Here is a 53,695-nt window from a genome sequence, read left to right on the forward strand (position 1 = left end):
CTCTACGAGGACTATGACGTCCGCCAGACAACTCTTTTTGATGCTGCGGTCCTGGAAGCCAAATCCACCTTGATGGATAAAGCTGGCGTGGTCGCTGGCGCGTATGTCGATTGTGTACTGACACAAGGGCGTGAAATTCAGGACGTATTGGCCGCACTGAGTGGAGCGCCGGAGCTGGCAGCGTTGAAGCGTCAGTATCAGGAGCTCTTCATCAAGAAGTGCGCAGGGATATTCATGCCTTTTGCTGGGGCCGAGGGCATTTCAACGGCAAGTCTCTGGGCAATGCTCGGGGCTGCTGATGCGCTCTCAGAAGCGGCTTTAGCGGGTGATATCACCGACGCAGAGGCAAAGGAGGAGCTCCGACAGACCATCTTGGGCATGGTTCAGCGAAGCACCTGACTTTGCTCCGCGCCACGCTGTGCGTGCTGATGAAGCCGACCGCATGGCAGGACCTTCGCGACCTGAACCAGTACATGAGCGGCGTGATTACGAGGAAGTGACCCCGTAAGTTTCACGATGAAGCAGATGAGCTTTTACGAATGAGGGAGATGGCCGCTACGAGGTGCTCGTGACGGCCAAAAACGGAGAGCTGAGCCGGCAAACTGATCGGTTTTGATTGGTTGGTGCATTCAAAATCGGCAGAGGCCGAATTCAACACGGAAATATAGGACTACTTCAGACCACTCCTAAAGTAGTGGCAAACCTTTTTTCAGCAAAGTGAAGTGCCGCCACATCGCCGATCACAAGATTCAAGCAAACAACTCCATTGGCCCATACACACACTCAATTCCATTTCTAGAGACCGGTTTACTGCCCTGCTCTAGAAAGTCACCATCAACACTATATAAATGAGGATATGTAGCCGGCCCATTATAGGACGAGATTGAGATCAGGCACTCCAGAACTCCCGAGCATCCGCCATGGTCAAATGAACTCATATCGCTATCAGGAACCGAAGTCGGTGTACACCCACACCTCAAACACTTTCCAGGGGCCTTTCTACGGGCTCTCCACTCTGCCCAGCCCACCAGCTCGCTCTCCACAGCCCGAAACGTCTCTTTCAAACTTTCGAACGTAAGGTTTTCTATAAAACTTAAACTGGATGGGTCCTGCACCAATTCGATCAGCGCACGCTTCTCTGCCAAAACCCCTTCAAGATACTCCATTTTTTCATCATCTCTTTCCAGCACCTCAGCAACCGAAATATCGTTACAAGAGGTGCACCAGAAATGTCTCTGAGCCATGGGAATCCTATGAGTTTCCGATAATAAATACTCTCTCGGCAGATATTTCATTTGGCGCTCGAATGAGCAGTAGGTGCACTTGTAATTCAACAGCATCTTTTCTTCACCAAATCAAGAGGATTAGCAAGTAAGCCAGCAAAATAGCCAAACGAGCATAAGACTCGACCTAGGCATCACTCAACAGCAGATTTCCAGGAAAATGCCCAACAGATGCCGTTTCACTACAAGACGGTAGTTCCACTGGTCATATCGCCAGCAATATCAGAGCAACAAAAGCTTGTACGTGCTGATGTAGCCGACTTCATCTATTGCTCTAGCTGTGAGAGTTCGTACGGCGATACCTGATAGTACAGCCGCAGAAAGATAGCACGGCAGAATCGTCCCAAACGCAGCAGAGCTGCGAACAATATCTCGCTATCGTCACTCGGGCCTTCCTGCAGGATGGCTGATCAAACTCGGAGTAAGGCCGAAGCAAGTTGCAAAAGTCCCCCCCCCGACCCGGCCCGCCTACGCGGGCCGGGTCACGCCTCAGAAGGTCAAGGTGCCCAGGCCCATCCCCGGATCACTGAAGCTCGGGCGGCCGTCTTCCAGGTGGCCGCTGAAGCGCCGCAAAAAGCCCTCCACACCCTGTGCGCTGACACTGAAGTCGTACCAGTTGCCGCTGCTGCGCAGCGAGTAGCGCACCTCGCGGCGCTGGCCCGGGGCGACGGTCAGGGTCTGGCTTTCGCCACGGTAGTAGACGTTGTCCTTCACGGTCATGCGCAGGGGCTTGAGGCCTCGGTTGACCAGCTGCACCACCAGCCTGCCGAACAGCGGGTCGTGGTCGATGCGCACTTCGGGCTGAGGCGCCCTGCGGTCGGCAGCCGCCACGCGCAGGTTGCCACGGAACACCCGCAGGAAGCCGTTGGGGCCATGCACTTCCAGGTGGTAGTCGCCGCTGGCGTCCCCCGTGAAGCGGTCATGCAGGCGCCGGTGGGCCCCGACCGTGTAGCGTTTCGGCGCGCGGACGCTGTCCAGCAGGTCATAGACCTGGAACACCGCGCCGGCCTTGCCGGTGTTGGCGAACGTCAGGCTCAGGGCTTCCTCGCGGACGCGATAGCGCGCGTGTACCGCCAGGTCGTAAGGCAAGGGGCGCGCACGGCGCAGGCCCATCTCTTGCTTGGGCATGGCGGCCACCGCTGGCGGTTTGGGCTTGGGCAGCTTCACCTGGCTGGCGACGATGGCGTCAGCCTGGCTGGTGTCCGGCAGCCCCGGGAGTGCCCCGGTGTCGGGATGGCTGAAGTCGAAGGCCGAGGTCAGGTCGCCACACACCGCACGGCGCCAGGGGCTGATGTTGGGCTCCATCACGCCGAAGCGCTGTTCGAGGAAGCGGATCACCGAGGTGTGGTCGAACACCTGGGAGTTGACCCAGCCGCCCTTGCTCCACGGCGAGATCACGTACATGGGCACGCGCGGGCCGAGGCCGTAGGGCTGGTTGTGGTAGCGGGTGTCGCCCAGGGTGTGCCATTCGAGGGTGGCGTCGGCGGTGGTCTTGCCGTGCAGCGTGCCGTCGGCGTTCAGGCTCGGCGCGGCAGGGGGTGCCATGTGGTCGAAGAAGCCGTCGTTCTCGTCGAACATCACCAGCAGCGCGGTCTTGCTCCACACCTCGGGGTTGGCGGTCAGCGCGTCCAGCACCCAGGCGGTGTATTCGGCGCCCCAGATCGGGCTCGACGGGCCGGGGTGCTCGGAATACTTGGCCGGCGCCACGATCCACGACACCTGCGGCAGCGTATTGGCCAGCACGTCGCGCTTCAGCGCATCCAGCTTCCAGGTGCTCAGACCGTTGACGATCAGCGGCGAGTCCGGCCCGGCCGCGCGGTACTGGCGGAAGCCGATCAGCGGGTTGTCGGAGAAGTTGTCCGCCATGTCCTGGTACACGCGCCAGCTGATGCCGGCGGCCTGCAGCCGTTCCGGGTAGGTGGTCCAGGTGTAGCCCTCTTCCACCGGGCCTTCGCTGTCGTGGTCGTTGGTGGTCACCGGGCCGCCGTGCTGGCCGAGTGCGTCGTTGGTGCCGGTCCAGAGGAACAGGCGGTTGGGGTTGGTGCCGCCCTGGAACGAGCAGTGGTACGCGTCACAGACCGTGAAGGCGTTGGCCAGGGCGAACTGGAAGGCGATGTCCTGCTCCTTGTAGTAGCCCAGGGAGCGCTCGGTCTTGGCCGGCAGCCACTTGTCCATGCGCCCCTCGTTCCAGGCCTGCTGGGCGTCGGGCCAGGTGTGCGGGGTGCCGTCCACGCGCTGGGCGCTGGTGGTGCGGGTGTCGAAGTGGTACGGCAGGACCTCGCCCTTGCTGCCCTTCTGGTGCCACACGCGCTGGCCGTCGGGCAGCGGGATCGGCACGCGGTCGCCGAAGCCGCGCACACCCTTGAGGGTGCCGAAATAATGGTCGAACGAGCGGTTCTCCTGCATCAGGATCACCACATGCTCGACGTCCTTGAGGTTGCCGTGGCGGCGGTGCGCGGGGATCGCCAGCGCCGCCTGGATGCTGGACGGCAGCAGGCTGCTGGCGACGGTGGCACCGACCGTGCCGGCCGCCAGCTGGATGAAGCTTCTTCTGCTTTTCGAAATCATCGGGGGAACTCACCAGGTCGTATGAGTGGCAAAAGGCTGCTGAGCGCTTCCATGACGCTGGCAGCGAGATGTTCGAACTCAGGCGACGCTAGTAACGGAAAAAGACGCTTTGGTTTCAGCGCGTCTTGCAACGCCCATCCATGCCAACCCCATCACGTTTCAACACCATGTTTTTGGTCTAGGCCAGCTTTTGCTTGACAGGCTCTGCCGACTGAACAGGTCCAAGATAGAGCGGTGGCTGAGATCGCCTTGCCAGTACGCAGCCTGCAGGTCGGGTGGTACAGACCAACGCCTTCAAAGGTGTCTGTCCTCTCCGGGTGTAGCAGTACATACAGGGTGAATGACGCTCTTTTCATCCACCCGGCGCAGTGGCTGGCAAGCACGCACGGTGGACCGATGAAGCGCGGCTCACCCTACGCCCTGCATCCGGTTGGGCGCTCAAGATTGACGCGTTGGATCATCCGATTGGCGTGGTCGGTCATGTCGGTGGCGCCGCTCTTGGGCACACTCGGGCTCATGGATCTTCACCCAGACTGAACCACTCGACCCGCAGGAGAGCACGATGTCCAGAGGCGCCCCCATTCCTCGCAACCCCGAGAACGACTACACCCGCGAGCAGGCCAGCCTGCGCCGTGACTTCATCAAGGAGCAGACCGGTGCCGCGCTGGACACGGTCGGCCAGTACGCCATCGACCCGGCTGTCACCCGCGGCAATATCGAGAACTTCATCGGCGTGGTGCAGATGCCCCTGGGGCTGGCCGGCCCGCTGCGGATAGAAGGCGAACATGCGCGCGGCGATTTCTACATCCCCATGGCCACCACCGAAGGCACGCTGCTGGCCAGCTACAGCCGGGGCATGCGCGCCATCAGTGCCTCCGGCGGGGTGAAGACCACGGTGGTCAAGCACTCCATGCAGCGGGCACCGGTGTTCTTCTTCGAGGACGCGCTGCAGGCCCGCGAATTCGGCGTCTGGCTGGTGCGCGAGTTCGAGGCGATCAAGGCGGCCAGCGAAACCACCACCCGCAGCGGCAAGCTGTTCGAGATCGAGCAGTACCCGGTGGCCAACATGCTCTACACCCGTTTCTGCTACACCACCGGCGATGCCGCCGGGCAGAACATGACCAGCAAGGCCACCTACGCAGCCTGCGAATGGATCAAGGCCAACCACCCGTTGCAGCCGCGCTACATCCTTTCCGGCGCCATCGACACCGACAAGAAGCACTCGGCCATGAACATGATCCAGACCCGGGGCAAGCGGGTGATCGCCGAGTTCACCCTCAAGCGCGAGGTGGCCCACGAGCTGCTGCGCGTCGAGCCCGCCAACCTCTACCGCTACCGGCAGATCGCCGCCGTGGGTGCCTTCCAGGCCGGTTCCGCGTACAGCGGCGCGCACTCGGCCAACGGGCTGGCGGCGATGTACATCGCCACCGGGCAGGACGCCGCCAACGTGGCCGAATCCCACGGCGGCATCACCTACGGGCAACTGCTGGAGAACGGCGACTACTACTGGTCGGTGACCCTGCCCGCGGTGATCTGCGCCACCCATGGCGGCGGCACCAACCTGCCGACCCAGCGGGAATGCCTGGAGCTGCTGGGCTGCCACGGTGCCGGCAAGGCGGACAAGCTGGCGGAGATCATCGCGGCCGTGGTACTGGCCGGCGATGTGTCCCTGACCTCGGCGATCCTGGCCGGCGACTGGGTCAGCAGCCACGAGGCGCTGGGGCGGAACCGCTGAGGGCGCAGGCCTGAGGAGCCTGGGAACTCGGTGAAGGTCACCTCACCGGGTTTCTCGAAACGCTCCATGGCGATTCATGGCAACTGCTGGGCAATACAGGGAGGTCAGGCAGTTTCGTCTTCAGGTTCCGGCGGCACCGGCTCGATGCGCCACGGGGCCTGGGCATCGTCCCGCGTCGCCTGCCAGCCGGGCTCGAGCCCGGCGAGTTCGGCCATGGAGGGATCCAGGTCGAGCACATGGCCAAGGCCGACGATGCACAGGTCTTCCAGGGCCTCGCTCTCGTTGTCGAGGAACTGCCAGCCGTGGTCGTCCTCGTCATGGACGACGTGAAGGATGTGCTTGCGTTTGTCGATCACGCTTTTCGAAACGATGGTCGCGCAGTTCGGCGGTTGGTCGAAGGGCCACATGGGGAGCCTGCCAGCAGAGTGGGAGCGCTGCAGTATGCCTGCCCAGCCACGACCGCACGAGGCGCGCCATCACGAATCCCCGACGTTCTTCCAGGGACGTTCTTCCAGGCAAGAAAAAGCCCGCCGAAGCGGGCTTTTCCATTTTCGCCATCAGCGTCCGCCGCCGTGGCTGTTCTGGCCACCCTTGCGGCCGGCCTCGGAGGCCTTCTCGCGGTCATTGGCGAAGTTGCCACCGCTGTTATGGCCGCCCTTGCGGCCGGCTTCGGAAGCTTTCTCGCGGTCGTTGGCGAAGTTGCCGGGGTTCTTGTTGGTGGTCATGTCTTCATCCTCTCTTGGCAGGCCGACGTTGGCCTCACAGAAGGTACGAACAGCCCCCTCGCGGATCGTTCTGAACGAATCGCGCTTCGCCGCGCTTGCTGCCCGACGAGCGGTGCCCGCTGATGGAGCGCTGATATCAAGCACCCCGCATCACCGGCCCGTGGTCAGGAACCTTGAACCCGTCCCGGCACCTCCGCTCCATACCTTCGTCATCCCGACATCAAGACGGAGACCACCCCGATGGAAAAGACCCGATCCCACCTGCTGGACTGGCTGCGTGATGCGCACGCCATGGAGCAACAGGCCGAGCAGATGCTCAAGGCGCAGTCCTCGCGGCTGGAGCACTACCCCGACCTCAAGGCCCGCATCGACCAGCACCTGGAGGAGACCCTGGGCCAGCAGAAGCTCCTGGAAGAAGCCCTGGCGCGCCTGGACAGCAGCCCGTCCACCCTCAAGGACATCGGCGGCAAGCTCATGGCCTTCGGCCAGGCCGTGGGCGGCATGACCGCCACCGACGAGGTGATCAAGGGCGCGATGGCCGGCTACGTGTTCGAGAACATGGAGATCGCCTCCTACACCGTGCTCATCGCCGCCGCCCAGGCCGCCGGTGACGTCGAGACCCAGCGTGCCTGCGAACGCATCCTGCCCCAGGAGGTGGCCATGGCCGACTGGCTGAGGGAGCACCTGCCGAGCCTCACCGAGGCCTTCCTGGCCCGCTCCGAAGCCCCCGAAACCCCGGCCAAGCGCTGAGCCCGGCTCGCCAACAGCCCACGACACGAGGAGACACGACATGAACCACGAGTACCAGAACGTCCACGGCATCGAACGCGCCCTGTCCCTGGGCACCGGGCTGGTGGCCCTGTGCACCGGCATCCACCGTGGCGGCACCGCCGGCACCCTCAAGGCCCTCACCGGCGCGCTGCTGCTGTGGCGCGGCACCACCGGCCACTGCGCCATGAAGGGCATGGTCACCAACCTGGAAGGCGAGCTGGAGTACCTGCGCCAGCGCATCGCCCGCCTGCGCGAGGCCCTGCCCAAGGTGGACAACGCCCAGGGCAAGGCACGCACGCCGACCGAGGCCAAGGTCGACAACGCCATCGAGGAAACCTTCCCCGCCAGCGACCCGATCTCGCCCTGACCTGCGAGGGCGCCCCACCCGGGGCGCCCCTTCGCCTAGGGTCGGAGGATCACCTTGCGACAGCCCTCCTCCTTCTTCTCGAACAGCCGATAGCCCTCTGCCGCCTCCGCCAGCGCCATGCGGTGGCTGATGATCACCTCCGGTTTCAGCGCGCCGGTCTGGATGTACTCCAGCAACGTGGGCAGCGTCGGGTGCACGTGGGTCTGGCCCATGCGGAAGGTCAGCCCCTTGTCGAAGGCGTCGCCTAACAGGAAGCCGTGCATGAAGCCGGCGTACACCCCGGGCACGCTCACCACCCCGCCCCGGCGCACCGCCGCGATGCACTGGCGCAGCGCGTAGCCGCTGCTGATCTCCAGCTTCAGCGTGGTCAGAATCGTTTCCGTGGTACTGCCCTTGGCCTCGAAGCCCACGGCATCGATCACCGCATCCACCCCCCTGAGCCCGGGTGTGTTCTCGATGATGGCCGCCGCCGGGTCGTCGATCCGCTCGAAATCGATGGGGATCACACCGTAGGTCTGGCGCGCGTACTCCAGGCGGTACGGGTGGTGATCGACCATGAAGATCAGCTCCGCCCCCAGCATCCGCGCGCAGGCGGCAGCCATCAGGCCCACGGGCCCGGCACCGAAGATCGCCAGGCTGCTGCCGGGGCCGATGCCGGCGTTGACCACCGCCTGGTAGCCGGTGGGCAGGATGTCGCTGAGGAACAGCACCTGCTCGTCGTCCAGTTCGTCCGGCACCTTGAAGGGCCCCACGTTGGCGCGGGGCACCCGTACCAGCTCGGCCTGGCCACCCGGCACACCCCCGTAGAGGTGGCTGTAGCCGAACAGCGCCGCACCCGGCGGGATCTGCTTCTTGTTGAGGATGGCGCCACGGCCGGTGTTGGTGGTCTCGCAGGCCGCGTGCAGGTTCAGCTGGCAGAAGAAGCAGCCGCCGCAGGCGATCACGAAGGGCACCACCACCCGGTCGCCCTTGCGCACGGCCGTTACCGCCGGGCCCGTCTCCTCGACAATGCCCATGAACTCGTGGCCGAAGATGTCGCCGTGCTTCACCTGGGGGATCTTGCCCCGGTAGAGGTGCAGGTCCGAACCGCAGATGGCGGTAGCGGTGACCCGCAGGATGATGTCGTCGGGCTGCTCGATCACGGGATCGGGCACCCGCTCGACGCGAACGTCGTGGCTGCCGTGGTAGGTCAAGGCCTGCATGGGGATTCTCCTGGTTGGGGGGCTACCCCTGTCGGAAAACCCGCCCGGGCGACTGTTCAGTGAATCGGGATGAACGGTCGGATGGGCCCGGAAGAGGCCGTCCGGGTCACCTGCGTCCCGCATGGGGCGCGGCTTTCCGACCGATGGTGTTTCGATACAGGAGTTGTACGGCGAAGGGCCATTGATAGCTAAATGCAACCCCAGGCGCCGTCGAATCTGTACAGCGCTTCGCCTGCGCCTTGCTGCGAGCCTTTCCCACCGATGACAAGGCCCTGCGCCATCATTTACAGCGCGTGCTCAGCCCCTAGTCTAGGAAGTCCGCACAGTGACCTTTTTGCTCGGAGGCTTCCCTTCCGTTGTTCTTCCGTCGCTGCACATTCGCCACCACCCTGCACCAGGGGATCCCATGTTCCTGAGCGAAATCAGTCGACTCTTCGAACTCAACATGCCCGGCTACAGCTGCAAGGCGATCCGCCAGGAGGATGGCTCGCTGTCCTGCCAGTTCACCGACCGCAACAGCCAGGCCACCATCACCATCACCGGGTTGACCACCGCCGAGGTGTGCACGCCTGAGGCCGTGGCCGACGTGAGCAAGAGCTTGCTGGAAGAAATTGCCTGCGCCACCGGTGACGTCCATTCCCTGCTCCCCCCGCTGGCATTGCCCCAGCGCTGGTAGCGTCCGTCCCGAGGCATGCGGGAGCCCGCCGGGCGGCGGGCTCCCAGGGAGGGTTACTCCCGGTCCTTGCCGCCGTGGCTGTTCTGGCCGCCCTTGCGGCCCGCCTCGGAGGCTTTCTCGCGGTCATTGGCGAAGTTGCCACCGCTGTTCTGGCCACCCTTGCGCCCCGCCTCGGCAGCGCGTTCCGGGTCATTGGCGAAGTTGCCGCCGCTGTTCTGGCCGCCCTTGCGCCCGGCTTCGGCAGCACGCTCGGGATCGTTGGCGAAGTTGCCACCGCTCACCTGGCCACCCTTTCGCCCGGCTTCGGCAGCGCGCTCCGGATCATTGGCGAAATTGCCGCCGCTGTTGTGGCCACCCTTGCGCCCCGCTTCGGAGGCTTTTTCACGGTCGTTGGCAAAGTTGCCCGGGTTGTTGTTCGACATGATGAATCTCCTGTGACAGGCAGGCCGGAATTGGCCTTGCAGAGGTTCTGAAACGGGCCGAAAGGAAGTGTTCGATCTTTTTAGGCTTCGCTAAGTCATTGAATGACAAGCGGTTATCGATGATTTCCAGGTGATATCAAGGCTCGCTACGACACCTGTACAACCCCGCTGCCGGTGGCAGCGGGGTTGTACAGGCAGGCCTCAGCGGGACTCCATGGTGGCGGCCTGGTTGCCACCCTCCTCGGCGATCTTGCTGAGCTTCTCGTCGGTGCTCTTCTCCTCGGCCAGGGTGTCCTTCAGCGGCCCGATGGCCTCCTTCAGCCCCAGGTGCTTGGCCATGGCGATCAGCGTGCCGTAGCTGGCGATCTCGTAGTGCTCCACCTTCTGCGCGGCACCGATCAGGCCGGCATCCAGCACCGGGCCCTTGTCGATCTCGTCGATGAGCTCCTTGCCCTCTTCCACCAGGCCTTCCATCGCGATGCACTTCACGCGCTTGAGCTTCAGCCCCAAGGCTTCCACCACCTGGTCGATACGCTCGATCTGGCCCTGGGTTTCCTCCAGGTGCGCCTGGAAGGCCTCGACGAGGATCGGGTTGCTGGCCGCACGGGCCATTTTCGGCAGAGCGCGGGTCAGTTGCTTCTCCGCGCTGTAGACGTCGGACAGTTCGTGGATGAACAGGTCTTGAACGGTTTTACGGGCCATGGGTTGCCTCCAGATGGTTTCGAGTCATGGGTCCGGGCCTCTCCAGAGGCCTCGGGAAAGTCGACTCGGGGGGTGGCAACCCGTTCCAGTTTTATCCCCGTGCGGTCACTGCGCGGGAATGATGGAGATCTTCCCGTTGCGCTCGACGATGGCGTAGCGGATCTGTTCCAGCCGCTCCAGGCCGTGCTTCTCGCGGGCGGCTTCGAGGATGTCCGCCTCGCGCAGGCGCGCCGCGTCCAACCGGCTCTTCAGGACCGCGCCGTGCTCCACCACGATCACCGGCGAGCCCTCCAGCCAGAGGTCGAGGCGCGGCCAGCGCCACTGCAGGCGGGTGAGTACCAGGTCGATGCTGATCAGCGTGACGATCACCAGCACCGCATTGGTGACCGAGAAATCGTCCCCCAGCAGCGCCTGCTGGGTGGCCTCGCCGATGATCAGCAGCAGCACGAAGTCGAAGATCGTGATCTCCGACAGGGAACGGCGGCCGGAGAACTTGAAGATCACCAGCAGAGCGAAGTAGATGGCGGCAGCGCGGAATACGGCGTCCATGGCGGGCTCCTCAGGGGTAGATGAACTGGCTGACCGGCACCTGCCGGTCACCCACGCGGACCTGGCTGCGGAACAGCCCCACGCCGTCGGCGCGCAGGGACAGGAACAGCCGCACCCGCCCCTGTTCGTCCGCCGTCACGTCCAGGGCCAGGCCGTTGCCCCCGGCGGTACGGCTTGCCGCCGGCTGCGGCTGCAGGCTTTCCAGGGTGGAGCCCTCCAGCAGCTCGCCGAGCAGTTCCACCCGGACCTTGGGGCCCACTCCATGCACGTCCACCACCAGGGTCGAGGTGGCCCCGTTGCGCAGGAAGCGTTGCCAGGTCACCTGCAGGCGCCCGTCCTCGGAAGCCGCCTCGGCATGGCTCAGCGGGCCCTTGGCGAACAGCCCGGCCACCGTGAGCAGCACCAGCGCCCCCAGTATCCAGACGCCCACCCGCTCCAGCGCCCACTGGCGCCGCTGCATGTGGAGGTTCTCCTGCACCGGGTAGTGGCGCTCCTGTTCATCGGACGGATCGAGGCGGGGCAGCATGGCGGCGCTCCTGGGTGATGGGCCTTGCTTCACAGACCCCGCGCCGTGCCGCCCGGTTCGAGTGATCGACGGCACCGCCCGGTCAGGAAACCGGAACCTCCGCCGCCAGCCCCTGCCAACCGCAGACACCCAGGCAACCGGAGACCACCATGCATATCCATCACCTCGACTGCGGCTGCATGTGCCCCCTGGGCGGGGCCCTCTACGACGGGTTCAGCACCGGTCTGCGTGCGCACCTGGTGTGCCACTGCCTGCTGCTGGAGACCGCCCACGACGGCCTGGTACTGGTGGACACCGGCTTCGGCCTGCGCGACATGCGCCAGCGCGGCGCCCGGCTCAGCGCCTTCTTCCGCCGGCTCAACAACATCCGCTACGACACCAGCCTCACCGCCGTGGCCCAGGTCCGCCGGCTCGGCTACCAACCCGACGACGTGCGCCACATCGTCCTCACCCACCTGGACTTCGACCACGCCGGCGGCCTGGAGGACTTCCCACGGGCCACCGTGCACCTGATGGAGCGCGAGCTGAAGAGCGCCGAGGCCAGCACCGGTTTCTTCGGCCGCCGGCGCTTCGTGCCCGAACAGTGGAAGCGCGTGAAGCGCTGGCAGATCTACCGCGAGCAGGGCGAGCAGTGGAACGGCTTCAATGCCGTGCGGACCCTGCGCGGGCTGGAAAGCGAACCCCTGTGCCTGCTGCCGCTGGCCGGGCACACCCTGGGCCATGCCGGGGTTGCGGTGCAGGGGCCCAACGGCTGGCTGCTGCACGCCGGCGACGCCTACTTCCACCGCGCCGAGGTTCGCCACGCCCAGCGGCATTGCCCGCCGGGCCTGCGCTTCTACCAGTGGATGATGGACACCGACGGCAGCGCCCGGCGGCGCAACCAGCAGCGCCTGCGCCACCTCTCCCTCAGCCGCCCGGACATCGAGCTGTTCTGCAGCCACGATGCCCTGGAGCTGAAGCGCCTGAAGCAACCGGCCTGACCCTCGGGCCAGGCCGGCACGGCACTACTTGCTGTGCTCCGGGGACGACGGGCCGCGGCCCAGGCCCCGGGGCCCGGCGATGCCCCAGTAGACCAGCCCCAGCACCGGGAACAACGAGATGCCCAGCGCCCACAGCGCCTTGGTTTCCACCGACTTGCTGCTGCGGAAGACGCTGATGATCGCCCACAGGTCGAGCAGGACCAGGATGCCGGCAACGGCGATCCAGAAGTACGTGACGGGATCGGACATGGGATGACCCTCCTCTGCTGAGTCCTGGTGTTTCGGGTCGCACGGGGCGGCCCGGGTTCAGACTTTCCGCCCCGGCGGCCTAGCCGTTGACCACCGTCCCGCCGTTCACGTGCAGCACCTGGCCGCTGACGTAGGAGGCATCCTCGCTGGCCAGGTACACGTAGGCCGGCGCCACCTCGGCCGGCTGCCCGGGGCGCCCCATGGGCGTGTCGGCGCCGAAGCGCGCCACCTGCTCGGCGGTGAAGGTGGAGGGGATCAGCGGCGTCCAGATCGGCCCCGGCGCCACCCCGTTCACGCGGATGCCCCGGCTCGCCAGGTTCAGCGCCAGGGAACGGGTGAAGGCGGTGATCGCCCCCTTGGTGGAGGAGTAGTCCAGCAGCGACGGGTTGCCCTTGTAGGCCGTGATGGAGGTGGTGTTGATGATGCTCGCCCCCTGCCCCATGTGCGGCAGCGCCGCCTTGGTGAGCTGGAACATGCCGAGGATGTTGGTGCGGAAGGTGCGCTCCCAGGTGGCTTCCTCCAGGGCCTCCAGGCCCTCGCAGGGATGCTGCTCGCCGGCGTTGTTCACCAGCACGTCGAGGCGCCCCCAGGTGTCCATCACGTCCGCCACCACCTGCCGGCAGAACTCGCCATCGGCCACGTCGCCGGCCCGGGTGATGACCTGGCCGCCCTGGCTCGCCACCGCCTCGGCGGTCTCGCGGGCGTCGTCCTCCTCGTCGAGGTAGACCAGCGCCACCTGGGCGCCCTCGGCAGCGAAATGCACCGCCACGGCGCGGCCGATGCCGCTGTCGCCACCGGTGATCAGTGCCACCTTGCCGGCCAGCTTGCCGGCGGCCTTGTAGCGTTCGGAGAAGTAATCCGGCAGCGGGTGCATGGCGCCCTCGCGGCCGGGCTGTTTGTCCTGGTGCTGGGGGGGAAGGGTCTGCTCGCTCATGGGGTTCTCCCTGTGGCCTGTGGTTGCTTCCGGCGGTCGCCGGGCGTTCACAGGGTGGGAAACCCCTCCCCGGCTTAGGTTCGACCTGTCTGGACGAACCGCCCGGGACATTCCCTTGAACTTGTCCGCGCCTGCCCGCTTCTACCGACCGTCATCACCCACCACGGAGACACCGCCATGACCCATCCCCTGAGACACCTGATGTTCGCCCTGCTCGCTGCCTTCGTCGCCTTCGGCGGCACCGCCCGAGCCGCCAACACCGTCGACCCGCAGGACTTCGTCGACCGCGCCTCCGAGTCCGGCATCGCCGAGGTGGAGGCCGGCAAGCTCGCCGAGAAGAAGGCCCAGCACCCGCAGGTCAAGGCCTTCGCCGAGATGATGGTCAAGGACCACACCGCCGCGAATGCCGAACTCAAGCAACTGGCCGCCACGCTGAAACTGAAGACCGCCGATGACGCCAGCCTGATGGAACAGGCCAAGGCCAAGCTGCTGGAGATGCGTGACGACTCCTTCGACAAGGCCTACGCCGAGAACCAGGTCAAGGCCCACCAGGAAGCCGTCGAGCTGTACCGCCAGGCCGCCCAGTCCGACCAGGCCCAGCTGCGCGACTTCGCCCAGAAGATCCTGCCCAAGCTGCAGGCCCACCTCGAGAAGGCCGAGAGCCTGGCCAAGGAGCTGGACGCCAAGCGCTGATCGCAGACCCCGGGCGCCCGCGCGGTTGCGGCGGGCGCCCCTCGCGCAAGAGGCCCCCGCCATGAACGACACCTACCGCTTCCAGACCTGCATCTCCGCCTGCAACGCCTGCGCCGCCGCCTGTGAAACCTGCGCCTCGGCCTGCCTCAGCGAGGAACATGCCCAGCAGATGACCCGCTGCATCCAGCTCTGCCGGGACTGCGCCGACCTCTGCCACCTGTGCGCCACGCTGATGATCCGCGGCAGCGAGTTCGCCCCCGGCCTGTGCCAGGTGTGCCACGCCGCCTGCACCGCCTGCGCCGAGGAGTGCCAGCAGCACAACAGCCAGCACTGCCAGGAGTGCGCCCAGGCCTGCCAGCGCTGCGCCGACGAGTGCGAACGCATGGCCGCCTGAAGCCCACCTGCAAGGAGTTCCCCATGAACGCCCAGCAACCGCATGCCCCGAGCACCGAAGAACCGATCCTCGACGACCCCGGCAACGAAGACCCGGGCTCCCAGCTCGACCGTGGCGACCCGCCGGTGGAACCGACGCCGCGCCAGGCCCCGCCCGAGGACGCGCCGCGTTGAGCCGCGCCCTCAGGCCTTGCGCCGGCGCGGCCGGCTGGCGTCGTCCTTCGCCGCCTTGGCCGGGGCACGCTTGCGCGGTGCCTTGGCCGGCTCGGCCTTCTCGGTCTTTTCCGGCTTTGCCCCCTTGCCGCCCAGGCTGCGTCGCAGCAGCTCGGTGAGGTCGATGATGTCCGCGCCCTGGGGCGCCTCCTCGTCCGGCCGTTCGACCCGCTCCACGTGGCCCTCCTGGGCCTTCTGTTCCACCAGGTCCATCACCTTCTCGGTGAAGGTGTCGCGGTAGTCATCCGGCTGCCAGTCCTGGGTCATGTCCTCGATCAGCCGCTTGGCCATCGCCAGCTCGCCCTTGGCCAGGGTCGGCTCGGTCACCTCGCTGCCCAGGTCGAGAATGCCCAGGCCCTTCACATCCGCCGGCCAGCGCAGCGTCACCAATACCAGCGCCGACTCCTGGGGCATCACCGCCGCCAGGTACTGGCGGGTGCGCAACACCACCTCCGCCAGGGCCACCTTGCCGCTGGCCGCCAGGGACTCGCGCAGCAGCGCATAGACCTTGCCACTGCGCCGGTCGGGGCTCAGGTAGTAGGGCGTGTCGATGTTCTGCAACGGGATCTGCCCGGCATCCACGAAGGCGAAGATGTCGATGGTCCGCGTCGCACGCGGGTGCGCCTGCTGGATCTCTTCCTCGCTCAGCACCACGTACTCGCCGGGGGCGTGCTCCACCCCCTTGACGATGTGCTCGCGGGGCACCTCCTTGCCGGTGACCTTGTTCACCCGGCGGTAGCCCACCGGCTCCATGGAGCGGTCGTCCAGCCAGTCGAAATCCACCCCGCCGGAGCTGCTGGCGGACACCAGGTCCACCGGGATGTGCACCAGCCCGAAGCTGATCGCCCCTTTCCAGATCGCGCGTGCCATGGGCTTCTCCTTCGTCATGCCGTCTTTCGATGACCGGCCCGCACGGCAGAAAGTTTCCCCTGGCGCAGGCGCCCGTGCCGCCCATCAAACACCCTGAACTCCCGGCGCGTACCGCTGCTCACAACCCAGGTACGGACGCGAAGGAGACACCGCCATGCGCCGCCTTCCCCTGCTCCTGCTGCTCGGCTGCCTGCCCGCCGGGCTCGCCCTTGCCGAGGGCTGCCACGTCAACAGCCGCACCTCCAGCGCGGCGGTCACCGGCATCGAGACCGAGAGCTGCTACGAATTCGTCGGCATGCCGGCAGAGGCGCTGGACTGGTCCTGCAGCAACGAGAGCAAGGACATGACCAGCACCCGCAAGCAGCGGGTCGCCCAGTGCCCCGGCGGCGAGCAGGCCCGCTGCGACGCCCCGCTGGACCAGGAGAGCCTGGCCAACCCACGCGCCAGTTCCCGTGGGCCGGACACGGCACGCCCGGCGGTGCCGAACGATGCCCGCGTGCTCACCCGCTACTACCAGATGACCGACCTCGGCCAGGTGCGCACCGATTGCGAGAAGAGCGGCGGCCGCTGGCAGGAGCAATGACATGGCCTGCCCTGCCGACGTGCGCCTGCTGCGCAGTGGTACCCCCCTGGCCGAGCACGAAGCCTGCGTGCAGCGCCTGCTCGGCGGACGCCTGGCGCGCCTGCTGGGCTGCCCCTTCGACCCCGCGCCCATCACCCAGGTCGAGGAGCCCGGGCGGCACTACCTGCTGCCCGACGACACCCTGGTGGGCCCGACCCAGCGTCACGGCCTGAGCCACATCGGGCAGCTCTTCGGCGGCTGGGTCGCCGAGCCCTTCATGGCCACCAAGGCCATCGGCCATCCCCTCGCGGGCCCTGGCGCCCAGGCGCCACGGGGCTGGTCCGACGCCTTCGCCGAACAGGCCGGGGATGCCGTGCTGGAGGGCTTCAGCGTGTTCAGCCCGGAGGACGCCCGGCGCGCCGGGCAGCGCCTGCTGGAACGCGGCCCGCTGCGGGCCAAACCGGTGCGCGCCAAGGCCGGGCGCGGCCAGCAGGTGATCCGCCAGCTGGCGGAACTGGACGCCCTGATGGCGCAGCTGCCGACCGATGAACTGGCCACCTGGGGCCTGGTGCTGGAAGAGCAACTGGAGGACGTGGCGACCTACAGCGTCGGCCAGGTGGAGGTGAACGGCCTGCTGGCCAGCTACCACGGCGTGCAGCACCTGACCCGCGACGGCGCCGGCGAGCCGGTCTACGGCGGCTCGGACCTGTACCTGGTGCGCGGCGGCTACGACGCGCTGCTGGCCGAGCCGCTGCCGGCCTCGATACGCCTGGCGGTGCAACAGGCCCGGCGCTACGAAGAGGCCGCCCTGCACAGCTACCCCGACCTGCTCGCCTCGCGCCGCAACTACGACGTGGCGCGCGGGCGCAATGCCGAAGGCCAGTGGCGCTCCGGGGTGCTGGAGCAATCCTGGCGGGTGGGCGGAGCCAGTGCGGCGGAGGTCTTCGCCCTGGAACTGTTCGACGCGGAGCCGGCGTGCCGGCGGGTCCACGCCCGCACCCGGGAAACCTATGGCGAGCCCCGGGTGCCGGCCGACGCCTGGGTGCTCTTCGACGGCGAGGTGCCCGGGCTGGGGCGCCTGTGCAAATACGTGGAGGTAATCGCTGATGACCGCCCATAGCCAGGCCCTGGAAATCATCGTCGAGGGCCAGCCCCTGTGCGGCACCCTGCTCTCCCCCGAGGCCCGCGTGCCGGGCATCCTCTTCGTCCACGGCTGGGGCGGCAGCCAGCAACGCGACCTGGCGCGGGCCAAGGGCATCGCCGGGCTCGGCTGCGTGTGCCTGACCTTCGACCTGCGCGGCCACGAGCGCACCGCCGAGGCCAAGGCCAGCGTCACCCGCGAGCAGAACCTGGCCGACATCCTCGCGGCCTACGACCGGCTGGCGGCACACCCGGCGGTCAACCCCGAGGCCATCGCGGTGATCGGCAGCAGCTACGGCGGCTACCTGGCCACCTTCCTCACCACCCGACGCCCGGTGAAGTGGCTGGCCCTGCGGGTGCCGGCCCTGTACTGGGACGAGGAATGGGACCGCCCCAAGCAGTCCCTCGACGTGGCCCGCCTGGCGCGCTACCGGCGCCTGCCCTGGAACCCCGACGAAAACCTCGCGCTGAAGGCCTGCGCCGCCTTCACCGGCGACGTGCTGCTGGTGGAGTCGGAGCACGACAGCTACGTCCCGCACATGACGCTGATGAGCTACCGCGCTGCCTTCGAGCAGGCCCACTCCCTCACCCATCGCATCCTCGATGGCGCCGACCACGCCCTCAGCGAGGACCATCACCAGCAGGCCTATACGCGCATCCTCACCAACTGGATCAGCGAGATGGTCATCGGTGCCCGCGTCGGCGCCTACCCGCACCACTCTTCCCGCTACTCCTGAGCATGGTCGGCACCGCCTGCGTCTCGCGAAAGCCACGATCCGCCCTTGCGGAGACTCCAGGGTGAGCTTCCAGCAGTGGCTGCTGGTCCTGGGCGGCCTGCTGCTGATCCTCGGGCTGGCCTCTGCCTACGTGCGCCTGCTGCCGATCACCACCTCGGCCCTGTACCTGGGCTTCGGGCTGCTGATCGGCCCCCTGGGGCTGGGCCTCTGGCAGCAGGACCTGCCCCAGGTTCGCACCTGGCTCGGGCACCTGGTGGAGGTGGCCGTGCTGGTGTCGCTGTTCCTCGCCGGGTTGCGCCTGCGCCTGCCGTTGAATGCCCGCCAGTGGCGCCCGGCCTGGCTGCTGGCCGGGCCGGTGCTGGTGGCCACCGTGCTGGTGTTCGCGCTCCTGCTGCAGGCGCTGCTGGGCCTGGACTTCGGCTTCTGCCTGCTGCTGGCGGCGATCCTCTCGCCCACTGACCCGGTGCTGGCCAACCTGATCCAGGTGAACCACGCCAGCGACACCGACCCGATGCGCTTCGCCCTCACCGGCGAGGCCGGGCTGAACGACGGCATCGCCTTCCCCTTCGTGATGCTGGGCCTGTTGTTCCTCCAGGGCTCCGGCCTGCCCGGGCAGGCCACCTGGCTGCACTGGCTGGCCAACGACGTGCTCTGGGCGGTGCCGGTGGGGCTGCTGGTGGGGTTCGGCTTCGGCCGCGCGGTGGGGCGCGGGGTGATCCGCCTGCGCGCCCGCCACACCGAGACCGCCGTGTCGCCGAACGATTTCATCGCCCTGGCGGTGATCGCCCTGTCCTACGTGCTGGCCGAGGCGCTGGGCGGCTGGGGCTTTCTCAGCACCTTCGCCGCCGGGCTCGGCATGCGCCACGCCGAAGCCCGCGCCAGCGGCCCGGTGCCGGCCGAGGAGTCGGCGCGCCAGGGCGAGTTGCGCGAGGACAGCCACACCCAGGCGCTGATCGAGTTCGGCGAGGACCCGGCGCGCCACCCGCAGATCGCCGCCAGCGCGTTGATGGTGGACATCCAGGCCTTCGGCAACCTGCTCGAACGCATCCTCGAAGTGCTGCTGGTGACGGTGCTCGGTGCCCTGCTCGCCCAGCACTGGCGCTGGGAAGCGGTGCCGGTGGCGTTGCTGCTGTTCGTCGGCGTGCGCCCGCTGATGGTGGCGCTGCTGCTGGGTCGCCACGGCATTCCCCGGTCCCAGCGGTACCTGGTGGGCTGGTTCGGCATACGCGGCATCGGCAGCCTGTACTACCTGTGCTTCGCCCTGGCCCATGCGCCCCGGGCGCTGGACCAGGACCGCCTCGGCGACCTGGTGCTGAGCGTGGTGGCGCTGAGCATCCTGCTCCACGGGTTGTCGATCCAGCCGCTGCTCAAGCGCTTCCACCCCGATCCCTGACCGCTCGCGAAGCGACCTGAACCTTCCGCCCCGCCGGCCACTCCCCTGCACAGGAGGACCTGCCATGAGCGACGCCCTGAACGACTACGCCCGCAAGCGCGACTTCGACGCCACCCCCGAGCCCGGCACCTCCGCGCGCCGGCGCGGCAACAAGAAGGCGGCCGGGCACGCGCTGCGCTACTGCATCCAGAAGCACGATGCGACGCGCCTGCACTACGACTTCCGCCTGGAGCTGGAGGGCACCCTGAAGAGCTGGGCGGTGCCCAAGGGCCCGAGCCTGGACCCGGCCGCCCGGCGTCTGGCCATCCACGTGGAGGATCACCCGCTGGACTACGCCGACTTCGAAGGCCACATCCCCGAGGGTCACTACGGCGCGGGCGATGTGATCGTCTGGGACCGGGGCGTGTGGATTCCCCAGGGCGACCCGGTGGCCGGCTACCGTGCCGGGCGCCTGCGCTTCGAGCTGCAGGGCGAGAAGCTCGCCGGCCAGTGGAACCTGGTGCGCACCCAGCTGCCGGGCAAGCAGGAGCAATGGTTCCTGATCAAGCACCGGGACGCGGCGGCCCACCCCGAGAGCGAGCTGAGCATCACCGAATCACGCCCGGACAGCGTGCTCAGCGAGCGCCGCCTGGTGCCCCGCGAGGCCAGGACCCAGGCCCCGCGCACCCGGCGCAAGGCGGCCAAGCCCAAGGCCGCCGCCCTGCCCGCGCAGCTCAAGCCGCAGCTGGCCACCCTGGTGGACCGTCCACCGGCCGGGGACTGGCACTACGAGGTGAAGTTCGACGGCTACCGCCTGCTGGCCCGCCTCGATCACGGCCAGGTGCAGCTGTTCACCCGCAACGGCCATGACTGGACCGCCCGCCTGCCGGCCCAGGCCCGGGCCCTGTCACGCCTCCCGGTGGACGAGGCCTGGCTGGACGGCGAAGTGGTGGTGATGGACGAGGACGGCCAGCCCGACTTCCAGGCCCTGCAGAACGCCTTCGAGGTGGGCCGCAGCGAGGCGGCGCTGTACTACCTCTTCGACCTGCTGCACCTCAACGGCAGCGACCTGCGCGAGACGCCGCTGGAGCAGCGCCGGGAAGCCCTGGCGCAGCTGCTGGAGCCGCTCGACGAGGACGGTCTGCTGCGCTATTCCCAGTCCTTCACGGAACCCGCCGAGGCGGTGCTCGACAGCGCCTGCCGGCTGGGCCTGGAGGGCCTGATCGGCAAGCGCGCCGGCAGCCTCTACGCGGGCCGGCGCAGCAGCGACTGGATCAAGCTCAAGTGCAAGCGCCGGCAGGAATTCGTCATCGTCGGCTACACCGAGCCCAAGGGCAGCCGCTCGCATTTCGGTGCCCTGCTGCTGGCGCTGCACGATGCCCACGGCGAACTGCGCTACGCCGGCAAGGTGGGCACCGGCTTCGACCAGGCCGTGCTCGCCCGCGTGCATGCCCGGCTCAAGACCTTGGAGACACGCCAGCCGGCCTGCTCCCAGCCGCCGCGCGGGGCCGAGGCGCGCGGCGTGCACTGGCTGCGTCCGGAGGTGCTGGCGGAAGTGGCCTTCGCCGAGATGACCCGTGAAGGCATCGTGCGCCAGGCGGTGTTCAAGGGCCTGCGGGAGGACAAGCCGGCCCGCGCCATCACCCGCGACGAGCCCGTCGCCGCCCAGCGCCTGCAGGGCGAGGAGACGGCCAATTCGGCGGCCGTGCGCATCACCCACCCGCAGCGGGTGATCGACCCGGCCAGCGGCCTGACCAAGGGCGATGTGGCCCGGTACTACGAAACCATCGCCCCCTGGCTGCTGCCGCACCTGGCCCAGCGCCCGGTGGCCCTGCTGCGGGTGCCGGAAGGCATCGAGGGCGAGCAGTTCTTCCAGAAGAACCCGGGCAGCCTGGGCACCCAGGCCATCGGCGTGCTGGACAAGGCCCGCGCCGGCCAGCCGGGCCTGCTGCTGGACAGCCCCGAGGCGCTGCTCGGCGCCGTGCAGATGGGCACCCTGGAGCTGCACACCTGGAATGCCACCACCGCCGACCTGGCGCACCCCGACCGCTTCGTGCTGGACCTCGACCCGGACCCGGCCTTGCCCTGGAAGACCATGCTGGAGGCCACCGAGCTGACCCTGGCGGTGCTGGACGAACTGGGCCTGCGGGCCTTCCTCAAGACCAGCGGCGGCAAGGGCGTGCACCTGATCGTGCCCCTGGCTCCGAAGCACGACTGGGACACGGTGAAAGCCTTCAGCCAGGGCATCACCCAGCACATGGCGCGCAACCTGCCCCAGCGCTTCGCGGCCAAGTCCGGCCCGCGCAACCGGGTCGGGCGCATCTTCATCGACTACCTGCGCAATGGCGCCGGCGCCACCACCGTCTGCGCCTACTCCCTGCGGGCGCGGGAGGGGCTGCCGGTATCGGTGCCGGTGGGCTTCGAAGAGCTGGCGACGCTCAGGAATGCCCAGGCCTGGTCCCTGCTCACCCTGCACAAGCGCCTGGACGACCTGGGCGAAGACCCCTGGCGGGACCTGCCCGGTACCCGCCAGCGCCTGACCGTGGCGATGCGCCGCAAGCTGGGCCTGGCCTAGCCGGGCTCAGCTGTGCACGCACCAGTTGACCGCCTCGGTGGGCATGCCGAGGCAGTCCACCTCGTGGATCAGCCCGGCGGCCAGGGCCTCGTCGACGTTGAAGATCTTCGGCGCGGCGGTCAGGCAGGCCAGCACGTCGATGGGCACGCGGGCGCCGTCGGTACGTGCCTGGACGATGGCGTCGTACAGGTGCAGGTCGTAGTCCAGGCTCATGGCGTACTCGGACATGCGCGCATGGTCCACCGCGCCGTTGAGGGTCCAGTGGAAGGGGTGGAACAGGAACTTGCTGTACGGGCAGGCCGTGCGCCGCTCCCCGGCCAGGAAGATGATGTTGCCCATGGATTCCACCGTGCCCAGGTTGTGGGTCTTCACCGGCACCGGCAGCGAGACGAGGAAGTTGTACAGGGAGAACCCGTAGCTGCATTCCCCACCCATGGTGGCGATCTTGATGATCAGTTCGTCCGCCCCCTGCTGGATCGCCTGGGAGCATTTGTCGATCAGCTGGCCGCACGTGTGCGAGTTGATCGGCGCCGTGAAGTGCACCACATGGCTTCTCATCCCGTCCTCCTCCGCAGTCGCCCCGCATCCACGCGGGTTCGCTGCCGTCCCGGCCCGGACCGCGCGTCCGGGCCCCTTCTGGATGGAGTGACACGGGTCGCCCAGGGTTCCCCCCAATTGGCCGCCGGGCCGGGGCACCGTGCGCAGGTGGCTGGCGGAAGCGGCGCGATGCACGCAAAATGCATAGCGCTATTAACTAATTCTGCCGAGTGAGACCCCATGGCCCGACGTGCCGCCACCCCCGCCGACGCTGCAATCGAAACCGCAGAGCCCGCTGTGCTCGACACTTCCCTGGATGAACTGATTGGCTACGCCATGCGCCGCGCCCAGCTGAAGGTCTTCCAGCACCTGGTGAACAAGCTGGCGGTGCATGACCTGCGCCCGGCGCAGTTCTCGGCGATGGCGATCATCGACCAGAACCCGGGGCTGATGCAGGCGGACCTGGCCCGTGCCCTGGCCATCGAGCCGCCGCAACTGGTGCCCTTGCTGAACAAGCTGGAAGCCCGTGCGCTGGCGGTGCGGGTGCGCTGCAAGCCGGACAAGCGCTCCTACGGGATCTTCCTCAGCAAGACCGGCGAGCAGCTGCTGAAGGACCTCAAGCAGGTCGCGGCAGAAAGCGACATCGAGTCCACCAGTGCCCTGAACGACGCCGAGCGGGACACCCTCCTGCAGCTGCTGCGCAAGGTCTATCGCGGCAGCTGATGCAGCGCCTGCCTCAGGCGCTGAGCCGCTCCCGCAGCCGGCCGAGCATGCCCAGCAGGCTCCCTACACGCTCCTTCTCCCGCGCCTCGCGCGGCAGTTCGGCCTGCCGCGCCGGCACCTGGGCCGGCTGCTCGCGCCAGTTGCGCGCCTGCTCGGCAGCCGCCTTAAGGCCCTTCTCGAACAGCCCCCGGCGGATCGGCTTGGGCAGGTAGCGGAAGATCTGCGCCTCGTTCACCAGTTGCAGCAGCGCCTGGGTGTCGCGGAACGGCGTCACCACCAGGCTGAGCAGGCGCGGGTGGGCCTGGGCCAGTGACTTGAGCAGCGGCGCGGTGTCTTCACCGCCGCAGCGCAGGTCGCTCACCAGCAGGTCGGCGCCCTCCTCGTTCAGCAGGCCGATGGCCTCGGTGAGGCTGCGGGCCCGCAGCAGGCGGTGGCCGCCGGCCATGCAGAAGTCGGCCACGCTGGCCAGGGTCTCCGGGTCTTCGTCCAGCAGCAGCACGCTCAGGCCACGGGGTTCGGCGCTGGGTGCGCTGGCCGAGGCGGCCTGCGGGCGGGTGGCGATCTCCGCCGCCTGGCGCAGGGTGAAGGCCATTTCCTGCGGGTCCCAGGGTTTGGTCAGGTAGCGGAAGATGCCGCCGCTGTTCAGCGCCTCTACCGCCGCATCCAGGTCGGAGTAGCCGGTGAGCAGGATGCGCAGGCAGTCCGGGGCGATCTCGCGGGCCTGGGTCAGCAGCTCGGCGCCGTTCATCTGCGGCATGCGCTGGTCGCTGACCACGATGTGGAAGGTCTCCCGCGCCAGGCGCTCCAGGGCGCGCAGCGGGTCGCTCTCGGTGACCACCTGGTAGTCCCGGCGGAACTGCATGGCCAGGCTGCGCAGGATGCGCTCCTCGTCGTCGACGAACAGGATGCGGATGGCGGATGTCATGGCTCAGGCACTCCATTTCAGGGCGCGGGCCTGCGCAGTCGGCAGGCGGATGAGGAAGCGCGTGCCGCGCCCCAGTTCAGAGGCCACGCGGATGCTGCCGCCGTGGTCCTGGATGATCTTGTAGCTGATGGACAGGCCCAGGCCGGTGCCCTCGCCCACCGGCTTGGTGGTGAAGAACGGGTCGAAGATGCGCCGGGCCACCTCGGGTGCCATGCCGCAGCCGCTGTCCTGCACCGAGACGCACACCCAGTCGCCTTCGGCCCAGCTGCGGATCTGGATGCGGCCGTGGCCGACCATGGCCTGGGCGGCGTTGGTCAGCAGGTTGAGCAGCACCTGGTTGATCTGCGAGGGCGCGGCGCTGACGGCGGGCAGTTCGCCCAGGCCCAGCACCACCTCGGCCTTGTCCTTGATGTGGTTGCGGGCGATCAGCAAGGCGCTGCGCACGCAGTCGTTGAGGTCCACGGCCTCGTCCATGGCGCGGTCGAGCCGGGCGAAGTCCTTCAGCCCCACCACCAGCTCGCCGATCTGGCCGAGGCCGTAGAGGGTGTCGTCGAGCAGTTGCCGCAGGTCGTCCGCCAGTTGCTCGGGAGCGGCCTGCTCGCGCATGGCGGCGGCAGCTTCTAAGGCCTGGGCCAGGCGCGCTTCGTCGCAAGTCGGGTCGGCCAGGCAATCGGCCAGCGCGGCCTGGCTGCGGGCCAGCTCCACCAGCGGGGCGCTGAGCTGGTCGAGCAGCTGCACGTTGTTGCGCACGTAGCCCAGCGGGGTGTTCAGCTCATGGGCGACGCCGGCGACCATCTGCCCGAGGGAAGCCATCTTCTCCGACTGCACCAGCTGCGCCTGGGACTCCTTGAGGTCCACCAGGGCCTGGCGCAGCACCCGGTTGCGCTGGGCGATGCGCAGCTCCATGGCCTTGAGCAGGTCGAGCACGGTGCCGAGGCCGCGGTACAGGCCGTCGCCGTCCACCAGGATGAAGTCCTCGGTGATGGGGTACTGCAGGCCGGCGGTGACCTGCTTGGCGGCCTGCTCCAGGTTGCTGTCCAGGCTCAGCACCAGGGGCTCGGCGTTCATCACGTCGGCCACCGGGCGGCGGCCCCAGAGGTCGCGGCCGAAGCGCTGCATGAAGATGTCCTGCAGGGTGTAGCGGCTCACCAGGCCGATGGGCCGACCGCCTTCCACCACAGGGAGGGACAGGAAGCGGCGGTGCTCGGGAGCCAGCAGCTGGTCCGCCACGTCGCTGATGCTCAGGCTCGGCGGCAGCGCCGCCACCGGTCTGAGCAGGCGTTCCAGCGCGTTTTCGGCTGCCATTGGCGACTCCCCCGAGCCCGTTGATTGGCGGCCATTGAAGCAATATCAGGTTGCCATCCTGTGACAGCTGTCTCATTCGCGTTACAGGCGCTGCGCGGCACGCGCCGACAGGCTGGCCAGTCGACAGGCATTGACCTGCGCGACCAGGCAGTCAGAATGGCGCCCCTTCATTTTCCGAGGACTGCGCCGTGCGTACCCTGACCCCCCTCGGCCTTGCCCTGCTGCTGGCCCAACCCGCCGTGGCCGCCCAGGCCGTCCTGCCGCAACTGCAGCCCTACACCGCCCCGGCCGCCTGGCTGACCCCGGTGGCACCGCTGCGCATCGCCGACAACACCTGGCACATCGGCACCGCCAGCATCACCGCGCTGCTGGTGAAGACGCCGGAAGGCGCCGTGCTGCTGGACGGCGGCATGCCCCAGGTGGCCGACCACCTGCTGGCCAACATGCGCGAGCTGGGTGTGGCGCCGGGCGACCTCAAGCTGATCCTGCACAGCCACGCCCACATCGATCACGTGGGCCCGCTGGCCGCCATCAAGAAGGCCACCGGCGCGCAACTGGTGAGCAACGCCGAATCGGCCATGCTGCTGCAGCGCGGCGACAGCCAGGACATCCACTTCGGCGACGACATGGTCTTCGCCCCGGTGCAGGTGGACCGCCTGGTGCAGGACGGCGAAACGGTGGAGCTGGGCGGCATGACCTTCACTGCCCACTTCACCCCCGGGCACACCCCCGGCAGCCTGAGCTGGACCTGGACCGACCGCCGCGACGGCAAGCCCCTGCGCATCGCCTACAGCGACAGCCTGAGCGCCCCCGGCTACAGCCTGTGGATGAACCCGCGCTTCCCGAAGATCGCCGAGGCCTTCCGCAGCGGCTTCGCCGCCGTCCGCGCCCTGCCCTGCGACCTGCTGATCACCCCCCACGCCGAGGCCAGCGGCTGGGACTACACCAACGCCGAACACCCCAACCCGTCGCCCATGAGCTGCAAGGCCTACGCCGACAAGGCCGAGGCCGCCTTCGACGCGCAACTGAAGAAGCAGCGCGGCGGCTGAGGTCTCTGATGACGCAGGTGGTTTTCTAGAAGCGCCCTTCAGGCCCGTACCCAGCGCTGGCGCATGCGGTCGCTGAGGGCATCCACCAGCAGCACCAGGGCCAGCATGGCGAGGATCACGGTGCTGGCCTGGCGCTCCTGGAACAGGCTGAGGGTGGTGTAGAGCATCTGCCCCAGCCCGCCGGCGCCGACGAAGCCGAGCACGCTGGCCATGCGGATGTTGTTCTCCCAGCGGTACAGCATGTAGGCCAGCAACTGCGGCCAGAGGTTGGGCAGCGTGCCGTAGCAGAAGGCCGCCAGGTGGCTGCCGCCCTCCAGGCGGATCGCGTCAGCGGGCTCCGGCGGGGCGTTCTCCAGGGCCTCGGCGAACAGCCGGCCGAGCACCCCGGCGGTGTGCGCCGCCAGGGCCAGGGCTCCGGCATTGGGGCCGAGGCCGGCCGCCAGCACCATCAGCGCCGCCCACACCAGCTCCGGAATGGCCCGCAGGGCATTGAGCAGCAGCCGCGCCAGGGCCTTGCCCGGCCAGCCGAAACGCCCGGCGGCGGGCAGTGCCAGGAGCAGGCCGAGCAGCGCGGCCAGGAGCGTGCCCAGGCCGGACATGGCCAGGGTTTCCAGCGCCCCCCGGCCCACCGCCTGGAGGTGCTCCAGCCCCAGGTCCGGCCGCAGGAAGCGCAGGGCGTAGTCGGCCATCTGCCCGCCCACGCCCTCCCCCAGCAAGGCCTGGAGGTCGAGCCCGAGGTAGCGGAACGACCCCACCACGGCCGCCAGCAGGGCGAGGACGATGGCCAGGTCGATCACCCGCTTCATGCCAGCCTCCCGCGCAGCAGGCGGCTCAACTGGTCCGCCAGCCACACCAGCAGCAGGAAGGTCAGCAGCATGCTGGCCACCTCGGCACCGGCGAACATGCGCATCGACAGGTCGATCTGCTGGCCGAGCCCGCCGGCACCGACGAAGCCCATCACCACCGAGGCGCGCACGGCGCACTCCCAGCGGTACACGGTGTAGGACACCAGCTCGCCGGCGGCGCTGGGCAGGATGCCGTAGAAGAACGCCGACAGACGCCCGGCACCGGCCTGCATCAGGGCATGGGCAGGCCGCTGGCCGACCGATTCGAAGATTTCCGCGTAGACCTTGCCGAGCATGCCGCTGTAGGTGATGGCGATGGCCAGCACCCCGGCGGTCGGCCCCAGGCCCACGGCGCGGACGAACAGCAGCGCCCAGACGATCTCCGGCACGCTGCGCAGGAACACCAGCAAGGCCCGCACCGGCCAGCGCAGCACCAGCCCGAGGGTGCTGGGTCGACCGCTGCGGGAGGCGGCCGACAGCGACAGCGCGCGGCTGGCCAGCAGGCTCATGGGCACCGCCAGCAGCAACGCCAGGGCCATGCCGGCGGTGGCCACGGCGAGGGTCTGCAGGGTGGCGTCCAGCAGCAGCTCAAGGAACTCGGCGCCATGGGCCGGCGGCCAGAACCCGGCCAGGAAGCCGCCCATGGCCTGGCGGCTGTCGGCCTGGAACAGCACGCGCGGGTCCAGTTCGGCCAGGCGGATGCCCGGCCACAGCACCAGCACCGCCAGCAACCCCAGCAGCAGGCGCGGCAGGAAGGCCGGATCGCGGGTGTCGCGGCTCAGCATCGGGGGATCTGCACCGGGGCGGGGGCCGCGTCGGCGGCCTGTGGCGAGGCGATACCAGCGTTGGCGTAGAGCGCGTCCAGGCGTTCGGGGGTGACCTGGGCGGCCGGCAGGTCGAAGGCCAGGCGGCCGTCGCGCACGCCGATCACCCGGGGGAAGTGCGCCAGGGCCAGCTCCACGGCATGCAGGCTGGCCACCAGGGTGACGCCACGCTCGCCGGCATGGCGGCAGAGGGTCTCCAGGGTGTGATCGGCCAGCACCGGGTCCATGGCCGAGACCGGCTCGTCCGCCAGCAGCAGTTCGGGTTGCTGGTACAGCACGCGGGCGATGCCGACGCGCTGCAACTGGCCGCCGGACAGCTGGCCGCACTGGGCGAAGAGCTTGTCCGCCAGGCCGAGGGTGGCCAGGGCCGCGCGGGCACCGGGCACATCCCGTGGGTGCAGCAGGCTGGCCAGCCCGCGCAGGGTGCCCCAGCGCCCCAGGCGCCCGGCGAGCACGGCGGTGACCACGCGCTGGCGCGAGGGCAGCGGCGGTGCCTGGTGGATCAGCCCGATGCGCGTGCGCAGGCGCTGGCGGGCACGGCCCGAGAGGCGCCAGGGCGCCTCGCCGAGCAGCTCCACCGTGCCGCTGTCGGGTTGCAGGGCGGTGGCCAGGAGGTTGAGCAGGCTGGATTTGCCGGCCCCAGAGGGACCGATGACCGCCACCCGCTCGCCGGCCTCGATGTGCAGGTCGATGCCGTCCAGGGCGCGGACCTGGCCGAGGCGCAGGCCCACGCCGGTGAGGCGGACGGTCATTTCAGCAGTTCGGCGGCCCGGGCGGCCTCCTCGATGCCCTTGTAGTTCTCGGGCTGGGTCTCGATGAAGCGGCTGGCGGCCTGCAGGTCGAGGATCGCCTTGTGCTCCGGGTTGGCAGGGTCGAGGGCGAGGAAGGCGGCCTTGATCTTCTCGGCCAGGGCAGGGTCGAGGGTGCCGCGCACGGTCCAGTTGTAGTCGTAGTAGGTCGGCGTGGTGGAGAGCACGCGCACCTTGGCGGTGTCCACCTTGCCGGCGGCCACCAGCTTCTCCCAGACGCTGGCGTTGAGCACGCCGCCGTCCACCTTGCCGGCCTGGACCCAGGCCACGGTGGCGTCATGGGCGCCGGAATAGGCCACGCGGCTGAAGTAGGTCTCGGGCTTGATGCCGTCCTTGAGCATGAAGAAGCGCGGCATCAGGCTGCCGGAGGTGGAGGACACCGAACCGAAGGCGAAGCTCTTGCCCTTGAGGTCGGCCAGGCTCTTCACCTCCGGGTTGGCGGTGATGAACTTGCTGGTGAACTGGGCGTCCTGCTCGCGCTGGACCAGGGGGATGGCATTGCCGGTCTTCAGGCGCACCTGGACGAAGGTGAAGCCGCCGAGCCAGGCCAGGTCCAGGCGTTCGGTGGCCAGCGCCTCGACCACCGCCGGGTAGTCGGCCACCGGCACGAACTGCACCTTCATGCCCAGTTGCTGCTCCAGGTAGGCGCCGAGCGGCTTGAACTTACGCAGCAGCTCGGTGGGCGCTTCATCGGGGATGGCACTGACCCGCAGGGTTTCGGTGGCCTGCACGGCCAGGGCGGAACAGGACAGGGCAAGGCCGGCAACGAGGGCCAGGGTGCGCTTGAGCATGCTGATTCTCCGGTTCAATAGCGGAAGGATCGGGGGAGATGGGCGGCCACTGCGGGCGCCGCGGCGGAATTATAGGAATCGCGGGCGCAAAGGCCAGCATTGCTGGGGCTTTCTATCTCGACTTTCAAAGCCCTTGGAGCCCCTTCCCGCCTCTCTTTCCGAAAGGAAGAAGACACGGGCGTACGCTGGACTTCTGCTTGGAGAGGAAGGTGAGGCAGGGAAAATGCCCCTTCAGGAGGCCGAGCGCAGTCGTTGCGCAGGGGGACGAGCGGCATGGATGCCGCGAGAGGCGCGCCAGGCCATGGATGGCCCATCGCGCCGGCCCCCGGACGCTGCTTGCAGCGAACGCACTTCAGTGCGGCCCGAAGGGCGAGCGAAGCGAGTAGCAACGATGGAGCGAGGGAAGTCCCGCGAAGCGGGACCCGGATGCAGGGGCGAGCCCTTTTGGTTACTTTTCTGGGCGTTTGAGAAAAGTGACTCGCCTGGGAAGGCGAAACAGGTGACATCAACAGAACTGGTTAAGCAGCATGAGCACACGGCTCGTTACAGGGACCTAACCCAATGGACATCCAGAGGATGTCTATTGCCGCAGCGGCGGCCCGGTGAGTTTCCCAGCGGCCTGATAGAATCCGCCGCCACGATTTCAGTGAGGTGCGACATGAGCGAACCCATCCGCCTGACCCAGTACAGCCACGGCGCCGGCTGCGGCTGCAAGATCTCCCCCAAGGTGCTGGAAGTGATCCTCGCCGGCAGCGGTGCGCAGAACCTGGACCCGCGCCTGTGGGTGGGCAACGCCTCCCGCGACGACGCGGCGGTCTACGCCCTAGACGAGGAGCGCGGGGTGGTCTCCACCACCGACTTCTTCATGCCCATCGTCGACGACCCCTTCGACTTCGGCCGCATCGCCGCGACCAACGCCATCAGCGACATCTACGCCATGGGCGGCGACCCGCTGATGGCCATCGCCATCCTCGGCTGGCCGGTCAACGTGCTGCCGCCGGAAGTCGCCCGCGAGGTCATCCGTGGCGGCCGCGCAGTGTGCGACGAGGCCGGCATCCCCCTGGCCGGTGGCCATTCCATCGACGCCCCCGAGCCGATCTTCGGCCTGGCCGTCACCGGCGTAGTGGACAAGCGCCACATGAAGCGCAACGACACCGCCACCGCCGGCTGCCGCCTGTACCTGACCAAGCCGCTGGGCATCGGCATCCTCACCACGGCGGAGAAGAAGTCCAAGCTGCGCGAGCAGGACCGCCACCTGGCCCGCGACTGGATGTGCACCCTGAACCGCCCGGGCAGCCGCTTCGGCAAGCTGGCCGGCGTCCACGCCATGACCGACGTCACCGGCTTCGGCCTGCTCGGCCACCTGGTGGAGATGGCCGACGGCAGCGGCTTGACCGCGCACATCCGCTACGACGCGGTGCCGCGCCTGCCCGGCGTGGAGCATTACCTGGCCGAGGGCTGCATCCCCGGCGGCACCCTGCGCAACTTCGACAGCTACGGCGAGCGCATCGCCCCGCTGGACGAGGCCCGTCGCCACCTGCTCTGCGACCCGCAGACCAGCGGCGGCCTGCTGGTGGCAGTGGCGCCGGAGGGCGAGGCGGAGTTCCTCGCCGTGGCCCGCGAACTGGGCCTGGACCTGGCGCCCATCGGCGAACTGGCCGAGCGACAGAGCCACGCGGTAGAGGTGGAGTGATGCGCGAAAACACCACCGACTACCGCCGCCTGTTCCTCGAGGGCGTGCCGATGATGGACGCCCGTGCACCGGTGGAATTCGCCAAGGGCGCATTCCCCGGTGTGGTCAACCTGCCGCTGATGACCGACATCGAGCGGCAGAAGGTCGGCACCTGCTACAAGCAGCAGGGCCAGCAAGCCGCCATCGCCCTCGGCCACCAGCTGGTCAGCGGCGCCACCAAGGCGGCCCGTATCGAAGCCTGGGCCGCCTTCGCCCAGGCCCACCCCGATGGCTACCTCTATTGCTTCCGTGGCGGGCTGCGCTCGCAGATCGTCCAGCAGTGGCTGAAGGACGAGGCCGGCATCCAGTACCCGCGCGTCACCGGTGGCTACAAGGCGATGCGGACCTTCCTCATCGAGACCCTCCAGGCCGCTGTGCACGAGTGCGACTTCGTGCTGGTGGGCGGCCTCACCGGCACCGGCAAGACCGACGTCATCCAGGCCCTCGGCAACGCCCTGGACCTGGAAGGCCACGCCAACCACCGGGGCTCCAGCTTCGGTCGCCGCGCCACCGCCCAGCCGGCGCAGATCGACTTCGAGAACGGCCTGGCCATCGATCTGCTGCGCAAGCGCGACAGCGGCATCGGTCAGTTCGTGCTGGAGGACGAGGGCCGTGTGGTGGGCAGCTGCAACCTGCCCCTGGAGCTGTACCAGGGCATGCAGCAGTACCCGCTGGTGTGGCTGGACGACAGTTTCGAGAACCGCGTGGAGCGCATCCTGCGGGACTACGTGATCGGCCTGTGCGCCGAGTTCGTCGCCCTGCACGGCGAGGAAGCCGGTTTCGAGCAGTTCGCCGCACGCCTGCGCCAGGGCATGGCCAACATCCTCAAGCGCCTGGGTGGCGAGCGCCACAAGCGCATGACGGCGATCCTCGACGAGGCGCTGCAACGCCAGCAGGCCAGCGGCGAGGTGGACCTGCACCGGGGCTGGATCGAAGGCCTGCTGCGGGAATACTACGACCCGATGTACGCCTTCCAGCGCGAAGGCAAGGCCGCGCGCATCGAGTTCGCCGGCGACCAGGCCGCCGTGCTCGACTACCTCCGCCAGCGCCCGTCCCGGCGCTGACCCCCTGCCCCGCGCCCGGCAACTTCGGGCGCGAGGCTCACTTCAGGCGAACGCGGTAGACACAGCGATTGGCATCGCTCAGCAGGTGCTGCTCGCGCTCCACCTCGGCGTCGGCGCCGATCACCTCGCGGAACAGCTGCAGCTCCGAGCGGCAAAACCCCTGGCAGACGGTGGCCGCTGCGCAAATCGGGCAGTGGTCCTCGATCAGCAGCCAGTCCGCGCCATCGGCTTCCACCCGCGCCATGTAGCCCTCGCGGGAGCGCACCTCGGCGAGCTGCTGCAGGCGCCCGACCACGCTGTCGGCCTGACAGGCCTGGCGGTAGAGCGCACGGGTCTCGCACTCGCGCTGGCCGATCAGGCGGTCCATGCCCTCCTCCCCGAACAGCTGCCGCACCGAGGCGATCAACTGCACGGTGAGTTGCGCATGGGCATCGGGGAAACGCCGGTGGCCGGCCTCGGTGAGCGCCCAGCGCTGGCGCGGACGCCCGGCCCCGCTGATGGGCGCCTGCTGGCCCTCCAGCAAGCCGCCCTGTGCCAGCTTCTGCACCTGCTGGCGGGCGGCCTCGGGGGTCAGCTCCAATTCCTCCGCCAGTTCAGCGGTGGCCAGCGGGCCCCGGGTCTTCACCAGCATCAGGATGCGGTCGGCCGTGGAGGTGGCGGAGTCGTCGGTCATCGGCAGGGCTTTAGGCAAGAAGGGGCTTGCATATTAGAAGGGCATTCCGGCCAGTGTCGAGCGCATTCCCTGTGTCGGCGAACGGCCTTCCCGCAGATTTCCTGACCGTTCGTCCAGCTTCACGGCCACGGGCGCTTTTCGGCCCTTTCAACGAATCCGCTCTGGAACGCAGGTTTCACGCGCTCCTACGCCAAAGCGCCGACTGGCCGGTCGCAAATCGCACACAGGGTGCTGAATTTTATGTATACAACCATCTGGAAACATTGAGACAAAAAGCACTACAGTGCGCGCACAACGACAAGAAGTGAGTGCACCTCCATGAAAAACACCGCTACGACCGCGCCCGCAGCACAACGGCCGGAAGATGAAAAACTCAGCGTCGGCGCCAACCTTGCGTACGGCATGCAGCACGTCCTGACCATGTACGGCGGCATCGTTGCCGTACCGCTGATCCTCGGTCAGGCCGCCGGCCTCTCCCCCGCCGAGATCGGCCTGCTGATCGCCGCCTCGCTCTTCGCCGGTGGCCTCGCCACCCTCCTCCAGACCCTCGGTGTTCCCTTCTTCGGCAGCCAGATGCCTCTGGTCCAGGGCGTGTCCTTTGCCGGCGTGGCGACCATGATCGCCATCCTCCAGAGCGGGGAAGGCGGCGGCATCCAGTCGGTGCTCGGCGCGGTGATGGCGGCCTCGCTCATCGGCCTGCTGATCACTCCGGTGTTTTCCCGCATCACCAAGTTCTTCCCGCCGCTGGTCACCGGCGTGGTCATCACCACCATCGGCCTGACGCTGATGCCGGTGGCCGCGCGCTGGGCCATGGGTGGCAACAGCCAGTCGCCGGAGTTCGGCAGCATGGCCAACATCGGCCTCGCCGGGCTCACCCTCGCGGTGGTCCTGCTGCTGAGCAAGGTGGGCAGCGCCACCATCTCGCGCCTGTCGATCCTGCTGGCCATGGTGATCGGCACCCTGGTGGCCATGTCCCTGGGCATGGCGGACTTCTCCAAGGTGTCCGAAGGCCCGCTGGTGGCCTTCCCCTCGGTCTTCCACTTCGGCATGCCGACCTTCCATGTGGCCGCCATCATCTCCATGTGCATCGTCATCATGGTGACCCTGGTGGAAACCTCCGCCGACATCCTCGCCGTGGGCGAGATCATCGGCACCAAGGTGGACTCCCGCCGCCTGGGTGACGGCCTGCGTGCCGACATGCTGTCCAGCATCCTGGCGCCGGTGTTCGGCTCCTTCACCCAGAGCGCCTTCGCCCAGAACGTCGGCCTGGTGGCCGTCACCGGGGTGAAGAGCCGCTACGTGGTGGCCACCGGTGGCCTGATCCTGGTGACCCTCGGCCTGCTGCCGGTGATGGGGCGCATCATCGCGGCGGTGCCCACCTCCGTGCTGGGCGGCGCCGGCATCGTGCTGTTCGGCACCGTGGCCGCCAGTGGCATCCGCACCCTGGCCAAGGTGGAATACCGCAACAACATGAACCTGATCATCGTCGCCACCTCCATCGGCTTCGGCATGATCCCCATCGCCGCGCCGACCTTCTACCACCAGTTCCCGGGTTGGTTCGAAACCATCTTCCACTCCGGCATCAGCTCCGCCGCGATCATGGCCATCGTGCTCAACCTGGTGTTCAACCACTTCACCGCCGGCACGCCCGACCAGCCTTCGGTGATCGCTGCCGGCCGCGAGCGCCAGCTGCGCTACACCGACATCGCCTGCCTGAACGAGGGTGACTACTTCCGGAACGGCAAGCTGTACGACGCCGCCGGCAATGAAGTGCCCCTGTGCGAGGACGACGACCACCACCCCGCGCCACGCAGTGCCGGGCGCAGCAGCAAGGCGGCGGAACCCAGTAGTGCGTGACGGCTTGCCTGCTCTGAAGAACCCCGTCCTTTGACGGGGTTTTTCATTGGCGGCAGGGCCCAGCGGGTTGCCGGGCCTGCTGGAAACGCCCGTTCATTTCCGTTCGCTGACCGCCCACTGCCCACCCCGCCTGATTGGTCCCGCCCCGGGAGCCTCCATAGAATATGGAACATCGTTCCATATTCAGGAATATCCCATGCCCACACCCGCTTCCCCTCCCCTCGAATGCGACCTGCTGGTCATCGGTTCCGGTGCTGCCGGGCTGGCGGCGGCGGTTACGGCGGCTCATCACGGCAAGCGCGTGGTGCTGGTGGAGAAGGACCCGGTGCTGGGCGGGGCGACGGCCTGGTCCGGGGGCTGGATGTGGGTGCCGCGCAACCCGCTGGCGCGCCGGGCCGGGATCGACGAAGCGCCCGGGCAGGCCCGCACCTACCTGCGTCACGTGCTGGGCGAGCACTACCGCGCCGAACTGGTGGATGCCTTCCTCGATCACGGCCCCGAGATGGTGGCCTTCTTCGAGCAGCACACCGCCCTGCAGTTCGCCGATGGCAACGGCATTCCCGACATGCATGGCGACGCTCCCGGCGCGGCCACCGGCGGACACCAGCTGATCGCCGCGCCCTACGACGGCCACGCGGTGCTGGACCTGCTGCCCCGCCTGCGCACGACGATGCGGGAAAGCTCGTTCCTCGGCATGCCGATCATGGCTGGCACCGACCTCGCCGCCTTCCTCAACCTCACCCGCTCGCCCCGTGCCTTCCTCCACGTGGCGCGGCGTGTGAGCCGCCACCTGTGGCACCTGGCCCGTCATGGTCGCGCCCTGCAGCTGGTCAATGGTGTGGCGCTGGTGGCGCGCCTGGCCCGTTCCGCCGAAGACCTGGGGGTCACCCTGCTGACCCAGGCCCCGGCCCGGCGCCTGCTGCTGCAGGCAGGCCGCGTCAGCGGCGCGGTGATCGAGCAGGACGGCGTCGAACACAGCATCCGCGCCCGTGCCGTACTGCTGGCCACCGGAGGCTTCGCCCATGACGCCGAGCGGCGGCGCGAGCTGGTGCCGCACGAGCGCAACGGCCAGGCCACCCTGGCCCTGCCGCCGCCCGGTTGCAGCGGCGACGGCCTGCGACTGGGCGAGTCTGCCGGAGGCGTGGTGGCCCGCGACCTGCGCGCACCGCTGGCCTGGGCGCCGGTGTCCGAGGTGCCGCACGGGGACGGCAGCACCGGGCACTTCCCGCACATCATCGAGCGCGGCAAGCCCGGGGTGATCGCCGTGCTGCCCAGCGGCCAACGCTTCGTCAACGAAGCCCACGGCTACTACGACTACGTCGACGCCCTGCTGCGCGCCACGCCGGAAGGCGAACCGGTGGTGTCCTGGCTGGTGTGCGACCACCGTTTCCTCCGCCGCTACGGCCTGGGCCACGTACGCCCGGCACCGCTGCCGATCGGCGCGCACCTGCGCAGCGGCTACCTGAAGCGCGGGGCCACGCCCGAGGCGCTGGCAGCCGCCTGCGGCATCGACCCCGCCGGCCTGGCCGCCACCCTCGCCACCTACAACCGCCACGCCCGCGACGGCCAGGACCCGGCCTTCGGACGCGGCAGCACCGCCTTCAACCGCCGCAGCGGCGACGCCAACCATCCCGGCCCCAACCCCTGCGTGGCACCCATCGAGCACGGTCCGCTCTATGCGGTGAAGGTGTTGCCCGGCTGCTTCGGCAGCTTCGCCGGGCTGCGCACCGATGGCCACGCTCGGGTGCTGGACGCCCAGGGCCAGCCCATCGCCGGGCTCTACGCCGCCGGCACCGACATGGCCAGTGTGATGGGCGGGCACTACCCCTCCGGCGGCATCAACCTTGGCCCGGCCATGACCTTCGGCTACATCGCCGGTCGCCACGCCGCCGGGCTCGATGCCCCGGCCCGCAGCCCGCGCGCAGTCACTGAACCAGCTGGTTGATCTCGATGATGGGCAGCAGCACGGCCATCACGATGGTCAGCACCACGCCGCCCATCACCACGATCATCAGCGGCTCCAGCAGCGCCGTCATGCCCAGGGCGCGCCGCTCGATGTCCCGCGACAGGGTCTGGGCTGCGCGTTCCAGCATCGGCGGCAGCGCGCCGGTCTTCTCCCCGCTGGCGATCAGGTGGATGAGGATCGGCGGGAACACCCGCCCCGCCTTCAGCGCCACCGCCAGCCCCACGCCTTCGCGCACCGCCAGGGAAGCCTGGGCCACGCAGGCCGCCAGGCGCGCGTTGGAGAGCGTCTCCCGCGCTGCATCCAGCGCCCGCAGCAACGGCACCCCAGCACCACCGAGGATGGCCAGGGTCGAGGCGAAGCGGGCCGTGTCCACCCCCAGCACGAAGCGCCCCACCAGCGGCAGGCGCAGCACCCGCGTGTGCCAGGCCAGGCGTGCCGCCGGGTTCTGCAGGTAGCGCCGCCAGCCCCAGCCGGCGGCCACCAGGGCCGCCGCGCAGGCCAGGCCCCAGGCACGCACGAAATCGCTGGCCTGGAGCATGGCGCGGGTCAGGCCCGGCAGGTCCTGGCGCGCCTGGGAGAAGGCGCTGACCACCTGGGGCACCACGAAGCCGAGCAGGAAGACCACGATGCCGATGGACACCACCCCCACCACCGCTGGGTAGATGAACGCCGTCAGCACCTTGCCGCGCAGGGCGTTGCGCTCCTCCACGTAGTCCGCCAGGCGCTCCATCACCTGGGCCAGGTCGCCGGACTCCTCGCCCGCCGCCACCAGCGCGCGGTAGATGGCGGGAAAGTCCCGTGGCCGCGCGCCCAGGGCATCGGCCAGGCGCACCCCGCTGCGCACGTCCGCCCGCACCGCCTCCAGGGCCTCGGCCACGTGGCGCCGTTCGGCCTGTTCCAGGGCCGCACTCAGCGCCGCCTCCAGGGGCATGCCGGCGCCCAGCAGGCTGGCCAACTGGCGGGTGGTGCCGGCCAGTTCGGTCTCCGACAGTCGCGGTGCCAGCCAGCCCGCCGTTGCGGCTGGCGCCGCCGGGGCCACCTCCAACGGCACCAGGCCGCGCCCGCGCAGGGCCGCCAGGGCCCCGCGCTCGCTGTCGGCCTCCAGCACACCGGTCTCGATGCGCCCGCCTGCATCGGCGGCTTCGTAGCGAAAGCGCTGCACGTCCATGTTCAGGTGTCCCGGGTCACGCGCAGGATCTCCTCCCGCGTGGTGGTGCCGTCGACCACCCAGCGCTCGCCGTCGTCGCGCATGCTGGCCATCCCCGCTGCCCGCGCGGCCTGGCGCAGCACCTGCTCGGCGGCGCCCTCGTGGACCAGCGCCCGCGCGCCGTCGTCCATCACGAACAGCTCGTGGATGCCGGTGCGCCCGCTGTAGCCGGTGTGGTTGCAGGCCGGGCAGCCCACCGCGCGCCAGCCGCCGGGTTGCAGCGGGTCGGGCGCCTTGCACTGCGGGCAGAGCCGCCGCACCAGGCGCTGGGCCAGCACCCCCAGCAGGCTGGAGGCCAGCAGGAAGGGTTCCACGCCCATGTCCACCAGGCGGGTCACGGCGGAAACCGCGTCATTGGTGTGCAGCGTGGCCAGCACCAGGTGCCCGGTGAGAGACGCCTGCACGGCGATCTGCGCCGTCTCCAGGTCGCGGATCTCGCCGATCATGATGATGTCCGGGTCCTGCCGCAGCAGCGCCCGCAGGGCCAGGGCGAAGGTCATGTCGATGCGTGCGTTGACCTGGACCTGGCCGATCCCCGGCAGGTCGTACTCCACCGGGTCCTCCACGGTGAGGATGTTGTGCACGCTGGCATCCAGCCGGGCCAGGGCGGCGTACAGCGTGGTGGTCTTGCCCGAGCCGGTGGGCCCGGTGACCAGCACGATGCCGTGGGGCTGGCGGATCAGCCCGTCCAGCCGCGCCAGCAGCCCCGGCGCCATGCCCAGGCGCTCCAGGCTGAGGCGCCCGGCCTGCTTGTCCAGCAGGCGCATCACCACCCGCTCGCCGTGGCCGGTGGGCACCGTGGAGACGCGCACGTCGATGGGCCGGCCAGCCACCCGCAGGGCGATGCGGCCGTCCTGGGGCAGGCGTTTCTCGGCGATGTCCAGCTGCGCCATGATCTTGATCCGCGACACCAGCGCCGGGTGCAGCGCCTTGCGCGGCGCCACCACGTCGCGCAGGGTGCCGTCCACCCGGTAGCGCACCACGGCGTGGCTCTCGAAGGGCTCGATGTGGATGTCGCTGGCGCCGTCCCGCGCGGCCTGGGTCAGCAGCGCGTTGATCATGCGGATCACCGGCGCACCGTCTTCCGCCTCCAGCAGGTCGGTCACCTCGGGGATGTCCTGCAGCAGGCGGTCCAGGTCCACCTCGCTCTCCACCGCGCCCACCACCGCCGCCGCACTGCCGGTGTCGGCGTAGGCCCGTGCCAGGGCCTGTTCCAGCTCGGCATCGCTGACCGGCTGCAGCCGCGCCCCGGCGAACCGCCGCAGCGCCTCGCCGATGGCCCAGCCGGGGGTGGCCTCGCTGATCAGCAGCACCGGCTCGTCCGTGCCGCCCTCCAGCAGCACCCGCTGGGCCCGCGCCCAGGCATAGGGCAGGCCGCTCACGGCTGCTCCCCCGGGGCCAGCGGCACGGCACGCATCGGCCTGGGCTGTGCCGGTGGCATGGCCTGGGCGGCCGGTGGCAGCTGCGGCGCCTGCATGTCGTCGAGGGACCAGCGCCGCACCGGTTGCAGCGCACCCTGGGCGCGGCGGATGTAGTCGTAGCGGTTGAGGGTGATGCCCTGGCCGGTGGCGGCATCGCGGACGATGTAGGGCCGCAGGAACACCATCAGGTTGGTCTTGCTGCGGGTGCGCCGGTCACTGCGGAACAGCGCCCCCACGCCCGGCAGCGCCGAGAGCCCGGGGATGGCGTTACTGGTTTCGGTATAGCCGTCCTGCAGCAGGCCGCCGAGCACCATGATCTGGCCGTCGTCGAGGAGGATGCTGGTGTCGATGGCGCGCTTCTGGGTCACCGTGCCGGCGTCGCTGGTGGCGCGCTCGTCCACGCTGCTGACCTCCTGGTAGATGTCCAGCTTCACCGTGCCGCCCTCGGAGATCTGCGGGCGCACGTTCAGCCGCAGCCCCACCTCCTCGCGCTCGATGGTCTGGAACGGGTTGTTGCTGTTGCCACCGCCGTTGGTGACGTAGTTGCCGGTGACGAAGGGGATGGTCTGGCCGACGAAGATGCTCGCCACCTCGTTGTCCAGGGTCAGCAGATTCGGCGTCGACAGCACGTTGGTGCCGCCCTTGGCCTTCAGCGCCCGGGCCAGCACCTTGAGGTCCAGCACCCGGCCGACACCGGGGATGTCCACCCCGCCGGAGGCCTTGCCGATGTTCAGCCCGCCGGGCAGCACGTCCAGACTGTTGCGCGCGGTGGTGGTGAGGCCGGAGCCGCCCAGCCTGGCGCCGCCGAACCAGCCGTTGGCGAGGTCGCCGGCCTGCCACTGGATGCCGAACTCGCTGGCGTCGTCCTCGCTGACCTCGACGATCAGGCTCTCGATCACCACCTGGGCGCGGCGCTGGTCCAGCAGGTCGATCACCTCCCGCAGGCTTCGGTAAAGCGGCTCGGGCGCGGAGATCAGCAGGGTGTTGGTGGTGGTGTCGGCCTGCACCGTGGCGCCCCCGGCGGAAAACGCCACCGGCGCTTCCACCCCATGGGCCTGGCCGCTGGCGGTCGGGGTGGTGGCGGTTGCCGCCTGGCTGCCGCTGCGGGACGGGGAGCCCGTGCCGGTGGTCTGCCGGGTGCTGCCGGCCTGGCCCTGGCCGCCCAGTTCGCCGCCGTTGAGCCGCTCGCGGGTGCCGTCGCCCTGCCCGCCGCCGGCCTCCGCCTCACCGGTGAGCAGCCCGCGCAGGGCCTGGGCCAGCTTGTTGGCCTGGGCGTTGCGCAGGTACACCACGTGGAGGTTGCTGGGGTTGCCCTGGGCGCTGTCCAGGCGGTCGATCAGCTGCCGCGCCAGGGCCGTGCGCTCCGGGCTGCCGGTGCGCAGGATGACACTGTTGGAGCGCGGGTCGCCCACCGCCCAGACCTTCTGCCCGGCATCGCCGCCGGGGGTGTCCATCAGTTCGCCGAGCATCGCGGCGATGTCGGTGGCGATGCCGTTGCGCACCGGCACCACGTCGGTGTCCACCGAGCCCGGCACGTCGATGTTGGCGATGATCGCCGCCACCCGGTCGAGGTTCTCCGCGTAGTCGGTGACCACCACGGTGTTGTTGCCGGGGTAGGCGTTGATCGGGTTGTTCGGCGAGACGATGGGCCGCAGCACCGGGATCAGGTTCACCGCGTTCTCGTACTGCAGGCGGTAGGTGCGGGTGATCATGCCGTTGCCCGCCGCGCGGTCGCCGTCGCCCACCGGCCCGCCCAGCAGCTTGGCGTCCGCCTCGGGCACCACCTGGCTGACCTCGCCCGCCTCCACCACCGAGTAGCCCTGCATACGCAGCGCCGCCAGCAGCATCCCGTAGGCGGTCCGCGCCGGCACCGGCCCTTCCGAGACCAGGGTCAGCTGGCCCTTGACCCGGGGATCGGCGAGAAACTGCCGGCCGGTGGCGCGGGACAGCGCCCGCAACACCGCCGGGATGTCCGCCTCGACGAAGTTCAGCTGCACCGGCTGCTCCCCCAGGCCGGACGCCCCGCTGCCCGCTGCCGGGCGCGGCGCCGACGGCCCTGGTGCGTGGGCCTGGCGCGCCCGTGCCTCGCGTTGCTGCTGTTCCAGCTGGGCCTGGCGCCGCTGGCGCTCGGCCAGGGTGTCCACCGCCGGTCCCGGCGCCACCAGCGGGCGCCCCAGTTCGCTCGGGGCCGGCAGCACCGGCGGCACCTGTGCGCCGCCCTGGCTGCAGGCGGCCAGGGCCGCCACCAGGCCGAGCAGCGCCGGGCCCTGCCAGCTGCGCCCATTACGTTTTGTCATGATTCTTCCCCTGTGCCTGGCGCCCTGTCCAATTCGATGACACCCGTGAGCCGGCCTTCCGCCGCCTCTCCATCGCGTTCGCCATCCCGCCGCAGGCTGACTTCGCGCACCCGCACCGGCACGCTGGGCAAGCCGCCCAGCAGCCACTCCATCAGGGCCGGCGCCGGGGCGCCGTCCAGTTGCACCTGCCAACGCCCCGGCTCGCCGCCGAGGCGCACGTGTTCCGTCAGCCCGGCCCGCTCCAGGGTCTCGCGCAGGCGGGCGTCGGCCTCCCCGGGGGGCAGCGCCTGACCCACGCCCGCCTCCGCCAGCACGGTTTCCAGGGTCTGCGCCTGGGCCCGCAGGCGTGGCAGCTCCGCCTGCCAGTGATCGATGCGCTGCAACGCCGGGTCCACCAGGGCGAACCACAGCAGCAACGGCGGCAGCACCAGGGCCGCCACGCGCAGCACGCGGCGCTCGCGGGGAGCCAGCCGCTGCCAGGCCTGGTTCGCCTCGTCGAAGCGCTGCTGCAGGGCTTCACGGTTCATCGCGGCGGGCCTCCGGGGCCGGTGCACGGCGCAGGGTCCAGCCATCGGCCACGGCCTCGCCCTCCAGGCCGGCGGGGGCCAGGGTCGCCTGCCAGTCGGCCGGCAAGGGGCTGGCGCTGCGCGCCAGGCGGATCAGGTGCAGGGCGCCATCGGCGTAGTCCAGCCCCTCCAGGCTGCCGGCCGGCAGCGCCAGGGCCAGGCCGGCCTGGCGCAGCAGGCTGTCGAAGCCGTCCGCCCCCGGCGCCTGCCCGGCCAGGCGGGCGTCGCGCTGCTGGCGGGCCTGCTGCAGCGGGTTGAGCACCACCGGCAGCTGCGGGAAGGCCTGGCGCACGCGCTCGTTCATCTGCCGGCGCAGGGTCTGGCCCTGCTCGGCGAGCTGCGCCGCGTAGAGGTTCAGGCCCAGGGTCCAGACCAGCGCCGCCAGGGCGCAGCAACCCAGGGCCCGCCCCCAGCGCGCCGTGCCGGCGTGGCGCGGGGCGGCACCGGCCGCCAGGTCGAGGGTGCCGGCCGGCCCTTGCCAGGCGGCTTCGACGGGCAGCGCGGCGACACCCTCGGGGCCGCCTGGCCCCAGCCAGTGCCAGCGGGTGGGGTCGGGCTGCTCGGCCAGGGCCAGCGCCGGCAGCGGGTGTACCCAGCCGTGGTCCGGCCCGCTGCGCGCCACCAGGTGGCCGTCCAGGCACTGGGCGCTGACCTGGCCGGGCGGCGGCAACGGCAGGAAGAACGGTGCCGGCACCAGGCGGAAGCGAACCCCCGCCAGCAGGCGTTGCAGCCGTGCCAGGGCCGGGCGTGCCAGCCAGGCCAGTTGCACCTGCCCGTCGACCTCGCGCGGGCCATGGGCCAGGTGCAGGGCATCGCGCCCTTCCAGGGCCAGGCCGTCCAGGGCACAGGCGGCAGCGGCGGCCAGGCGCGGGGCCGGCAAGGGTGGCAGCGCCACCCGCGCCAGCAGGCTGTCCTCGGGGTGCAGGCGCAGTTCCAGGGGCGCGCCGCGCAACGTGGCGGCCAGCGCCGGGAGCGCTACCGAGCAGGGCAAGGCCTGCCCGCGTGCTTCCAGCCAGAGGCCCTCCAGCACGCTGCCGGGCTCCAGCAGGCGCAGGGGCGGCAGGGCCAGGCGCAGGCGGCGCTTCATGCGCCCACCCGCGACCAGACCACCCGCGCCGCGCCGTCCTCGGGGCGGAACAGCAAGGCCTCCAGCGGCCACTGGCGGCTGCCGACGCGAACCTGGCCCTGCAGGCGGAACCATTCGCTGGTGATGCCCAGGCGCACCTGCTCGGTGTCCAGCTGTGGCAGGCGCAGGCGATTGAGCAAGTCGCCGCTGTTGATGAAGCCCTGGCCCCGGTCGCGCTCGGCCACCAGGGCGCGGGCCCGCTCCAGGCCGAGGCCGGGCACCCGCGCGGCGATCACTTCGGCCGGCGCGGTGTTGCCGTTCACCCAGCCGGGCAGCGGCAGCACGGTGACGAAGGGCGCCAGCCGCGCCAGGGCACGGGGCTCCACCCCCGGCGCGCTGGCCAGGTCCTCCAGGCTGCGCGGGCGCGGCAGGCGGGCCTCGCCGTAGGCGGCCAGCAGGCGCTGTTCCAGGGCGGCGAGGGTCGCCGGGGCGACGCCGAGGCTGGCCCCCAGGCGCCGGAAGGCGGCCTGCTCCAGCGGGTCGAGCTGGCCCTCGTGCACCAGGCTGGCGAGGTTGAACAGGCCCTGCTCGTCCAGCAGGCGCCCGTCGAAGGCGGCGCTGTCGGTCACCGGCAGCTGCCAGCCACGGGCCCAGCCCTGGTCCAGGCGCGTGGCCGGGTCCTGCTGCCAGGCCTGGCGCAGGCGCTGCAGGCCGAAGGCCGTGGCGCTGCGGGCCACCCACTGGGCCGCCTGGCGCTCGCCCTCACCTTCCGCCAGGCGCACCAGCCGTGCCTGGCGGGCCAGCAGGCCGGCGGCGATCACCGCCACCAGCGCCGCCACCAGCAGCGCGCTGATCACCGCCATGCCCCGTTGCCGGTCCACATTCAGAGCTGCCAGGAGCCGATGTCGGCGTTCACGCCCTCGCCTTCGGGCTGGCCGTCGGCGCCCAGGGAGAACACGTCCACTTCGCCGTTGGCGCCCGGGTTGAGGTACTGGTAGGGCCGGCCCCAGGGGTCGTTGGGCAGGCGTTCGAGGTAGGCGCGCCAATTGCTCGTGGCGGCGTCGGCAGGCTTTTCCACCAGCACCTTGAGGCCCTGGGCCTGGCTGGGGTAGCGGCCCTGGTCGAGGCGGTAGAGCTTGAGGGCCTGCATCAGCCCGGCGATGTCCTGGCGGGCGGCAGTGGCGCGGGCCTGGTCCGGCCGGTCGAGCACCTTGGGCACCACCATCGCGGCAAGGATCCCGAGGATCACCACCACCACCATGATCTCGATGAGGGTGAAGCCTCGCTGGGAGGCCAGGCGCACGCCATCCATATCCGTTACTCCTCGCTGCAGTCCTTGCCGGTCGGCGGGCTCTCGCCCGATCAGATGCAGCGGATTGTTCCAAGCGGATATGTCAGACCGATTGAAAATCCTCGGGAGCTTGGCGGCCCCGGCGGCCCTGGGATGCGGCTCCCGAGGCTGTGCCTGGCGCCCGGGGGCGGCCTCCTCCTGAGCATTGGTCGCCGTTTCGTCAGCTGCCCCGGCTAGGGTCGCGGACACAGCCTGGAGAACGCGCGATGACCCGATTCCACCGCCGCCACGCGGCCGGCTTCACCCTGGTGGAAGTGCTGGTGGCCCTGGCCATCGTCGCCGTGGCCATGTCGGCTGCGGTGCGCGCCGCCGGGGTGGCGACCCAGGGCAGCGGCCTGCTGCGGGACCGTTCGCTGGCGCTGCTGGCGGCCCGCAGTGAACTGGCCGAGGCGCAGTTGCAGGGCCGCCTGCGCGGCGGCCGCGAAGTGCGCGACTGCGACCAGGGCCGGCTGCGCCTGGCGTGCGTGCGCGAGGTGACGCGGGACGGCGAGCTGTTCAGCCTGCGCCTGGAGGTCCACCCCCGGGACGCCGACGGGCCGCCCTTGGTCCGCCTGAACGCCCGCCTGCCGGCGCAGGACGCCGGGGCGGTGCGCCCATGAGGCGCTCAGCGCAGGTCCGGCAGCTCCGGCCCCTGGGCCAGGCGCGGAATGGCCAGGCGCTCGCGGCGCTCGCCCCGGCGGATGACCACGGCATCGGGCTCGATGGCCTCCAGCCACACCCCCTCGGCCAGCGGCTCGCCGACCAGGAACGGCTGCGGGCTGCTGCCGTCCACGGCGAGGATCGCCACCCGCCCGCGCGGGCCGGCGAACAGCCCGGTCACCTTCAGGGTGATGCTGTCGCTGCGCCGGGCGAACCAGCGGGCCGGCTGTTCCGGCACCGCCACCTGCACGGCCGTGGTGCTGCTGGCGCGGGCCTCCAGGGGCGGCGGGTCGCTCAGCAGCAGGTACCAGGTGGCCAGCCCCGCCAGGGTGGCGAGGATGGCGGCGCCCTGCACCAGGGCGGCGGGGTCGGGTCGGCGGGTCCAGTGCATGGGGCGGTCCTCCCTGAGGTCAGGCAGCCGACCCTAGCAGGCGATCTTCACGGTTTTGTGTCACGGGCTCGGGGTTTCACCCTGGTGGAGCTGATGGTGGTGCTGGTGGTGATCGGTATTGCCAGCGCCGCCGTGGGGTTGAGCATCCGCCCCGACCCGGCGCGCCTGCTGCGGGACGAGGCGCGGCGCCTGGTGCTGTTGCTGCAGGTGGCCCAGGACGAGGCCCGCAGCAGCGGCGAGGTGATCGCCTGGGAAGCGGACGAGCGCGGCTACCGCTTCCGCCGCCTGGGTGCGTCGGCCGGCAGTGCCCTGGACGGCGATGCCACGCTGCGCCCGCGCTCCTGGCAACTGGCCGGCGCGCGGGTGCAGGCGACCCCGACCCGGCTGCTGCTGGACGCCGAATGGCTGGGCAGCCCGGCACGGGTGGAACTCTCCGACGGGCTGAACCGGGTCGCCCTGGTGCGCGGCGCCGACGGCCGCCTGGAGCTGGAGTGATGGCGCGCCAGCGGGGTTTCACCCTGATCGAGGTGATGGTGGCGATCCTGCTGATGGCGGTGGTGGCGCTGATCGCCTGGCGCGGCCTGGACAGCGTCAGCCGCGCCGACGAGCACCTGCGCCTGGCCACGGAGCGGGACGACGCCCTGCTGCGGGCACTGAACCAGCTGCAGCGGGACCTGGACCAGCGCGCCGGGGTGGAGCTGGAACCCCCGCGCCGGGCCGACGACCCGCCGCCCCCCGCCGAGCACCTGGCGGCGGTGCAGGTGCGCGGCGGCGGCCAGCTGCCCACCCGCCTGGAGCTGGTGCGCCGCGCCCCCGGCCAGCCCGGCGCCCTGCAACGGGTGCGCTGGTGGGTGGAAGGCGGCGTGCTGCGGCGCGCCACCTCCGCCCCGGCACAACGCTACCCGCTGCCGCCCCTGGGGCGCGCGGTGACGGTGCTGGAAGGCATCGGCGACTTCCAGCTGCGCACCTGGGCCGAGGGCAGCGGCTGGCACGCCCTGGCCGGTACGCCGGTGCGCAATCCCCGGGGCCTGGAACTGCGCTTCAGCCGCAAAACGCCCCAGGGGCGCGAGCGCTACCGCCAGGTGTTCGGCCCGCTGGACTGAGCCGCCCGCCCGGGCAGAAAACCTGAACCCCACCGCCCTGCCCCAGTCGGACTCATCAGGTGGCCGGGCACGACCCCGGCCGGTCCCGGAGCCAGACAGGAGCAGCCAGCATGAAGGCCGTGGTTTTCCATGACGTGGGCGACATCCGCCTGGAGGATGTGCCCGAACCCACCTTGCAGGCCCCGACCGACGCCATCATCCGCCTCACGGCCTCGGCCATCTGCGGCACCGACCTGCATTTCGTGCGCGGCAGCGTCAGCGGCATGGTCAAGGGCACCATCCTCGGCCACGAGGGCGTCGGCATCGTCGAGGCCCTGGGGGACGACGTGCGCAACCTGCAGGTGGGCGACCGGGTGGTGGTGCCCTCCACCATCGCCTGCGGCAACTGCAGCTACTGCCGGGCCGGCTACTACGCCCAGTGCGACGTCGCCAACCCCAACGGCAAGGAGGCCGGCACCGCCTTCTACGGCGGCCCCGCCGCCACCGGCCCGTTCCACGGGCTGCAGGCGGAGAAGGCACGCATCCCCCACGCCAACATCGGCCTGGTGCGCCTGCCCAGCGAGATCAGCGACGACCAGGCCATCCTGCTGTCCGACATCTTCCCCACCGGCTACTTCGGCGCCGAGATGGCCGAGATCACCCCCGGCGACACCGTGGCGGTGTTCGGCTGCGGGCCGGTGGGCCAGTTCGCCATCGCCAGCGCGTTCCTCTTCGGCGCGGCGCGGGTGTTCGCCGTGGACCACCGGCCCGACCGCCTGCGCATGGCCCGCCAGCAAGGCGCCGAGGTGATCGACTTCGACCGGGAAGACCCGGTGCAGGTGCTGCGCCGGCTCACCGACGGCATCGGCGTGGACCGCGCCATCGACGCCGTGGGCGTGGACGCCGAGCACGGGTGCGCCAGCGGCAGTGCGCAGCGCCAGGAAATGGCCGAGCTGACCCCGCGCACCCACCCGGACGGCGCCAACTGGCACCCCGGCGACGCCCCCAGCCAGGCCCTGCAATGGGCCGTGGAGGGCCTGGCCAAGGCCGGCACGCTGTCCATCATCGGCGTCTACCCGCCCCAGGCGCGGCACTTCCCCATCGGCCTGGCGATGAACAAGAACCTCACCCTGAACATGGGCAACTGCCACCACCGCAAGTACATCCCCCGGCTGATCGAACTGGTGCTGGCCAAGCGCATCGACCCGGCGCGCATCCTCACCCAGGTCAAGCCCATGGGCGATGCCATCGAGGCGTTCAAGGCCTTCGACCGGCGCGAGGCCGGCTGGATCAAGGTGGAGCTGCATCCCCAGCGCCACGGCTCGGCCGGCCCTGCCGGCGAGGAGCAGGTGAAGGACGCCGAACAGGTGGCCGGCGCCCTGCAGCGGGCCGCCGACGACCGCCAGCGCTGACGGGGGACGCCCATGGCTTGCGTACGCATCGGCATATCCGGCTGGCGCTATGCCCCCTGGCGGGGCGACTTCTACCCCGAGGGGCTGGCGCAAAAGCGCGAGCTGGCCTTCGCCGCCCGCGCCGTCGGCAGCATCGAGATCAACGGCAGCTTCTACGCCCTGCAGACCCCGGAGCGCTATGCGGACTGGGCCGCCCAGACGCCGGAGGGCTTCGTCTTCAGCGTCAAGGCACCGCGCTTCATCACCCATGTGCGGCGGTTGCGCGACATCGAGGCACCGCTGGCCAACTTCATGGCCTCGGGCCTGTTGCGCCTGGGGCCCCGGCTGGGCGCCCTGCTCTGGCAGTTCCCGCCCAGCTTCCGCTTCGATGCCGAGCGCTTCGAGGCCTTCCTGGCGCAGTTGCCCCACGACGGCGAGCAGGCCCTGGCGCTGGCCCGACAGTGCGAGCCGCGCATGCACCGCGAGGGCTACCTGGACCTGGCGCCGGGCACCCGCCTGCGCCATGCGGTGGAGATCCGCCACGAGAGCTTCCGCAGCCCTGCCTTCATCGAGCTGCTGCGCCGCCACGGGGTGGCGCTGGTGGTGGCGGACACCGCCGGCAAGTGGCCGCTGCTGGAGGACCTGACCACCGACTTCGTCTACCTGCGCCTGCACGGTGACAAGGCGCTCTACGCCAGCGGCTACAGCGAGGAGGCCCTGGAGGCCTGGCAACGGCGCATCGAGGCCTGGCAGCGGGGCCGGCAGGTGCCCGATGCGCGCCTGGCCGAGCCCGACCAGCTCGCCGAGGGCGGCTCCCGGGACGTCTATTGCTACTTCGACAACGACCTGAAGGTGCGCGCGCCCTACGACGCCCGCCGCCTGCTGGAACGCCTGGGGCTGGACCGGGATCTGGCGGTGCGCCCGGGCCAGCCGCCGGCCGAGGGGGTGCTGCCATGAGCCTGGCCCCCGGTCGCCCGTTGCCCGGGCTCGACGGCGCCGAGGCGGTGCGGCGCCTGCGGATCATCACGGTGAACACCCACAAGGGCTTCACCGCGCTGAACCGGCGCTTCATCCTCCCGGAGCTGCGCGATGCGGTGCGCACCCTGGGGGCGGACCTGGTGTTCCTGCAGGAAGTGCTCGGCACCCACCGCCGCCACTCCCGGCGTTACCAGGACTGGCCACCCACGCCGCAATACGAGTTCCTCGCCGACAGCATGTGGGGCGCCTATGCCTATGGCCGCAACGCGGTCTACCCGGACGGTGACCACGGCAACGCGCTGCTCTCCAAGTTCCCGATCCTGCGCCACGAGAACCTCGACGTGTCCATCGCCGGCAACGAGGAGCGCGGCCTGCTGCATTCGGTGCTGCAGGTGCCCGGGCACGACGAGGTGCACGCCATCTGCGTGCACCTCGGGCTGCGCGAGGCCCATCGCCAGCAGCAGCTGGCCCTGCTCCGCGATCGGGTGGCGGGCCTGCCTTCGGAGGCGCCGGTGATCGTGGCCGGCGATTTCAACGACTGGCGCCAGCGCGCCGACCCGGTGCTGGCCGCCTGTGGCCTGCGCGAGGCCTTCGTCGAGGCCCATGGCGCGCCGGCGCGCAGCTTTCCCGCGCGCTGGCCGCTGTTGCCGCTGGACCGCGTGTACCTGCGCAACGCCAGCGCCCATTCCCCCCAAGTCTTGCGGCAGCGGCCGTGGTCGCACCTGTCCGATCACGCTCCGCTGCTGGTGGAGGTGCACCTGTGAGTTATCCATGGCGCGACGGCAACCAGGTGGAGTTGCTGATTAATGGCGAGGCCTTCTTCCCCCGCGTGTTCGAGGCCGTCGAACAGGCCCGCCACGAGGTCTTGCTGGAGACCTTCATCATCTTCGAGGACAAGGTCGGCCAGCGCCTCAAGGAGGCCCTGCTGGCCGCCGCGGCCCGGGGCGTGCGGGTGGAGGCCACGGTGGACGGCTACGGCACCGCCGACCTCGGCGAGCGCTACGTGGCCGAGCTGGCGGCCGCCGGGGTGAACCTGCGCATGTTCGACCCGCAGCCCCGGCGCTTGGGCCTGCGCACCAACCTGTTCCGCCGGCTGCACCGCAAGCTGGTGGTGGTGGACGGCGAGCTGGGCTTCATCGGCGGCATCAATTTCGGCGCCGACCACCTGGCCGACTACGGCGAGATGGCCAAGCAGGACTACGCGGTGGCCCTGCGTGGCCCCATCGTCGCCGACCTGCACCGGGCCTGCCGCGACCTGCTGGCCCATGCGCCGGAGCCGCCCAGCCCCGTGCCGCCGCCAACGCCGCGCCAGGTGGGGAGCTCGCGCCTGCGCCTGGTGCTGCGGGACAACGCGGCCCACCGCAACGACATCGAGGAGCAGTACCTGGAGGCGCTGCGCAGCGCCCGCCAGCGCCTGGTGGTGGCCAATGCCTATTTCTTCCCCGGCTATCGCCTGCTGCGCGAGCTGCGCAACGCTGCGCGCCGGGGGGTGAAGGTGACGCTGATCATGCAGGGCATGCCGGACATGCCCATCGTCCGCCTGTGCTCGCGGCTGCTCTACAACTACCTGCTGCGCGACGGCGTAGTGATCCACGAATACTGCCGCCGCCCGCTGCACGGCAAGGTGGCGCTGGTGGACAGCGAGTGGGCGACGGTGGGCTCCAGCAACCTCGACCCGCTGAGCCTGTCGCTGAACCTGGAGGCGAACGTGGTGATCCGCGATGCGGCGTTCAACCGCCAGTTGCACGACCACCTCACCCAGTTGGCCCAGCAGCACTGCAAGGCGGTGACCTTGCAGCGCATCACCCGGGGCCACTGGTGGCGCGCGCCGCTGATCTTCCTGTGCTTCCACTTCCTGCGGCACTTCCCCGCCCTCGCCGGGCTGCTGCCGGCGCATTCGCCGCGGGTCGAGCCGGTGACACCGGTGGAGCCCAAGGACGCGGTGCTGGAACAGGAGCAGGCCCGATGAATCGCCAACGCTGGTTCACCTGGGGCAAGCGGGCGCTGACGGTGTTCTTCTTCTGCCTGGTGCCGGTGCTGCTGTTCCTGCTGGTGAAGAACATGGACTGGGGCGAGGTCGTCCGCGCCCTCTCCGCCTACAGCGCCGGGACCCTGGCCCTGGGCCTGGTCGCGTGCGTGGCGAGCTACGCCACTTATTGCTGCTTCGACCTGGTGGGCCGCCACTACACGGACCACAAGCTGCCGGCGTGGCAGACCTTCCCGGTGACCTTCGTCTGCTACGCCTTCAACCTCAACCTGAGTTCGTGGGTGGGCGGCATCGCCATGCGCTACCGGCTCTATTCGCGCCTGGGGCTCGACGTGCCGACCATCACCCAGGTGCTGAGCCTGAGCCTGATGACCAACTGGCTGGGCTACATGCTGCTGGCCGGCTGCGTGTTCGCCCTGCGCCTGGTGGAACTGCCGGAGAACTGGAAGATCGGCGAGACCGGCCTGCAGGTGATCGGCGTCGTGCTGGTGGCGCTGTCCCTCGGCTACCTGGCCGCCTGCCGCTTCGCCAGGCGCCGCACCTGGCGCATCCGCCAGCAGGAGCTGACGTTGCCGAGCCTGCGCATGGCTTTGGTGCAGGTCGGCCTGGGGATGCTGAACTGGGCGCTGATGGCGCTGCTGATCTACGTGCTGCTGCCGCCCCAGGCGTTCTACCCGACGGTGCTCGGCATCCTGCTGATCAGCAGCATCGCTGGCGTGGTCACCCATATCCCCGCCGGACTGGGGGTGTTGGAGGCGGTGTTCATCGCGCTGATGCAGCACCAGTTCGCCAAGGGCACCCTGCTGGCAGCGCTGATCGGCTACCGGGCCATTTACTTCCTGCTGCCGCTGGCGGTGGCCTGTGTGGTCTACCTGGTGCTGGAGCGCCGGGCACGCCGGCTGCGCCGCGTGGACTGGCGCGAGGACAAGGGCGAGCCGGCCCAGGCGAAAGGCTGAGCGGCGGGCCGTAGCCCGCCGCGTGGCCCCTTCAGCGCGCCTCGCCGTCCCAGGGCTTGCCGTCCAGGGGGTAGGCGCGGCCCTCTTCGGCTTCGTCCAGACCGTCTCCGGCTCCGATCTCGTCAGCGCCCACCACGCTCAGCTCCTTGTCTGCCGGCAGGCTGCCGGTGGTGCCCCGGCCCAGGCGCTCGCCGTTCTCGTCGATCAGCGTCTCGGGGCTCAGGTCGTCATCGGAGACGCCGTCCTCATGCAGGCTCTGCCCCAGGGTCTCGCCGCCGGTCATGCCGGCCTCGCGCACGCGTTCGTCCGGGAACTCCCGCTCCAACTCCTCTTCGGATCGCAGGTCGCCGACCCGGCCCTGGCGTTCATCCTTGCGCTCGCTGAAGTCCAGCTGCTCCATCGATCCCATGCGGTCCTCGATGTCGTCGATCTCGTGGATGCGGGCGCTCGGCTTGTTCGATTTCATGGTGATTTCCTCCGGTTGTCCTCTAGGTGGACCGGGGCCCGGCGGCAAGATTCAGGTTGAGCGAGGAACGGCCAGCGGGAACGTCGGTGGTGGGGCAGGCACTGGCCTCACTCATTCTTCAATCAAGATAAATATCGTTATATATCAGTCGCTTATGATTCTTTAGTAATGTAAAACATCACATGGAATCACCATAACCCAGCGAAACACTCGGAATAGGGAGAGCTGATCGAGGCATACAGGCTGATTTACTGCATTTCTTGAGATTTAAATCGTTATTTTTCAATTATTTACAATGAATTAATAACCTGATTTATCAGAAATCCAGCCAGCCGCTGGCGCATCGAGCCCGAACTTCCTCCGCAGCACCGGACTCACACCCCTTACGGCCCCGCCGCGCATCCAACAGTCCTGCCCACAGCACTGAGAGAACCGCGATGAACAGCACCCCGTACCTCAAGCGCTACCGGCACGTCCGCCGCCAGAGCGAAAACCTGGTGGCACCCCTTGGCGAAGAGGACATGGTGGTGCAGTCCATGCCGGACGCCAGCCC

Annotated in this window: 58 protein-coding genes (2 of these 58 cut by a window edge); 29 read left to right on the forward strand and 29 right to left on the reverse strand. The window is 69.5% G+C overall.

Going from position 1 to position 53,695, the window contains the following annotated elements; translation table 11 throughout:
• Positions 1-399: the 3' portion of a TetR/AcrR family transcriptional regulator gene (locus tag BM198_RS16430; protein ID WP_074971372.1), read on the forward strand. 201 nt of this gene lie to the left of the window's left edge; the window shows 399 of its 600 coding nt (coding positions 202-600); its start codon lies beyond the left edge, outside the window; it ends in the stop codon at positions 397-399.
• Between the two features lie 350 nt (positions 400-749).
• On the opposite strand, the gene BM198_RS29680 is transcribed toward BM198_RS16430, so the two are convergent.
• Positions 750-1,295, reverse strand: coding sequence for a hypothetical protein (locus tag BM198_RS29680; protein ID WP_139233642.1), 546 nt, complete (start codon positions 1,293-1,295; stop codon positions 750-752).
• Positions 1,296-1,772: 477 nt separating this feature from the next.
• Positions 1,773-3,851 carry a phosphocholine-specific phospholipase C gene (locus BM198_RS16435; RefSeq protein WP_074971373.1) on the reverse strand — a complete coding sequence of 693 codons (2,079 nt, stop codon included), beginning with the start codon at positions 3,849-3,851 and terminating at the stop codon, positions 1,773-1,775.
• Between the two features lie 562 nt (positions 3,852-4,413).
• Between BM198_RS16435 and BM198_RS16440 the strand changes: the two genes are divergently transcribed.
• Entirely contained in the window at positions 4,414-5,586 is a 1,173-nt protein-coding gene (locus BM198_RS16440; protein WP_074971374.1) for a hydroxymethylglutaryl-CoA reductase, read from the forward strand.
• 104 nt (positions 5,587-5,690) lie between these two features.
• On the opposite strand, the gene BM198_RS16445 is transcribed toward BM198_RS16440, so the two are convergent.
• Positions 5,691-5,942, reverse strand: coding sequence for a hypothetical protein (locus tag BM198_RS16445; RefSeq protein ID WP_167368473.1), 252 nt, complete (start codon positions 5,940-5,942; stop codon positions 5,691-5,693).
• A 201-nt stretch (positions 5,943-6,143) separates the two neighbouring features.
• Complete coding sequence (locus tag BM198_RS16450) at positions 6,144-6,311, reverse strand: con-10 family general stress protein (RefSeq protein WP_044402948.1); 168 nt, start codon at positions 6,309-6,311, stop codon at positions 6,144-6,146.
• Between the two features lie 240 nt (positions 6,312-6,551).
• On the opposite strand from BM198_RS16450, the gene BM198_RS16455 reads away from it, so the two are divergent.
• Both BM198_RS16455 and BM198_RS16460 read left to right on the forward strand, forming a co-directional pair.
• Positions 6,552-7,061, forward strand: a complete 510-nt coding sequence (locus tag BM198_RS16455) for a ferritin-like domain-containing protein (protein ID WP_044402951.1) — start codon at positions 6,552-6,554, stop codon at positions 7,059-7,061.
• 40 nt (positions 7,062-7,101) lie between these two features.
• A complete protein-coding gene (locus BM198_RS16460) occupies positions 7,102-7,449 on the forward strand; it encodes a YgaP family membrane protein (RefSeq protein WP_074971376.1) in 348 nt (115 codons plus the stop codon).
• 35 nt (positions 7,450-7,484) lie between these two features.
• Here BM198_RS16460 and BM198_RS16465 read toward each other — a convergent pair whose 3' ends face one another.
• Positions 7,485-8,651: a zinc-dependent alcohol dehydrogenase gene (locus BM198_RS16465; protein ID WP_074971377.1), complete on the reverse strand. Its 1,167-nt coding sequence runs from the start codon at positions 8,649-8,651 to the stop codon at positions 7,485-7,487.
• 406 nt (positions 8,652-9,057) lie between these two features.
• Here BM198_RS16465 and BM198_RS16470 point away from each other — a divergent pair, with 406 nt between their 5' ends.
• The gene (locus tag BM198_RS16470) at positions 9,058-9,327 is read left to right on the forward strand and encodes a hypothetical protein (RefSeq protein ID WP_074971378.1); all 270 of its coding nucleotides are present in this window, start codon (positions 9,058-9,060) and stop codon (positions 9,325-9,327) included.
• A 53-nt stretch (positions 9,328-9,380) separates the two neighbouring features.
• Here BM198_RS16470 and BM198_RS16475 read toward each other — a convergent pair whose 3' ends face one another.
• The 4 genes from BM198_RS16475 to BM198_RS16490 all read right to left on the reverse strand — a co-directional run bounded on the left by BM198_RS16475 (position 9,381) and on the right by BM198_RS16490 (position 11,526).
• Complete coding sequence (locus tag BM198_RS16475) at positions 9,381-9,749, reverse strand: con-10 family general stress protein (protein ID WP_074971379.1); 369 nt, start codon at positions 9,747-9,749, stop codon at positions 9,381-9,383.
• Positions 9,750-9,950: 201 nt separating this feature from the next.
• The gene (locus BM198_RS16480) at positions 9,951-10,451 is read right to left on the reverse strand and encodes a YciE/YciF ferroxidase family protein (RefSeq protein WP_074971380.1); all 501 of its coding nucleotides are present in this window, start codon (positions 10,449-10,451) and stop codon (positions 9,951-9,953) included.
• Between the two features lie 105 nt (positions 10,452-10,556).
• Positions 10,557-11,000: a DUF421 domain-containing protein gene (locus BM198_RS16485; protein ID WP_044402967.1), complete on the reverse strand. Its 444-nt coding sequence runs from the start codon at positions 10,998-11,000 to the stop codon at positions 10,557-10,559.
• A 10-nt stretch (positions 11,001-11,010) separates the two neighbouring features.
• Positions 11,011-11,526: a hypothetical protein gene (locus tag BM198_RS16490; RefSeq protein WP_074971381.1), complete on the reverse strand. Its 516-nt coding sequence runs from the start codon at positions 11,524-11,526 to the stop codon at positions 11,011-11,013.
• 149 nt (positions 11,527-11,675) lie between these two features.
• On the opposite strand from BM198_RS16490, the gene BM198_RS16495 reads away from it, so the two are divergent.
• Complete coding sequence (locus tag BM198_RS16495) at positions 11,676-12,506, forward strand: MBL fold metallo-hydrolase (protein ID WP_044402973.1); 831 nt, start codon at positions 11,676-11,678, stop codon at positions 12,504-12,506.
• A gap of 24 nt (positions 12,507-12,530) precedes the next feature.
• On the opposite strand, the gene BM198_RS16500 is transcribed toward BM198_RS16495, so the two are convergent.
• A complete protein-coding gene (locus BM198_RS16500) occupies positions 12,531-12,755 on the reverse strand; it encodes a PLD nuclease N-terminal domain-containing protein (RefSeq protein ID WP_044402976.1) in 225 nt (74 codons plus the stop codon).
• Positions 12,756-12,834: 79 nt separating this feature from the next.
• Positions 12,835-13,689, reverse strand: coding sequence for an SDR family oxidoreductase (locus BM198_RS16505; RefSeq protein WP_074971382.1), 855 nt, complete (start codon positions 13,687-13,689; stop codon positions 12,835-12,837).
• Positions 13,690-13,866: 177 nt separating this feature from the next.
• Between BM198_RS16505 and BM198_RS16510 the strand changes: the two genes are divergently transcribed.
• From BM198_RS16510 to BM198_RS30185, 3 genes are all read left to right on the forward strand, one after another.
• Positions 13,867-14,382, forward strand: coding sequence for a DUF4142 domain-containing protein (locus BM198_RS16510; protein ID WP_074971383.1), 516 nt, complete (start codon positions 13,867-13,869; stop codon positions 14,380-14,382).
• A gap of 61 nt (positions 14,383-14,443) precedes the next feature.
• Positions 14,444-14,776 carry a four-helix bundle copper-binding protein gene (locus tag BM198_RS16515; RefSeq protein WP_074971384.1) on the forward strand — a complete coding sequence of 111 codons (333 nt, stop codon included), beginning with the start codon at positions 14,444-14,446 and terminating at the stop codon, positions 14,774-14,776.
• A 23-nt stretch (positions 14,777-14,799) separates the two neighbouring features.
• A complete protein-coding gene (locus BM198_RS30185; RefSeq protein ID WP_167368474.1) occupies positions 14,800-14,949 on the forward strand; it encodes a hypothetical protein in 150 nt (49 codons plus the stop codon).
• A gap of 9 nt (positions 14,950-14,958) precedes the next feature.
• Here BM198_RS30185 and ku read toward each other — a convergent pair whose 3' ends face one another.
• Positions 14,959-15,858 (reverse strand): non-homologous end joining protein Ku, encoded by a 900-nt coding sequence (gene ku / locus BM198_RS16520; protein ID WP_074971385.1) that lies wholly within the window; start codon positions 15,856-15,858, stop codon positions 14,959-14,961.
• 154 nt (positions 15,859-16,012) lie between these two features.
• On the opposite strand from ku, the gene BM198_RS16525 reads away from it, so the two are divergent.
• The 5 genes from BM198_RS16525 to ligD all read left to right on the forward strand — a co-directional run bounded on the left by BM198_RS16525 (position 16,013) and on the right by ligD (position 22,244).
• Entirely contained in the window at positions 16,013-16,441 is a 429-nt protein-coding gene (locus BM198_RS16525) for a hypothetical protein (RefSeq protein WP_074971386.1), read from the forward strand.
• Position 16,442: 1 nt separating this feature from the next.
• On the forward strand, positions 16,443-17,540 hold the full coding sequence (locus tag BM198_RS16530; RefSeq protein ID WP_074971387.1) for a DUF3182 family protein: 1,098 nt from the start codon (positions 16,443-16,445) through the stop codon (positions 17,538-17,540).
• Entirely contained in the window at positions 17,527-18,297 is a 771-nt protein-coding gene (locus tag BM198_RS16535; protein WP_074971388.1) for an alpha/beta hydrolase family protein, read from the forward strand. Before BM198_RS16530 ends, BM198_RS16535 begins: the two co-directional genes overlap by 14 nt.
• Positions 18,298-18,358: 61 nt before the next feature.
• The gene (locus tag BM198_RS16540; protein WP_074971389.1) at positions 18,359-19,690 is read left to right on the forward strand and encodes a cation:proton antiporter; all 1,332 of its coding nucleotides are present in this window, start codon (positions 18,359-18,361) and stop codon (positions 19,688-19,690) included.
• 64 nt (positions 19,691-19,754) lie between these two features.
• Complete coding sequence (gene ligD / locus BM198_RS16545; RefSeq protein WP_074971390.1) at positions 19,755-22,244, forward strand: DNA ligase D; 2,490 nt, start codon at positions 19,755-19,757, stop codon at positions 22,242-22,244.
• Between the two features lie 6 nt (positions 22,245-22,250).
• Here the strand turns inward: ligD and BM198_RS16550 are convergent, their stop codons facing one another.
• Entirely contained in the window at positions 22,251-22,802 is a 552-nt protein-coding gene (locus BM198_RS16550) for an ATP-dependent Clp protease proteolytic subunit (protein ID WP_044403002.1), read from the reverse strand.
• A 219-nt stretch (positions 22,803-23,021) separates the two neighbouring features.
• Between BM198_RS16550 and BM198_RS16555 the strand changes: the two genes are divergently transcribed.
• Positions 23,022-23,504, forward strand: a complete 483-nt coding sequence (locus tag BM198_RS16555) for a MarR family winged helix-turn-helix transcriptional regulator (protein WP_074971391.1) — start codon at positions 23,022-23,024, stop codon at positions 23,502-23,504.
• A 13-nt stretch (positions 23,505-23,517) separates the two neighbouring features.
• On the opposite strand, the gene BM198_RS16560 is transcribed toward BM198_RS16555, so the two are convergent.
• A complete protein-coding gene (locus tag BM198_RS16560; RefSeq protein WP_074971392.1) occupies positions 23,518-24,429 on the reverse strand; it encodes a response regulator in 912 nt (303 codons plus the stop codon).
• 3 nt (positions 24,430-24,432) lie between these two features.
• Positions 24,433-25,734 carry a sensor histidine kinase gene (locus BM198_RS16565; protein ID WP_074971393.1) on the reverse strand — a complete coding sequence of 434 codons (1,302 nt, stop codon included), beginning with the start codon at positions 25,732-25,734 and terminating at the stop codon, positions 24,433-24,435.
• Positions 25,735-25,922: 188 nt separating this feature from the next.
• On the opposite strand from BM198_RS16565, the gene blaPOM reads away from it, so the two are divergent.
• Positions 25,923-26,783 carry a POM family subclass B3 metallo-beta-lactamase gene (gene blaPOM / locus BM198_RS16570; RefSeq protein ID WP_074971394.1) on the forward strand — a complete coding sequence of 287 codons (861 nt, stop codon included), beginning with the start codon at positions 25,923-25,925 and terminating at the stop codon, positions 26,781-26,783.
• 38 nt (positions 26,784-26,821) lie between these two features.
• On the opposite strand, the gene phnE is transcribed toward blaPOM, so the two are convergent.
• From phnE to BM198_RS16590, 4 genes are read right to left on the reverse strand one after another with little or no spacing between them, the layout of a single operon-like run.
• The gene (phnE, locus tag BM198_RS16575) at positions 26,822-27,589 is read right to left on the reverse strand and encodes a phosphonate ABC transporter, permease protein PhnE (RefSeq protein ID WP_074971395.1); all 768 of its coding nucleotides are present in this window, start codon (positions 27,587-27,589) and stop codon (positions 26,822-26,824) included.
• Positions 27,586-28,413 carry a PhnE/PtxC family ABC transporter permease gene (locus BM198_RS16580; RefSeq protein WP_044403025.1) on the reverse strand — a complete coding sequence of 276 codons (828 nt, stop codon included), beginning with the start codon at positions 28,411-28,413 and terminating at the stop codon, positions 27,586-27,588. Before BM198_RS16580 ends, phnE begins: the two co-directional genes overlap by 4 nt.
• Positions 28,407-29,204, reverse strand: coding sequence for a phosphonate ABC transporter ATP-binding protein (locus BM198_RS16585; RefSeq protein ID WP_074971396.1), 798 nt, complete (start codon positions 29,202-29,204; stop codon positions 28,407-28,409). The genes BM198_RS16580 and BM198_RS16585 overlap by 7 nt, the downstream gene beginning before the upstream one ends.
• Positions 29,201-30,052 (reverse strand): putative selenate ABC transporter substrate-binding protein, encoded by an 852-nt coding sequence (locus BM198_RS16590; RefSeq protein WP_074971397.1) that lies wholly within the window; start codon positions 30,050-30,052, stop codon positions 29,201-29,203. Before BM198_RS16590 ends, BM198_RS16585 begins: the two co-directional genes overlap by 4 nt.
• Positions 30,053-30,710: 658 nt before the next feature.
• Between BM198_RS16590 and selD the strand changes: the two genes are divergently transcribed.
• Both selD and mnmH read left to right on the forward strand, forming a co-directional pair.
• Positions 30,711-31,745: a selenide, water dikinase SelD gene (selD, locus tag BM198_RS16595; protein WP_074971398.1), complete on the forward strand. Its 1,035-nt coding sequence runs from the start codon at positions 30,711-30,713 to the stop codon at positions 31,743-31,745.
• Complete coding sequence (gene mnmH / locus BM198_RS16600; RefSeq protein WP_074971399.1) at positions 31,745-32,848, forward strand: tRNA 2-selenouridine(34) synthase MnmH; 1,104 nt, start codon at positions 31,745-31,747, stop codon at positions 32,846-32,848. The genes selD and mnmH overlap by 1 nt, the downstream gene beginning before the upstream one ends.
• A gap of 37 nt (positions 32,849-32,885) precedes the next feature.
• On the opposite strand, the gene BM198_RS16605 is transcribed toward mnmH, so the two are convergent.
• On the reverse strand, positions 32,886-33,521 hold the full coding sequence (locus BM198_RS16605; RefSeq protein ID WP_074971400.1) for a helix-turn-helix transcriptional regulator: 636 nt from the start codon (positions 33,519-33,521) through the stop codon (positions 32,886-32,888).
• A 318-nt stretch (positions 33,522-33,839) separates the two neighbouring features.
• Here BM198_RS16605 and BM198_RS16610 point away from each other — a divergent pair, with 318 nt between their 5' ends.
• Together BM198_RS16610 and BM198_RS16615 are read left to right on the forward strand one after the other, a co-directional pair.
• A complete protein-coding gene (locus BM198_RS16610) occupies positions 33,840-35,378 on the forward strand; it encodes a nucleobase:cation symporter-2 family protein (RefSeq protein ID WP_074971401.1) in 1,539 nt (512 codons plus the stop codon).
• A gap of 196 nt (positions 35,379-35,574) precedes the next feature.
• Positions 35,575-37,323 carry an FAD-dependent oxidoreductase gene (locus BM198_RS16615; RefSeq protein ID WP_074971402.1) on the forward strand — a complete coding sequence of 583 codons (1,749 nt, stop codon included), beginning with the start codon at positions 35,575-35,577 and terminating at the stop codon, positions 37,321-37,323.
• Here BM198_RS16615 and gspF read toward each other — a convergent pair.
• The 7 genes from gspF to gspG are packed head-to-tail and all read right to left on the reverse strand — an operon-like array spanning position 37,304 to position 45,213.
• The gene (gene gspF / locus BM198_RS16620) at positions 37,304-38,506 is read right to left on the reverse strand and encodes a type II secretion system inner membrane protein GspF (RefSeq protein ID WP_074971523.1); all 1,203 of its coding nucleotides are present in this window, start codon (positions 38,504-38,506) and stop codon (positions 37,304-37,306) included. The genes BM198_RS16615 and gspF overlap by 20 nt on opposite strands.
• A gap of 8 nt (positions 38,507-38,514) precedes the next feature.
• Entirely contained in the window at positions 38,515-39,933 is a 1,419-nt protein-coding gene (gene gspE / locus BM198_RS16625; protein ID WP_074971403.1) for a type II secretion system ATPase GspE, read from the reverse strand.
• Complete coding sequence (gene gspD / locus BM198_RS16630; RefSeq protein WP_074971404.1) at positions 39,930-42,269, reverse strand: type II secretion system secretin GspD; 2,340 nt, start codon at positions 42,267-42,269, stop codon at positions 39,930-39,932. The genes gspE and gspD overlap by 4 nt, the downstream gene beginning before the upstream one ends.
• A complete protein-coding gene (gene gspM / locus BM198_RS16635; protein ID WP_074971405.1) occupies positions 42,266-42,796 on the reverse strand; it encodes a type II secretion system protein GspM in 531 nt (176 codons plus the stop codon). The genes gspD and gspM overlap by 4 nt, the downstream gene beginning before the upstream one ends.
• Complete coding sequence (gene gspL, locus BM198_RS16640) at positions 42,786-43,922, reverse strand: type II secretion system protein GspL (RefSeq protein WP_074971406.1); 1,137 nt, start codon at positions 43,920-43,922, stop codon at positions 42,786-42,788. Before gspL ends, gspM begins: the two co-directional genes overlap by 11 nt.
• Complete coding sequence (gene gspK / locus BM198_RS16645) at positions 43,919-44,764, reverse strand: type II secretion system minor pseudopilin GspK (RefSeq protein ID WP_074971407.1); 846 nt, start codon at positions 44,762-44,764, stop codon at positions 43,919-43,921. Before gspK ends, gspL begins: the two co-directional genes overlap by 4 nt.
• Positions 44,765-44,784: 20 nt before the next feature.
• Positions 44,785-45,213: a type II secretion system major pseudopilin GspG gene (gene gspG / locus BM198_RS16650; RefSeq protein ID WP_074971408.1), complete on the reverse strand. Its 429-nt coding sequence runs from the start codon at positions 45,211-45,213 to the stop codon at positions 44,785-44,787.
• A gap of 245 nt (positions 45,214-45,458) precedes the next feature.
• Here gspG and gspI point away from each other — a divergent pair, with 245 nt between their 5' ends.
• On the forward strand, positions 45,459-45,851 hold the full coding sequence (gspI, locus tag BM198_RS16655) for a type II secretion system minor pseudopilin GspI (RefSeq protein WP_074971409.1): 393 nt from the start codon (positions 45,459-45,461) through the stop codon (positions 45,849-45,851).
• 5 nt (positions 45,852-45,856) lie between these two features.
• Here gspI and BM198_RS16660 read toward each other — a convergent pair whose 3' ends face one another.
• Complete coding sequence (locus tag BM198_RS16660) at positions 45,857-46,282, reverse strand: type II secretion system protein N (RefSeq protein WP_074971410.1); 426 nt, start codon at positions 46,280-46,282, stop codon at positions 45,857-45,859.
• Positions 46,283-46,339: 57 nt separating this feature from the next.
• Between BM198_RS16660 and BM198_RS16665 the strand changes: the two genes are divergently transcribed.
• The 7 genes from BM198_RS16665 to BM198_RS16695 all read left to right on the forward strand — a co-directional run bounded on the left by BM198_RS16665 (position 46,340) and on the right by BM198_RS16695 (position 52,676).
• Positions 46,340-46,777, forward strand: coding sequence for a GspH/FimT family pseudopilin (locus BM198_RS16665; protein ID WP_074971411.1), 438 nt, complete (start codon positions 46,340-46,342; stop codon positions 46,775-46,777).
• Entirely contained in the window at positions 46,777-47,385 is a 609-nt protein-coding gene (locus BM198_RS16670; protein ID WP_074971412.1) for a prepilin-type N-terminal cleavage/methylation domain-containing protein, read from the forward strand. Before BM198_RS16665 ends, BM198_RS16670 begins: the two co-directional genes overlap by 1 nt.
• A gap of 110 nt (positions 47,386-47,495) precedes the next feature.
• Complete coding sequence (locus tag BM198_RS16675; protein WP_074971413.1) at positions 47,496-48,776, forward strand: zinc-dependent alcohol dehydrogenase; 1,281 nt, start codon at positions 47,496-47,498, stop codon at positions 48,774-48,776.
• 12 nt (positions 48,777-48,788) lie between these two features.
• Positions 48,789-49,712 carry a DUF72 domain-containing protein gene (locus BM198_RS16680; RefSeq protein ID WP_074971414.1) on the forward strand — a complete coding sequence of 308 codons (924 nt, stop codon included), beginning with the start codon at positions 48,789-48,791 and terminating at the stop codon, positions 49,710-49,712.
• On the forward strand, positions 49,709-50,497 hold the full coding sequence (locus tag BM198_RS16685) for an endonuclease/exonuclease/phosphatase family protein (RefSeq protein ID WP_074971415.1): 789 nt from the start codon (positions 49,709-49,711) through the stop codon (positions 50,495-50,497). Before BM198_RS16680 ends, BM198_RS16685 begins: the two co-directional genes overlap by 4 nt.
• The gene (gene clsB / locus BM198_RS16690; protein ID WP_074971416.1) at positions 50,494-51,702 is read left to right on the forward strand and encodes a cardiolipin synthase ClsB; all 1,209 of its coding nucleotides are present in this window, start codon (positions 50,494-50,496) and stop codon (positions 51,700-51,702) included. Before BM198_RS16685 ends, clsB begins: the two co-directional genes overlap by 4 nt.
• On the forward strand, positions 51,699-52,676 hold the full coding sequence (locus BM198_RS16695) for a lysylphosphatidylglycerol synthase domain-containing protein (protein WP_074971417.1): 978 nt from the start codon (positions 51,699-51,701) through the stop codon (positions 52,674-52,676). Before clsB ends, BM198_RS16695 begins: the two co-directional genes overlap by 4 nt.
• Before the next feature lie 31 nt (positions 52,677-52,707).
• Here the strand turns inward: BM198_RS16695 and BM198_RS16700 are convergent, their stop codons facing one another.
• Positions 52,708-53,142 carry a hypothetical protein gene (locus BM198_RS16700; protein ID WP_044403092.1) on the reverse strand — a complete coding sequence of 145 codons (435 nt, stop codon included), beginning with the start codon at positions 53,140-53,142 and terminating at the stop codon, positions 52,708-52,710.
• Between the two features lie 437 nt (positions 53,143-53,579).
• Here BM198_RS16700 and egtB point away from each other — a divergent pair, with 437 nt between their 5' ends.
• A protein-coding gene (egtB, locus tag BM198_RS16705; RefSeq protein ID WP_074971418.1) for an ergothioneine biosynthesis protein EgtB crosses the window boundary here: on the forward strand, positions 53,580-53,695 show its beginning. It continues 1,996 nt past the right edge of the window; 116 of the gene's 2,112 nt are visible here — the first part of the coding sequence; its start codon is at positions 53,580-53,582; its stop codon lies off the right edge, out of view.

The organism is Metapseudomonas otitidis (genome assembly GCF_900111835.1).
Lineage (GTDB): Bacteria > Pseudomonadota > Gammaproteobacteria > Pseudomonadales > Pseudomonadaceae > Metapseudomonas > Metapseudomonas otitidis.

Bases quoted from the DNA above. Each gene is read 5' to 3' on its own strand.
- BM198_RS16525 (WP_074971386.1), top strand. From the start codon at position 16,013: ATGCGCCGCCTTCCCCTGCTCCTGCTGCTCGGCTGCCTGCCCGCCGGG.
- BM198_RS16490 (WP_074971381.1), bottom strand. From the start codon at position 11,526: ATGCTGCCCCGCCTCGATCCGTCCGATGAACAGGAGCGCCACTACCCG.
- BM198_RS16605 (WP_074971400.1), bottom strand. From the start codon at position 33,521: ATGACCGACGACTCCGCCACCTCCACGGCCGACCGCATCCTGATGCTG.
- BM198_RS16510 (WP_074971383.1), top strand. From the start codon at position 13,867: ATGACCCATCCCCTGAGACACCTGATGTTCGCCCTGCTCGCTGCCTTC.
- BM198_RS16465 (WP_074971377.1), bottom strand. From the start codon at position 8,651: ATGCAGGCCTTGACCTACCACGGCAGCCACGACGTTCGCGTCGAGCGG.
- BM198_RS16495 (WP_044402973.1), top strand. From the start codon at position 11,676: ATGCATATCCATCACCTCGACTGCGGCTGCATGTGCCCCCTGGGCGGG.
- BM198_RS16475 (WP_074971379.1), bottom strand. From the start codon at position 9,749: ATGTCGAACAACAACCCGGGCAACTTTGCCAACGACCGTGAAAAAGCC.
- BM198_RS16695 (WP_074971417.1), top strand. From the start codon at position 51,699: ATGAATCGCCAACGCTGGTTCACCTGGGGCAAGCGGGCGCTGACGGTG.
- BM198_RS16460 (WP_074971376.1), top strand. From the start codon at position 7,102: ATGAACCACGAGTACCAGAACGTCCACGGCATCGAACGCGCCCTGTCC.
- BM198_RS16530 (WP_074971387.1), top strand. From the start codon at position 16,443: ATGGCCTGCCCTGCCGACGTGCGCCTGCTGCGCAGTGGTACCCCCCTG.
- BM198_RS16660 (WP_074971410.1), bottom strand. From the start codon at position 46,282: ATGCACTGGACCCGCCGACCCGACCCCGCCGCCCTGGTGCAGGGCGCC.
- BM198_RS16700 (WP_044403092.1), bottom strand. From the start codon at position 53,142: ATGAAATCGAACAAGCCGAGCGCCCGCATCCACGAGATCGACGACATC.
- BM198_RS16680 (WP_074971414.1), top strand. From the start codon at position 48,789: ATGGCTTGCGTACGCATCGGCATATCCGGCTGGCGCTATGCCCCCTGG.
- BM198_RS16505 (WP_074971382.1), bottom strand. From the start codon at position 13,689: ATGAGCGAGCAGACCCTTCCCCCCCAGCACCAGGACAAACAGCCCGGC.
- BM198_RS16440 (WP_074971374.1), top strand. From the start codon at position 4,414: ATGTCCAGAGGCGCCCCCATTCCTCGCAACCCCGAGAACGACTACACC.
- BM198_RS16585 (WP_074971396.1), bottom strand. From the start codon at position 29,204: ATGACCGTCCGCCTCACCGGCGTGGGCCTGCGCCTCGGCCAGGTCCGC.
- gspG (WP_074971408.1), bottom strand. From the start codon at position 45,213: ATGGATGGCGTGCGCCTGGCCTCCCAGCGAGGCTTCACCCTCATCGAG.
- BM198_RS16550 (WP_044403002.1), bottom strand. From the start codon at position 22,802: ATGAGAAGCCATGTGGTGCACTTCACGGCGCCGATCAACTCGCACACG.
- BM198_RS16500 (WP_044402976.1), bottom strand. From the start codon at position 12,755: ATGTCCGATCCCGTCACGTACTTCTGGATCGCCGTTGCCGGCATCCTG.
- mnmH (WP_074971399.1), top strand. From the start codon at position 31,745: ATGCGCGAAAACACCACCGACTACCGCCGCCTGTTCCTCGAGGGCGTG.
- BM198_RS16515 (WP_074971384.1), top strand. From the start codon at position 14,444: ATGAACGACACCTACCGCTTCCAGACCTGCATCTCCGCCTGCAACGCC.
- BM198_RS16450 (WP_044402948.1), bottom strand. From the start codon at position 6,311: ATGACCACCAACAAGAACCCCGGCAACTTCGCCAACGACCGCGAGAAA.
- BM198_RS16535 (WP_074971388.1), top strand. From the start codon at position 17,527: ATGACCGCCCATAGCCAGGCCCTGGAAATCATCGTCGAGGGCCAGCCC.
- BM198_RS16590 (WP_074971397.1), bottom strand. From the start codon at position 30,052: ATGCTCAAGCGCACCCTGGCCCTCGTTGCCGGCCTTGCCCTGTCCTGT.
- BM198_RS16470 (WP_074971378.1), top strand. From the start codon at position 9,058: ATGTTCCTGAGCGAAATCAGTCGACTCTTCGAACTCAACATGCCCGGC.
- BM198_RS16560 (WP_074971392.1), bottom strand. From the start codon at position 24,429: ATGACATCCGCCATCCGCATCCTGTTCGTCGACGACGAGGAGCGCATC.
- gspM (WP_074971405.1), bottom strand. From the start codon at position 42,796: ATGAACCGTGAAGCCCTGCAGCAGCGCTTCGACGAGGCGAACCAGGCC.
- gspL (WP_074971406.1), bottom strand. From the start codon at position 43,922: ATGAAGCGCCGCCTGCGCCTGGCCCTGCCGCCCCTGCGCCTGCTGGAG.
- selD (WP_074971398.1), top strand. From the start codon at position 30,711: ATGAGCGAACCCATCCGCCTGACCCAGTACAGCCACGGCGCCGGCTGC.
- BM198_RS16670 (WP_074971412.1), top strand. From the start codon at position 46,777: ATGGCGCGCCAGCGGGGTTTCACCCTGATCGAGGTGATGGTGGCGATC.
- BM198_RS30185 (WP_167368474.1), top strand. From the start codon at position 14,800: ATGAACGCCCAGCAACCGCATGCCCCGAGCACCGAAGAACCGATCCTC.
- BM198_RS16480 (WP_074971380.1), bottom strand. From the start codon at position 10,451: ATGGCCCGTAAAACCGTTCAAGACCTGTTCATCCACGAACTGTCCGAC.
- BM198_RS16455 (WP_044402951.1), top strand. From the start codon at position 6,552: ATGGAAAAGACCCGATCCCACCTGCTGGACTGGCTGCGTGATGCGCAC.
- BM198_RS16580 (WP_044403025.1), bottom strand. From the start codon at position 28,413: ATGCTGAGCCGCGACACCCGCGATCCGGCCTTCCTGCCGCGCCTGCTG.
- gspK (WP_074971407.1), bottom strand. From the start codon at position 44,764: ATGGCGGTGATCAGCGCGCTGCTGGTGGCGGCGCTGGTGGCGGTGATC.
- ku (WP_074971385.1), bottom strand. From the start codon at position 15,858: ATGGCACGCGCGATCTGGAAAGGGGCGATCAGCTTCGGGCTGGTGCAC.
- BM198_RS16675 (WP_074971413.1), top strand. From the start codon at position 47,496: ATGAAGGCCGTGGTTTTCCATGACGTGGGCGACATCCGCCTGGAGGAT.
- BM198_RS16485 (WP_044402967.1), bottom strand. From the start codon at position 11,000: ATGGACGCCGTATTCCGCGCTGCCGCCATCTACTTCGCTCTGCTGGTG.
- BM198_RS29680 (WP_139233642.1), bottom strand. From the start codon at position 1,295: ATGAAATATCTGCCGAGAGAGTATTTATTATCGGAAACTCATAGGATT.
- BM198_RS16435 (WP_074971373.1), bottom strand. From the start codon at position 3,851: ATGATTTCGAAAAGCAGAAGAAGCTTCATCCAGCTGGCGGCCGGCACG.
- BM198_RS16610 (WP_074971401.1), top strand. From the start codon at position 33,840: ATGAAAAACACCGCTACGACCGCGCCCGCAGCACAACGGCCGGAAGAT.
- BM198_RS16565 (WP_074971393.1), bottom strand. From the start codon at position 25,734: ATGGCAGCCGAAAACGCGCTGGAACGCCTGCTCAGACCGGTGGCGGCG.
- gspI (WP_074971409.1), top strand. From the start codon at position 45,459: ATGACCCGATTCCACCGCCGCCACGCGGCCGGCTTCACCCTGGTGGAA.
- phnE (WP_074971395.1), bottom strand. From the start codon at position 27,589: ATGAAGCGGGTGATCGACCTGGCCATCGTCCTCGCCCTGCTGGCGGCC.
- ligD (WP_074971390.1), top strand. From the start codon at position 19,755: ATGAGCGACGCCCTGAACGACTACGCCCGCAAGCGCGACTTCGACGCC.
- BM198_RS16685 (WP_074971415.1), top strand. From the start codon at position 49,709: ATGAGCCTGGCCCCCGGTCGCCCGTTGCCCGGGCTCGACGGCGCCGAG.
- gspD (WP_074971404.1), bottom strand. From the start codon at position 42,269: ATGACAAAACGTAATGGGCGCAGCTGGCAGGGCCCGGCGCTGCTCGGC.
- BM198_RS16555 (WP_074971391.1), top strand. From the start codon at position 23,022: ATGGCCCGACGTGCCGCCACCCCCGCCGACGCTGCAATCGAAACCGCA.
- BM198_RS16615 (WP_074971402.1), top strand. From the start codon at position 35,575: ATGCCCACACCCGCTTCCCCTCCCCTCGAATGCGACCTGCTGGTCATC.